Origin of the sequence: Roseobacter sp. AzwK-3b (assembly GCF_000170875.1) — a bacterium.
GTDB lineage: Bacteria > Pseudomonadota > Alphaproteobacteria > Rhodobacterales > Rhodobacteraceae > Roseovarius > Roseovarius litoreus.
On the sequence record NZ_ABCR01000003.1, the window covers coordinates 336,893 to 391,310 of the forward strand.

General features: G+C 62.3%; 57 protein-coding genes, 2 tRNA genes, 1 other RNA gene and 1 pseudogene (2 of these 61 cut by a window edge). 29 read left to right on the forward strand and 32 right to left on the reverse strand.

Annotation, left to right across the window (positions count from 1 at the left end):
• Positions 1-315: the start of a gamma-glutamyltransferase gene (gene ggt / locus RAZWK3B_RS07845; RefSeq protein WP_007813890.1), read on the reverse strand. 1,467 nt of this gene lie to the left of the window's left edge; 315 of the gene's 1,782 nt are visible here — the first part of the coding sequence; the start codon lies at positions 313-315; the stop codon falls past the left edge of the window.
• A gap of 61 nt (positions 316-376) precedes the next feature.
• Entirely contained in the window at positions 377-1,363 is a 987-nt protein-coding gene (locus RAZWK3B_RS07850) for a 2-hydroxyacid dehydrogenase (protein WP_037295367.1), read from the reverse strand.
• A 111-nt stretch (positions 1,364-1,474) separates the two neighbouring features.
• Here RAZWK3B_RS07850 and RAZWK3B_RS07855 point away from each other — a divergent pair, with 111 nt between their 5' ends.
• Positions 1,475-1,975 carry an SH3 domain-containing protein gene (locus tag RAZWK3B_RS07855; protein WP_007813893.1) on the forward strand — a complete coding sequence of 167 codons (501 nt, stop codon included), beginning with the start codon at positions 1,475-1,477 and terminating at the stop codon, positions 1,973-1,975.
• Between the two features lie 127 nt (positions 1,976-2,102).
• Positions 2,103-2,177, forward strand: a tRNA-Gln gene (locus RAZWK3B_RS07860).
• Between the two features lie 157 nt (positions 2,178-2,334).
• Here the strand turns inward: RAZWK3B_RS07860 and RAZWK3B_RS21130 are convergent.
• Together RAZWK3B_RS21130 and RAZWK3B_RS21995 are read right to left on the reverse strand one after the other, a co-directional pair.
• On the reverse strand, positions 2,335-2,487 hold the full coding sequence (locus RAZWK3B_RS21130) for a hypothetical protein (protein WP_157132192.1): 153 nt from the start codon (positions 2,485-2,487) through the stop codon (positions 2,335-2,337).
• A gap of 226 nt (positions 2,488-2,713) precedes the next feature.
• Positions 2,714-3,073, reverse strand: a pseudogene (locus tag RAZWK3B_RS21995) (DNA helicase); the annotation flags it as partial.
• Here RAZWK3B_RS21995 and RAZWK3B_RS07870 point away from each other — a divergent pair.
• Both RAZWK3B_RS07870 and RAZWK3B_RS07875 read left to right on the forward strand, forming a co-directional pair.
• Positions 3,014-3,241 (forward strand): hypothetical protein, encoded by a 228-nt coding sequence (locus tag RAZWK3B_RS07870; RefSeq protein WP_007813897.1) that lies wholly within the window; start codon positions 3,014-3,016, stop codon positions 3,239-3,241. The pseudogene RAZWK3B_RS21995 and the gene RAZWK3B_RS07870 overlap by 60 nt on opposite strands.
• Complete coding sequence (locus RAZWK3B_RS07875; RefSeq protein ID WP_007813899.1) at positions 3,242-3,616, forward strand: hypothetical protein; 375 nt, start codon at positions 3,242-3,244, stop codon at positions 3,614-3,616.
• Positions 3,617-3,702: 86 nt separating this feature from the next.
• Here the strand turns inward: RAZWK3B_RS07875 and RAZWK3B_RS20530 are convergent, their stop codons facing one another.
• The 5 genes from RAZWK3B_RS20530 to RAZWK3B_RS07900 form a co-directional block, all read right to left on the reverse strand.
• Positions 3,703-4,149, reverse strand: a complete 447-nt coding sequence (locus tag RAZWK3B_RS20530; protein WP_037295256.1) for a DNA methyltransferase — start codon at positions 4,147-4,149, stop codon at positions 3,703-3,705.
• Positions 4,150-4,196: 47 nt separating this feature from the next.
• Positions 4,197-4,550 carry an IS66 family insertion sequence element accessory protein TnpB gene (gene tnpB / locus RAZWK3B_RS07885; protein ID WP_007812645.1) on the reverse strand — a complete coding sequence of 118 codons (354 nt, stop codon included), beginning with the start codon at positions 4,548-4,550 and terminating at the stop codon, positions 4,197-4,199.
• Positions 4,547-4,978: an IS66-like element accessory protein TnpA gene (gene tnpA, locus RAZWK3B_RS07890; protein WP_007811945.1), complete on the reverse strand. Its 432-nt coding sequence runs from the start codon at positions 4,976-4,978 to the stop codon at positions 4,547-4,549. The genes tnpB and tnpA overlap by 4 nt, the downstream gene beginning before the upstream one ends.
• A 147-nt stretch (positions 4,979-5,125) precedes the next feature.
• A complete protein-coding gene (locus RAZWK3B_RS21925; RefSeq protein ID WP_037295258.1) occupies positions 5,126-5,419 on the reverse strand; it encodes a DUF6538 domain-containing protein in 294 nt (97 codons plus the stop codon).
• Between the two features lie 235 nt (positions 5,420-5,654).
• On the reverse strand, positions 5,655-6,287 hold the full coding sequence (locus RAZWK3B_RS07900; RefSeq protein ID WP_007813908.1) for an Npun_F0296 family exosortase-dependent surface protein: 633 nt from the start codon (positions 6,285-6,287) through the stop codon (positions 5,655-5,657).
• 851 nt (positions 6,288-7,138) lie between these two features.
• Here RAZWK3B_RS07900 and RAZWK3B_RS07905 point away from each other — a divergent pair.
• Entirely contained in the window at positions 7,139-8,365 is a 1,227-nt protein-coding gene (locus RAZWK3B_RS07905; RefSeq protein WP_007813910.1) for an ATP-grasp domain-containing protein, read from the forward strand.
• Positions 8,366-8,386: 21 nt separating this feature from the next.
• Entirely contained in the window at positions 8,387-10,408 is a 2,022-nt protein-coding gene (locus tag RAZWK3B_RS07910; RefSeq protein WP_007813912.1) for a hypothetical protein, read from the forward strand.
• Positions 10,409-10,572: 164 nt separating this feature from the next.
• Here RAZWK3B_RS07910 and RAZWK3B_RS07915 read toward each other — a convergent pair.
• Both RAZWK3B_RS07915 and RAZWK3B_RS07920 read right to left on the reverse strand, forming a co-directional pair.
• Positions 10,573-10,659, reverse strand: a tRNA-Leu gene (locus tag RAZWK3B_RS07915).
• Between the two features lie 66 nt (positions 10,660-10,725).
• Positions 10,726-11,226: a DUF2306 domain-containing protein gene (locus tag RAZWK3B_RS07920; RefSeq protein ID WP_007813914.1), complete on the reverse strand. Its 501-nt coding sequence runs from the start codon at positions 11,224-11,226 to the stop codon at positions 10,726-10,728.
• Positions 11,227-11,327: 101 nt separating this feature from the next.
• Between RAZWK3B_RS07920 and RAZWK3B_RS20165 the strand changes: the two genes are divergently transcribed.
• The 5 genes from RAZWK3B_RS20165 (at position 11,328) to folP (ending at position 16,871) form a co-directional block, all read left to right on the forward strand.
• A complete protein-coding gene (locus RAZWK3B_RS20165; protein WP_157132194.1) occupies positions 11,328-12,122 on the forward strand; it encodes a LytTR family DNA-binding domain-containing protein in 795 nt (264 codons plus the stop codon).
• Entirely contained in the window at positions 12,115-12,771 is a 657-nt protein-coding gene (gene lipB, locus RAZWK3B_RS07930) for a lipoyl(octanoyl) transferase LipB (protein ID WP_007813917.1), read from the forward strand. Before RAZWK3B_RS20165 ends, lipB begins: the two co-directional genes overlap by 8 nt.
• 274 nt (positions 12,772-13,045) lie before the next feature.
• A complete protein-coding gene (gene ctaD, locus RAZWK3B_RS07935; protein WP_007813919.1) occupies positions 13,046-14,719 on the forward strand; it encodes a cytochrome c oxidase subunit I in 1,674 nt (557 codons plus the stop codon).
• 166 nt (positions 14,720-14,885) lie between these two features.
• Complete coding sequence (locus RAZWK3B_RS07940; protein ID WP_007813921.1) at positions 14,886-15,818, forward strand: dihydroneopterin aldolase; 933 nt, start codon at positions 14,886-14,888, stop codon at positions 15,816-15,818.
• Between the two features lie 42 nt (positions 15,819-15,860).
• The gene (gene folP / locus RAZWK3B_RS07945) at positions 15,861-16,871 is read left to right on the forward strand and encodes a dihydropteroate synthase (RefSeq protein WP_007813923.1); all 1,011 of its coding nucleotides are present in this window, start codon (positions 15,861-15,863) and stop codon (positions 16,869-16,871) included.
• Positions 16,872-16,989: 118 nt separating this feature from the next.
• Here the strand turns inward: folP and RAZWK3B_RS07950 are convergent, their stop codons facing one another.
• Complete coding sequence (locus tag RAZWK3B_RS07950; protein WP_007813925.1) at positions 16,990-17,910, reverse strand: DMT family transporter; 921 nt, start codon at positions 17,908-17,910, stop codon at positions 16,990-16,992.
• Positions 17,911-18,020: 110 nt separating this feature from the next.
• Here RAZWK3B_RS07950 and RAZWK3B_RS21425 point away from each other — a divergent pair, with 110 nt between their 5' ends.
• Positions 18,021-18,182, forward strand: a complete 162-nt coding sequence (locus RAZWK3B_RS21425; RefSeq protein ID WP_007813926.1) for a hypothetical protein — start codon at positions 18,021-18,023, stop codon at positions 18,180-18,182.
• Positions 18,183-18,240: 58 nt separating this feature from the next.
• Here RAZWK3B_RS21425 and ilvC read toward each other — a convergent pair whose 3' ends face one another.
• A complete protein-coding gene (gene ilvC, locus RAZWK3B_RS07955; RefSeq protein ID WP_007813928.1) occupies positions 18,241-19,263 on the reverse strand; it encodes a ketol-acid reductoisomerase in 1,023 nt (340 codons plus the stop codon).
• Positions 19,264-19,395: 132 nt separating this feature from the next.
• Between ilvC and RAZWK3B_RS07960 the strand changes: the two genes are divergently transcribed.
• The 4 genes from RAZWK3B_RS07960 (at position 19,396) to RAZWK3B_RS07975 (ending at position 22,032) form a co-directional block, all read left to right on the forward strand.
• A complete protein-coding gene (locus RAZWK3B_RS07960) occupies positions 19,396-19,851 on the forward strand; it encodes an Lrp/AsnC family transcriptional regulator (RefSeq protein ID WP_007813930.1) in 456 nt (151 codons plus the stop codon).
• A complete protein-coding gene (locus RAZWK3B_RS07965) occupies positions 19,848-20,306 on the forward strand; it encodes an Lrp/AsnC family transcriptional regulator (protein WP_007813931.1) in 459 nt (152 codons plus the stop codon). The genes RAZWK3B_RS07960 and RAZWK3B_RS07965 overlap by 4 nt, the downstream gene beginning before the upstream one ends.
• Positions 20,307-20,408: 102 nt before the next feature.
• Positions 20,409-20,756 (forward strand): YgiW/YdeI family stress tolerance OB fold protein, encoded by a 348-nt coding sequence (locus RAZWK3B_RS07970; RefSeq protein ID WP_198133264.1) that lies wholly within the window; start codon positions 20,409-20,411, stop codon positions 20,754-20,756.
• Between the two features lie 148 nt (positions 20,757-20,904).
• Entirely contained in the window at positions 20,905-22,032 is a 1,128-nt protein-coding gene (locus tag RAZWK3B_RS07975; protein ID WP_007813938.1) for an aminotransferase class V-fold PLP-dependent enzyme, read from the forward strand.
• 36 nt (positions 22,033-22,068) lie between these two features.
• Here the strand turns inward: RAZWK3B_RS07975 and RAZWK3B_RS07980 are convergent, their stop codons facing one another.
• The 3 genes from RAZWK3B_RS07980 to RAZWK3B_RS07990 all read right to left on the reverse strand — a co-directional run bounded on the left by RAZWK3B_RS07980 (position 22,069) and on the right by RAZWK3B_RS07990 (position 24,261).
• Positions 22,069-23,271 carry a UbiH/UbiF family hydroxylase gene (locus RAZWK3B_RS07980; RefSeq protein WP_007813940.1) on the reverse strand — a complete coding sequence of 401 codons (1,203 nt, stop codon included), beginning with the start codon at positions 23,269-23,271 and terminating at the stop codon, positions 22,069-22,071.
• Positions 23,272-23,318: 47 nt separating this feature from the next.
• Positions 23,319-23,531 carry a hypothetical protein gene (locus RAZWK3B_RS07985; RefSeq protein ID WP_007813943.1) on the reverse strand — a complete coding sequence of 71 codons (213 nt, stop codon included), beginning with the start codon at positions 23,529-23,531 and terminating at the stop codon, positions 23,319-23,321.
• A gap of 85 nt (positions 23,532-23,616) precedes the next feature.
• Positions 23,617-24,261 (reverse strand): pyrimidine 5'-nucleotidase, encoded by a 645-nt coding sequence (locus tag RAZWK3B_RS07990; protein WP_007813945.1) that lies wholly within the window; start codon positions 24,259-24,261, stop codon positions 23,617-23,619.
• Positions 24,262-24,374: 113 nt separating this feature from the next.
• On the opposite strand from RAZWK3B_RS07990, the gene RAZWK3B_RS07995 reads away from it, so the two are divergent.
• Complete coding sequence (locus RAZWK3B_RS07995; protein ID WP_007813946.1) at positions 24,375-25,019, forward strand: GntR family transcriptional regulator; 645 nt, start codon at positions 24,375-24,377, stop codon at positions 25,017-25,019.
• Here RAZWK3B_RS07995 and RAZWK3B_RS08000 read toward each other — a convergent pair.
• On the reverse strand, positions 24,993-26,891 hold the full coding sequence (locus RAZWK3B_RS08000; protein WP_007813948.1) for a glycosyltransferase: 1,899 nt from the start codon (positions 26,889-26,891) through the stop codon (positions 24,993-24,995). The genes RAZWK3B_RS07995 and RAZWK3B_RS08000 overlap by 27 nt on opposite strands.
• A gap of 94 nt (positions 26,892-26,985) precedes the next feature.
• The gene (gene carA, locus RAZWK3B_RS08005) at positions 26,986-28,134 is read right to left on the reverse strand and encodes a glutamine-hydrolyzing carbamoyl-phosphate synthase small subunit (protein ID WP_007813950.1); all 1,149 of its coding nucleotides are present in this window, start codon (positions 28,132-28,134) and stop codon (positions 26,986-26,988) included.
• 187 nt (positions 28,135-28,321) lie between these two features.
• Here carA and RAZWK3B_RS08010 point away from each other — a divergent pair, with 187 nt between their 5' ends.
• A complete protein-coding gene (locus RAZWK3B_RS08010; protein WP_007813952.1) occupies positions 28,322-28,780 on the forward strand; it encodes a GatB/YqeY domain-containing protein in 459 nt (152 codons plus the stop codon).
• A gap of 19 nt (positions 28,781-28,799) precedes the next feature.
• On the opposite strand, the gene RAZWK3B_RS08015 is transcribed toward RAZWK3B_RS08010, so the two are convergent.
• From RAZWK3B_RS08015 to RAZWK3B_RS08040, 7 genes are all read right to left on the reverse strand, one after another.
• Entirely contained in the window at positions 28,800-29,309 is a 510-nt protein-coding gene (locus RAZWK3B_RS08015) for a DUF2244 domain-containing protein (RefSeq protein ID WP_007813954.1), read from the reverse strand.
• Positions 29,310-29,427: 118 nt separating this feature from the next.
• Positions 29,428-29,833, reverse strand: an RNA gene (gene rnpB / locus RAZWK3B_RS20170) — RNase P RNA component class A.
• Positions 29,834-29,844: 11 nt separating this feature from the next.
• Positions 29,845-30,522 (reverse strand): N-acetylmuramoyl-L-alanine amidase, encoded by a 678-nt coding sequence (locus tag RAZWK3B_RS08020; protein ID WP_502685144.1) that lies wholly within the window; start codon positions 30,520-30,522, stop codon positions 29,845-29,847.
• A gap of 27 nt (positions 30,523-30,549) precedes the next feature.
• On the reverse strand, positions 30,550-31,269 hold the full coding sequence (locus tag RAZWK3B_RS08025) for a hypothetical protein (RefSeq protein ID WP_007813958.1): 720 nt from the start codon (positions 31,267-31,269) through the stop codon (positions 30,550-30,552).
• A 39-nt stretch (positions 31,270-31,308) separates the two neighbouring features.
• Positions 31,309-32,790 (reverse strand): Asp-tRNA(Asn)/Glu-tRNA(Gln) amidotransferase subunit GatA, encoded by a 1,482-nt coding sequence (gene gatA, locus RAZWK3B_RS08030; RefSeq protein WP_007813960.1) that lies wholly within the window; start codon positions 32,788-32,790, stop codon positions 31,309-31,311.
• The gene (gatC, locus tag RAZWK3B_RS08035; RefSeq protein ID WP_007813962.1) at positions 32,790-33,077 is read right to left on the reverse strand and encodes an Asp-tRNA(Asn)/Glu-tRNA(Gln) amidotransferase subunit GatC; all 288 of its coding nucleotides are present in this window, start codon (positions 33,075-33,077) and stop codon (positions 32,790-32,792) included. The genes gatA and gatC overlap by 1 nt, the downstream gene beginning before the upstream one ends.
• 33 nt (positions 33,078-33,110) lie before the next feature.
• Positions 33,111-33,773, reverse strand: a complete 663-nt coding sequence (locus tag RAZWK3B_RS08040) for a ceramidase domain-containing protein (protein ID WP_007813963.1) — start codon at positions 33,771-33,773, stop codon at positions 33,111-33,113.
• A gap of 58 nt (positions 33,774-33,831) precedes the next feature.
• Between RAZWK3B_RS08040 and RAZWK3B_RS08045 the strand changes: the two genes are divergently transcribed.
• Positions 33,832-34,527, forward strand: a complete 696-nt coding sequence (locus tag RAZWK3B_RS08045; RefSeq protein WP_007813965.1) for a metal-dependent hydrolase — start codon at positions 33,832-33,834, stop codon at positions 34,525-34,527.
• Positions 34,528-34,543: 16 nt separating this feature from the next.
• Here RAZWK3B_RS08045 and RAZWK3B_RS08050 read toward each other — a convergent pair whose 3' ends face one another.
• Positions 34,544-35,017, reverse strand: coding sequence for a nucleoside deaminase (locus tag RAZWK3B_RS08050; RefSeq protein ID WP_007813966.1), 474 nt, complete (start codon positions 35,015-35,017; stop codon positions 34,544-34,546).
• 63 nt (positions 35,018-35,080) lie between these two features.
• Between RAZWK3B_RS08050 and RAZWK3B_RS08055 the strand changes: the two genes are divergently transcribed.
• The gene (locus tag RAZWK3B_RS08055; RefSeq protein ID WP_007813967.1) at positions 35,081-35,872 is read left to right on the forward strand and encodes a pseudouridine synthase; all 792 of its coding nucleotides are present in this window, start codon (positions 35,081-35,083) and stop codon (positions 35,870-35,872) included.
• 181 nt (positions 35,873-36,053) lie between these two features.
• On the opposite strand, the gene RAZWK3B_RS08060 is transcribed toward RAZWK3B_RS08055, so the two are convergent.
• Entirely contained in the window at positions 36,054-37,073 is a 1,020-nt protein-coding gene (locus RAZWK3B_RS08060; protein ID WP_037295259.1) for a GlxA family transcriptional regulator, read from the reverse strand.
• Positions 37,074-37,330: 257 nt separating this feature from the next.
• Between RAZWK3B_RS08060 and RAZWK3B_RS08065 the strand changes: the two genes are divergently transcribed.
• Genes RAZWK3B_RS08065 through RAZWK3B_RS08095 form a run of 7 tightly spaced genes read left to right on the forward strand, consistent with a single transcriptional unit; the run spans position 37,331 to position 43,810 of the window.
• Positions 37,331-38,239 carry a 5-bromo-4-chloroindolyl phosphate hydrolysis family protein gene (locus RAZWK3B_RS08065; RefSeq protein WP_007813970.1) on the forward strand — a complete coding sequence of 303 codons (909 nt, stop codon included), beginning with the start codon at positions 37,331-37,333 and terminating at the stop codon, positions 38,237-38,239.
• Positions 38,240-38,249: 10 nt separating this feature from the next.
• A complete protein-coding gene (locus RAZWK3B_RS08070; RefSeq protein ID WP_007813971.1) occupies positions 38,250-39,449 on the forward strand; it encodes a toxic anion resistance protein in 1,200 nt (399 codons plus the stop codon).
• A gap of 8 nt (positions 39,450-39,457) precedes the next feature.
• Positions 39,458-40,417, forward strand: a complete 960-nt coding sequence (locus tag RAZWK3B_RS08075) for a DUF2927 domain-containing protein (protein WP_007813972.1) — start codon at positions 39,458-39,460, stop codon at positions 40,415-40,417.
• 20 nt (positions 40,418-40,437) lie between these two features.
• Positions 40,438-41,559, forward strand: coding sequence for an SPFH domain-containing protein (locus tag RAZWK3B_RS08080; protein WP_007813973.1), 1,122 nt, complete (start codon positions 40,438-40,440; stop codon positions 41,557-41,559).
• 21 nt (positions 41,560-41,580) lie between these two features.
• Positions 41,581-42,006, forward strand: a complete 426-nt coding sequence (locus RAZWK3B_RS08085) for a hypothetical protein (RefSeq protein WP_007813974.1) — start codon at positions 41,581-41,583, stop codon at positions 42,004-42,006.
• 11 nt (positions 42,007-42,017) lie between these two features.
• Positions 42,018-43,136, forward strand: coding sequence for a TFIIB-type zinc finger domain-containing protein (locus RAZWK3B_RS08090; protein ID WP_007813975.1), 1,119 nt, complete (start codon positions 42,018-42,020; stop codon positions 43,134-43,136).
• The gene (locus RAZWK3B_RS08095; RefSeq protein ID WP_007813976.1) at positions 43,136-43,810 is read left to right on the forward strand and encodes a nitroreductase; all 675 of its coding nucleotides are present in this window, start codon (positions 43,136-43,138) and stop codon (positions 43,808-43,810) included. Before RAZWK3B_RS08090 ends, RAZWK3B_RS08095 begins: the two co-directional genes overlap by 1 nt.
• Before the next feature lie 12 nt (positions 43,811-43,822).
• Here RAZWK3B_RS08095 and RAZWK3B_RS08100 read toward each other — a convergent pair whose 3' ends face one another.
• Positions 43,823-44,239: an Hsp20/alpha crystallin family protein gene (locus tag RAZWK3B_RS08100; protein WP_007813977.1), complete on the reverse strand. Its 417-nt coding sequence runs from the start codon at positions 44,237-44,239 to the stop codon at positions 43,823-43,825.
• 177 nt (positions 44,240-44,416) lie between these two features.
• Between RAZWK3B_RS08100 and dtd the strand changes: the two genes are divergently transcribed.
• On the forward strand, positions 44,417-44,854 hold the full coding sequence (dtd, locus tag RAZWK3B_RS08105) for a D-aminoacyl-tRNA deacylase (RefSeq protein WP_007813979.1): 438 nt from the start codon (positions 44,417-44,419) through the stop codon (positions 44,852-44,854).
• A 10-nt stretch (positions 44,855-44,864) separates the two neighbouring features.
• Here the strand turns inward: dtd and RAZWK3B_RS08110 are convergent, their stop codons facing one another.
• The 4 genes from RAZWK3B_RS08110 to RAZWK3B_RS08125 all read right to left on the reverse strand — a co-directional run bounded on the left by RAZWK3B_RS08110 (position 44,865) and on the right by RAZWK3B_RS08125 (position 52,943).
• Positions 44,865-46,052 carry a beta-barrel domain-containing protein gene (locus RAZWK3B_RS08110; RefSeq protein WP_007813981.1) on the reverse strand — a complete coding sequence of 396 codons (1,188 nt, stop codon included), beginning with the start codon at positions 46,050-46,052 and terminating at the stop codon, positions 44,865-44,867.
• A gap of 3 nt (positions 46,053-46,055) precedes the next feature.
• Positions 46,056-48,278 (reverse strand): ATP-binding cassette domain-containing protein, encoded by a 2,223-nt coding sequence (locus RAZWK3B_RS08115; RefSeq protein WP_007813983.1) that lies wholly within the window; start codon positions 48,276-48,278, stop codon positions 46,056-46,058.
• The gene (locus tag RAZWK3B_RS08120) at positions 48,275-49,546 is read right to left on the reverse strand and encodes a TolC family protein (protein ID WP_232279492.1); all 1,272 of its coding nucleotides are present in this window, start codon (positions 49,544-49,546) and stop codon (positions 48,275-48,277) included. Before RAZWK3B_RS08120 ends, RAZWK3B_RS08115 begins: the two co-directional genes overlap by 4 nt.
• A 148-nt stretch (positions 49,547-49,694) precedes the next feature.
• Positions 49,695-52,943, reverse strand: coding sequence for an Ig-like domain-containing protein (locus RAZWK3B_RS08125; protein ID WP_157132195.1), 3,249 nt, complete (start codon positions 52,941-52,943; stop codon positions 49,695-49,697).
• Between the two features lie 331 nt (positions 52,944-53,274).
• Here RAZWK3B_RS08125 and argE point away from each other — a divergent pair, with 331 nt between their 5' ends.
• On the forward strand, positions 53,275-54,418 hold the 5' portion of the coding sequence (argE, locus tag RAZWK3B_RS08130; protein WP_037295375.1) for an acetylornithine deacetylase. Its footprint extends 20 nt past the window's final position; only the first 1,144 of its 1,164 coding nucleotides appear in the window; its start codon is at positions 53,275-53,277; its stop codon lies beyond the right edge, outside the window.

Below are 54,418 nucleotides of genomic sequence, written 5' to 3' on the forward strand. Positions count from 1 at the left end.
CCCCAGGCCTGAGCTTTGCGGCTCCACCAGCCCAAGCACCGCCTGCACCGCCACCATCGCATCCGCCGCCGTGCCGCCCGCGCGCAACACCCTTGCCCCGGCACCGACCGCCAGCGGATTGGCCGCCGCGATCATCCAGTCCCGCGCCTCCGCAGGGCGCCCGACATCCCGTGTCGCCTGCGCGGCCTCAAGCTCGGGCGTTGCCGCGACGCGCCCCGCGCCTTCCCCTTCGGGCGCCACGGCATCCGCGGCCTGCTGCGCCAGCGCCGCTCCGGAAAAAACGAACAGGATCAATCCTATGGCCAGCAGTCTCATGGCTGTCTCCTTGCCGTCTGTGGCGCGGCGCCACCCGGCATGCGGCGTGGGCGCTCAGCCCTCAAAGCATCGCCGGAACCACCTGATCGGGCGGGCGATGGCCGTCCTGAAACGTCTTGATGTTCAGGATCACCTTCTCGCCCATCTCGACCCGCCCCTCCACCGTGGCCGATCCCATATGCGGCAGCAAAACCACATTCGGCAGCGCGCACAGCCGCGGGTTCACCTCGGGACCGTTCTCATAGACGTCAAGGCCTGCCCCCGCGATCTCCCCCGCCCGCAACATCCGCGTCAGCGCGTTCTCGTCGATCACCTCACCGCGGCTGGTGTTGACGATCACCGCATCCGGCTTCATCAGCTTCAGCCGCCGCGCGTTCATCAGATGAAAGGTCGAAGGCGTATGTGGACAGTTGAGGCTCAGCACATCCATCCGCGCCACCATCTGATCCAGACTTTCCCAATAGGTCGCGCCCAACTCCTGTTCGGTCTCTTCGCGCAGCCGGCGCCGGTTGTGGTAATGGATCTGCATGCCGAACGCCGCCGCGCGCCGCGCCACCGCCTGCCCGATCCGGCCAAGCCCCAGAATTCCAAGGCGTCGCCCCGCCAGACGCCCGCCCAGAAGCGCCGTCGGGGACCAACCATCCCAGCCCCCGGCCTGCATCACCGCCAGCCCTTCGGGAATCCGCCGCGTGACCCCCAGGATCAGCGCCATCGCCATATCCGCCGTATCATCGGCCGAGACACCCGGCGTGTTGGACACGAGGATGCCGTGCTGTCGCGCCGTGTGCACATCGATATGGTCCACCCCCGCACCGTAATTCGCGATCAGCCGAAGCTGGTCGCCAGCCTGCGCGATCAACGCGGCATCGATCCGGTCGGTCAGCGTGGGCACGATCACATCCGCCGTCCGCACCGCCTCGACCAGGTCCGCGCGGCTCATCGGAGTGTCATCCTTCCGCAGGGACACGTCGAAAAGTTCGCTCAACCGTTTTTCGACCGTCTCGGGCAAGCGTCGCGTAACGACAACACTCAAGCGTCCAGATGACATGTCCCCCTCCTTTTTCTTTTCTTGCCTGCGCAATACTGCCAGACTGGCGTAGGAACGGACGGGGCACAAGAACCCCATGCAGATCGTCGGGCAGAAATCGGATCACGTGAAATGAAAACACTGCTTGTGTTGCTGTGCGCGCTGTTGGTGTCGGTCGGATCTGTTGGCCAGACACAGCAACCAGAGCGTGGCCCGGTGACGAATCTTCCCCTGCCGCGCTACGTGTCGATGAAGGCGAGCGAAGGCAATGTGCGCCGTGGTCCCAGCTTGACCCACAGGATCGACTGGGTGTTCAAGCGCCGCGACGTGCCGCTCGAGATCACCGCCGAGCATGGCCACTGGCGCCGCGTGCGCGACCGTGACGGCGCAGGAGGCTGGGTGCATTATTCTCTGCTGTCGGGCAGCCGCACCGCGATCGTCGAACGCGACATGCTCGATCTGCATGTCCGCCCCGATCCCTCGACCCGGGTCACGGCCCGGCTCGAGTTGGGCGTGATCGCCCGGATAAAGTCCTGTGCGCCCGACTGGTGCGAGATATCGGCGGGCGGCTATGACGGCTGGGCGCCGAAATCCGCGATCTGGGGCGTCGGCGCGGATGAAATCCTCGAGTGACGCGGCACGAACCCGCCCCTGTCGAGCCGCTTCATCGCAATGTTGCCCGCCTCGTTCGCCTCAGGCGCATTTTTTTCATTTCCGGCCTTGAACAGCCCAGAGGTCCAGAGTAATTAGCGCGGCACGTTGGGGTGTAGCCAAGCGGTAAGGCAGCGGTTTTTGGTACCGTGTACCGTAGGTTCGAATCCTACCACCCCAGCCACTACCCCTAAATCACTATTTTTCAATAACTTAACTTGGCGCCACTTCGCGCCTCCGGAACACTTTTTCGGACCATGCTTCCGTCCCATTTTGATCTGCCGTTGAGCCGACGAGTCGGTCAAGACAGATAACAGACCGCGGCTGACCGTTCGGACACTTCAACTTAAACGGCGCAAGCGGACCCAGCGGATGCCACCGTCACGCTTGTCCATGACCGCATGCGATTGATCCTCAACAACGCGGAGCGTGAAGATCAGCTGACCCGATAATACGACGTCGACCTTTGTGCCGCCAAAACTATCGGTGGCCATCCGGTGGCGCAGTTCGATATCAAAGCTCAGGCAGGGGCGCTCATTGAGCCAAAATATGGGCTTTCAATTGAAAAACGTCCGCCAAAAATTCAGACACAGGTGCCACTCCAGACATCCAAAGGTGATCCCGGGCGCGAGACGCAGCGACGTATAGAAGATGTCGTTCAGTATTCATGATTTCATCGAGCCGTGCTTCGTCATTCGCCGATAGCAGACGTTCCTCAAGGGCGAAGGGATCCGCGCCCTCGACCTGTGCAGCAGGCTGAGGGCGTCCGCCAGTTGCGGCCTGCAAGAGGGCCTCGCCCGCCTCGGCCGGCAGGTGGCCTGCGATATCGAGCACTGTGTCCTCCGTGGCATCCCGCACCACGTCGAGCCAATCCTCGGGCACACCCCAGGACAGGAGCGCGTCGTCGGCCTCCCCTTCGAACAGGCGCGGCTTGCGCACGGCCTCTTCGACATAGCGTTGGATAACCAACTCCTCGACCGTCTCACGGATTTCCACGATCTGCATCGCTCCGGTGCGCGGATGGCTTTCAAGGCGCCGCCGCTCGGCCCAAGCATAGGCATCGTCATGGTGGCCGAGGTGCCTTACAAGCAGCTCAAGACGACACTCAAGGGCGAGATAGACCAGGAGGCATGGGACAGCTTGAAGCGGACAATCTCAAGGCCGTTCGCCCGTCCGAAATCGGGTAGGATCGCCGTGAAGGTGATCAACCACCTGGGGGACGAAGTGATGAAGGTGATGGGGGTTTGAATGTCCAAGAAACTGAGCCCGCGTTCAAGGACTGTATTAGAAGCGATCGCATCCGGCCTTAGCTATGCGCAAATCATTGAGCGCAACCCGAGTGTTACCTATCCGGATATATTCGCTGCAGCAAAAGAGGCGCTCGATCTGGAGGATTCTGTGCCATCTAAAGCTGCAAACCATATCGACGCTGCAAGAAGCCAGTATCCGAATGCTTACCAGCCTTGGTCGTCGGAGGATGATGTCGAATTGGTCAAGAAGGTCAGGAATGGTGAGTCTGTCGAAACGCTTTCGGTGCATTTTGGTCGTCAGCCGTCTGCCATCAGGTCGCGTATTTCGAAGTTGCTTCCTCCCGAAGACACTTTTGACCTGATCGAACGATGACCTTCCGCATCGCTGACAGCTTCTCGGATGCCCTTGCTCGCTTGACCCCGCAAGAGCAGAAGGCGGTCAAGACCGCGGCCTTTGACCTACAAATGAGCCCCGATAACCCAGGCCTCAGCATGCACCGGGTTGATCGGGCCCGCGACAAGGGGTTCTGGACCGCGCGGGTCAATCGCGACATCCGGCTCGTGCTGCACAAGACTGGAGGAGACACCCTGTTGGCTTGGGTCCTCGGAATCCTTGAGGATATACCAGGGGTATTTCGCGCCCATGATCCGGGCGCGGGCAAGGGCGAGGGCCACGCGGGAGGTGTCAATCGTGATCCAGCGGCGGCCCCATTGTTCGGCGACATAAGCGGTCGCGCCGGAACCGCAGGTGGGATCAAGCACGAGGTCTCCGGGGTCAGTCGCTATCAGCAAGCACCTTGCGATTAATGTGGACGAAGATTGCACCACGTAAATCTTGTCTTCTCGTCGGCTTGAAAACTTTACGTCCGCCCAAACGTTGTTGATTGGTGAGACGGGATAGGCCATAGCTACCCAGATGCCCCAGTAAAATCACGCAAAAACATATGGTTGATTCACTCTGCCGCAGCAGGGGGGCGCGCCTCTAAGGCTTTAACCTTACGCCAGTCCAGCCCGGCAAACAGCGCCTCGAACTGGGCATGGTTCAACGCCATCACCCCGTCCTTGATCGCAGGCCAGGTGAAGGTTGCCTCCTCCAGTCGCTTGTAAGCCATCACCAGACCGGTGCCGTCCCAGTAAAGAAGCTTCAGCCGATCGGCACGGCGCGATCGGAACACAAACACCGTGCCGGTGAACGGATCCTTGCGCAGCACAGATGACACGATTGCCGCCAGACCATCATGACCTTTCCTGAAGTCCACTGGCTGCGTCGAGACCAGAACCCGCACGCGGTTTGACGGGAACATCATGGCCGCGCCCCGATTGCCCGCACGATCTCGGCAATCCGGTCAGAACTGGTGGTGCCATCGACCCGGATTGTCACACGACCTATCGCAATCTCGATGGGTTTACAGGACAACCCGTCAGGCTTTGTGGGCTGCCCGGCGACAGCCGGCACATCCGCACCGCCGCCACCATCCGACACGACGATCGGTGCAAAACAGAAGCTGTCATCTTCAACCACAGGCAAAACCAACCGGCCATCACGTGCCCGACTACGCCATTCCGATAAATGGTTCGCCCGAAGACCATACCGCGCCGCAACTGCATTCACGCTCACACCTGGCTGCAAACTCTCAGCAACGATCCGAGCCTTTATCTCATCCGGCCAGCGTCGCTGTCCGTTGGTCCTTATGTCCACCCCGTAATCCCGGAGAAACTCCAACGTAGTCGCCATCGCGAAACTCCTGCACCGATCTCCATCGGACATGGCATCGCAGGTCAGACAAGCGGGTAAAAGGTGAGGGCCAGCGACCGCTTACCGATTACTGGGCCTTGGGACATATCCATGTGCGCGCCGCCTATCCAGGAGCCACGACCGTGGTCATGCCGGGCATCCCTCATCCTCCTCGGAAAAAGCACGCTGCGCACGAAGTTCATCGAACTCACGCTGCCATCCTTGGATGACCGGCCACAAAGATCGCTTTGCAGTAGCCTCATCGGAGGTCTTCAATGACTTCTTTAGGGTCGTCTTCCCCAAAATCCCCACAAGGTCCCTAGGGACATCCATGCGCGCATAATAGACCGCATTACGACGCCACAAATAAGTCTGCCTAGCCATCTCCGCCCCATGATTCCGGAACACCACTCCGGAACACTTGTAGGGAAAATAGTGCATTAAAGGCAATGAGTTATTGGAATTCAACCACTTGAAAATCACTGGATTTTGTTCCTACCACCCCAGCCAGTTCCCCCCGATCCTTGAACCAATGCGTCGCGCGGAACGCCCCCGGCCCGGAAGTGCCCCGAGAGGTTGCTCCAGCTTTGGTGCGGAGCTTCAGCAACGAGCGTAACGGTCGAAAAGAAAAGGCCCCGGTTTCCCGAGGCCATTTCCATAGCTTACAAAGCCGGCGTTACTTCTTGGTCTTGCGGCGAAGCCCGGCAAGCGCCCCGAGACCGCCAAGCAGGAGGAGCCCACCCGCAGGAAGTGGCACAGCCGCAACGGTCACGTTGGAGAACTCGAAGGCATTTTGCGTCGACGTGAACTGGATACCATCGAAATACTCCCCCGCGTTATCGGCGGTGATGGTCACGAAAGATGCCTCGAGACCAGGCACGTTGAACTGGCCACCCAAGATCGTGGCGACCACAGAGCCACCGTTCAACAAGTCCAGCGTGTTGTAGGAGTCTGGCGAGCCCCACAGAAGACTGACAGATTTCGAGAGGCTGTTGAGCGCCAAAATGGCGGGGTTGCTGCTGGTGCTGTAGGTTGGGCCTACACCAACGCTGAAGTAGCCCGCTGCTGCCTCGATACCCGGGACGGCAGTGCTGGCGGTTTCATAGGGGGAACGATACTGCCCGCTCAGGCTTGCATCAGGGCTAATGGTCAGTGGCGCCGCTGTCCAGGTACCCGGCAAGACCAGCGATTCCGACGGATCGACCTGACCGAGGGCAGTCGCGTAATCATTGATCGCGGTGACTGTGGCTGCGGATGCCAATCCCGGCAAAGCAACCATGATGGCTGCAAGAAATGTCTTCCTAATCATCTTTTAATTCTTTTTTGTCTTCGCTCGGTTCAGATGAACCAAAAAATCTGCTCGAAACCTGGCTCATAAAATCAGTTTTGTTGACGCTTATATTGGCGCTCACGCAATTGACCTTTTTATGACACATTTTCGCCCGATACGAAAGGATCAGCGCCATTCAAAGCGTAAACGCAGTACTGGAATGCTCTTTCAGGGGATTATTTACTCCCGCCCGCACTCTTAGATTGAATTTCGGGGAAACAAACTCCCAAATTTATCAGAACTATACTTGAACGCGCTACAATTTCTTTCTTCAAGGGCCGGTTTGCCAAACAACGAATCATTCATGGCGCCTACGGATTTGCCAAAATAAAGGGCCAGCGAGAGTGACGCCGACGCTCAGGTTTATGGAAACGGCCCGGACGACCCCCTGCCATGTCGCGACATAAGTGAAGTCGCTGACCCACAACACGTTTGGCGCAGGCGCATGTAACTGGCGGTTCACCTTGTCCAATGGGCAGCGCACAGCCAATCTTCGATGACCTCGAAACGATTTATTTTATATTTAGCTTAACTTAATTAATATCAGCCATCTTTTGACCTTTGACAGCTTCAAGAAATTACAAACAGTCACATTAATTAATTAATATTCCTATTTTTAAAAATCCGCAAGACAGAAAACAGGCTCCGCCACAGCCGCAAGCCTTGCAAATTAACTTAGCTATACTAATTATATTCCGAGAGTGGGGCGGCACTTATGCGTCCACCACACCCAACCTCTGGGCAGACTGCGCCCCAGTATCGCTTGGCGGCAGAGACAGAAGCGCACTGGCGCGCCCCTCGCCTTCCCGACACCCGACGAAAGGCCAAACATGACTGAAAAAAATTTGGACAAAGGCTACGTAGCGATCCTCGGCTGGTCGCTGAACGCCATTGACGCCATTGACCGGTTTGACCGCCGTTATGTAATTGTCGCGCCCTCATGGGCCGAAGAGTATGCCAAGGCCAACGACATTCCCTTTATCGCTTGGGATTTTGACCGGCTGAACGAGCGATCCCATGAGATCGCGCAGATCCTCAAAGACGAGGGCTGCGACGTGGCAATCCCTCTCTACGAAGAGACCGTTGAATGGGCAGGCGCGATCAACTCCGTGCTGCTCGACAATCCGCGCCTTCTCGGACAATCCATGCTGTTTCGCGACAAGTCCTTGATGAAACGCCGTGCTCAGCTTGCGGGCATTCGCGTGGGTATTTTCGAGGAAGCCGACAGTCATGCGGATGTGGTGCGCTTTCTCAAGCGGGTGAACCAGACATTACTCAAGCTCGAGGGCGATCCGGACGACCCAATTCATTTCAAGGCCTTCGACAAGGCGGGATGCCTTGGTCACCGCACGATCCGTACGGTCGAAGATGTCGATTCAATTTCGCAGGACGAGTTTCCGGCCCTGCTCGAAAGCCATCTGGACGGCTGGGAGTTTGCGGTCGAGGCCTGGATCAAGGACGGCGAAATCCAGTTTCTCAACATTTCCGAGTATGTGACGCTTGGTTATTCAGTCTTCGTGCCAGCGACCCCTGAGCTCGAATCCTGGCGGCCAAAGATCGAAGAAGAAATCAACAAACTGATCAAGGCGTTTGATATCGACTTCGGTTTCATCCACCCCGAATATTTCGTGACAAGTGACGGGACAATGTATTTCGGCGAGGTCGCCTATCGGCCGCCCGGTTTCAACGCCCTGGAATTGATCGAGCGAGCATATGGGTTCAACGGATATCAAGGAATCGTGCTGGCATTTGATCCCAAAACCACGCGCGAGGAACTTGATGCTTTCTTTCCGACGCCTGTCAAAGATGCCAAGGGCCACTCGGGATGTTTCGGAGCCTATCCGCGTCGGCGAGTCGTCGAGCGGATGGAGATCCCGGCGGAGACGGCACAGAATCCGTATTTCGAATTCCATGAATTGGCTGAACCGATGGAGCAGAAAGTGACAAAACGCAGCGCTTTCGGTACCCATTGGGGACTAGTGTATTTCTTCGGGCCGGATCCGCACCATCTGCGAGATCTGCTCAAGGAACAGGAAGAACTTGATTTCTATGTATGACCAGATTGGCGGATATCACGCATGAGCGAAGAAACTTATGGAGACGAGGCCGCGCGCCTCGTCTCCACGCTCAATGGGCCGCTAGCACGGCTCGAACAGGCCCGGCCTTTTGCCAAGCCCCGGTTTCAGGCTCAAGTTCTCGACGTGGTGTGGCGCCTGATGGCTGTTCCAGGTGGGATCGCTACTGTGCACGAATTGGCCCCTCGCATGGATGCAGCGGGGCTGTTCGCAGGATCAGACTGGGACGCGCCCGCCAATCTTTTACCCGGCTTCGTTGCCGGCACACTTGAGCAAGGAGCGCCGTCCTCGGTGGCCATCGAGGCCGTAAGCCTGCTTCGCTTGCTCGCAGTGGCGAAGGGCGAGTTCGAGCATCCCCACATTCATGCCCCCGCCGCCCAACGGTTTCTGACCCAAGTGCTGGCGCTCAATATGCGGCGTTTCTTCGGTACGACGGATGAGGCGGACCGCGCGGCAGGATCGCAACAGGAGACAACCAACGCGCTTTTCCAATATTTGGCTGAGCATGTGGGCTTTCAGGATGTATTGGGGGAATTGGTCGATGAAATCTGGCGTATCCTGCGTCAACGCCCCATCCAGGTGGCTCATGCCAAAGATATGATCGCGCAGATCGCGATCACATTGTCCGAGCGCGGTAGCGAGATCGGTGACCGGCGCCTTGGTGCAGACAGACTTGTTTCTGCGCTGTTTGGTCCGACGTCCGCTTGTATGGGCGACCCTGGCTTGGGCATCTACCTAGAGCGACTTGCCGTGATGGACGAGACGGACCTGCGTCACGAGGCGCAAGGCCTTGCACGGGCAATGCATGATACTGGTCTTGTCTCGGATTATCATGCCGCTTTTCTGAGCTGGGTGCTGGATACCGAGCATGATGGCATGATCGCGGATACGCTCGGCCTTGGCACCACGGGTCGGGACTGTCTCCAGCAACATCGCGGCCTTGTCATCGAGCTGATCCGCAGGGCCGCTCAGCCTGCCACCGCACAGGCAGTCTACGGCATGTCGCTGATGCTCGATCGTGGCATCCTTCATCATGCGCCGATCGCTCCGGCTTTTCGCCGGCAACTGGAACTGGAACCATGCAAACCTGTCGCCGAGCGCCTGTCCATGGCCGGACTACACGCAGCGCGCCCCGCCGACCTGTTGCTAGCCGGCTGCATCCAGGTGCTGGGCCAGCCTTTGGGCGTGGGGCAAGGGGCTAACCCGACCTGTCAATCCGCCCGCGCCATTGCCATGTGGGCGCAAAACGATCCCGACTACCTGCTGAATCTTGTTGCGCAGGCAGCAAGAATCGACTCCGTGATGATGCATTTCGAGGGGCGCGCGATCAATGCCGGCGATCTGCCTGCAGGGCTTGCCCTGGGCGCACCTCTGGACGCCGATCCCGTTTCGGTGGTGATGGTCCCGCATCTTGATCGAATTTATGCAGAGATGGGGCGGCTCTGCGCCGACCGGAACGACGATCCGCATATCTGGATCAACCCGGAATTTCATGGCTGGTGGGTCGGTCGCGCGTGCGCCGTGGCGGTCGATGTGCCCACCGGTGCGCTTGCGGGAATAGAGGATTTCATTGCCCGCTTTCACAGCGCCTATCATCCAGATTACAATGGCGCCGAACCGATGACCCACCCACAGCCCGCCGGAATTGCGGCCACTGATGCTGCCGGTCGCTTCGTTGGCTGGCATGCCATCACGATCCTGCGCGTTGCCGCCGATCGCGACGGCAGGATGCGGGTCTATTTCTACAATCCCAACAATGACTCGGGTCAGGACTGGGGTGACGGCGCTCTGGTTTCAACCCACGGCTGCGGGGAGCGTTTCGGAGAGGCGTCACTTCCTTTCGAAACATTTGCTTCTCGTCTCTATCTCTTCCACGAAGACGGAATGCGGCCTGCGGCCACCAAACGTCCGCCAAAAGAGGTTCTCGAACGCGTAGCTATGAAAGCACGCGCCACATGGGCTTCAGGCCGTAAAGAAATCAGTGGTGACGCAATTTCCCGTCTGGCCGCCAACGAGATCGGTTGAGTGCCTCTATCGAAGCGGCCTGCAAGGGAATTCAAACGGTAGTCGCAAAGGGGAACCACCCCGGCTAATGTGCTCCGCCGGCCAGCACAGAGGGTGGACGAAGGGAATATACATGGGCCTCCTGAGGATAACCCATTGATAATGAAATGCTTGCCGAGAGAATTTGGTGCGGTCGAGAAGACTCGAACTTCCACGGGTGTTACCCCACAGCGACCTCAACGCTGCGCGTCTACCAATTCCGCCACGACCGCACATGATCCGTGATCTGGTAGGTGCGCGCTCTCTAGCCCAAGGCCCAGCCCATCACAAGTACAAATTTACCCCCGTCCCCTCCGCTTGCCGCGCATCCCCCTCTCGCGCAGCGCACGGCCCAGAACGACCGTCACGCCCACAGCGATCACCACCCACCCAAAGGACGGATCTGCGGCAAAAAACACCCCGTTCAGCGTGCGCCCCGGCAAAAAGGTGAACAGCCCCGCCAGGATCACCCCGTACCAGTAAAGGCTCCGGAATGCCGTCTGATGGGCGGCGATATCCCTGCGGATCGCGGCCCGTGTCCCAACCCACAGCGTCCACAGCGTCAGAGCAGACAACAGATGAATCGGGCTGAACGGGCCGATAAGACCGATCGTCCAGATGAAAAACCCCGACGCAGCCGTGATCACCATCATCCCCACCCAGACATAGCCCACCCGCTTGTGCCACCTGTCGCGCCGTGCGCGATACAGCGCCACCGGCCCCGTGATCAGCGCCACCAGAGCGGCGATCGTATGAAGTTGAATGACAAGCGAGGCTTGCGTGAATGCGGCAAGGGTCATCTGGCGTCTCCGGTCTTGGCAGTTGCAACGGGATGTCCTAACCATTGGGGCGCGCCGCAACGGCGCTCAACGGCGGATGCGTGACACACGAAAGGACATACGTGACTGACGTCGCCTCGCATTCCACGCTTCGCGAATGGTGGCACCACCTGCGCCAGCCCATCGCGCTCGCCCTCATGACAGGTGTCGCCATCGTGCTGACCCTGATGGGGCCATTTGGCACCGGCAACAGCTTGCGCCCCGTCCCGCGCCTCGCTTTCTGGATGTCGATCACCACCAGCACCTATGCCGTGGGATGCTTCGTGGCGATCCGGCTCGGCGCCATGTGGCCTGCGGACAGGCCGGTGGGCATGCGGATCGCTCTGACCGCCGTGCTGACGGGCCTTGGCGTGACCGCAACGGTGATGCTCATCAACTGGGCCGCCCTCGGCCAGCGGCCCGACAGCATCCCTCTGCCCGCCACCGTCTTCGGCATCGCCTTTATCGTCTCAATCATGTTCGATCTTCTGCGCACCCGGCACGATCCACCGGCTGCACCCGCACCGTCCGTCACACCGCAGGCCACCGGCCCCGCAATCCTCGATCGTCTACCCGTCGAACGGCGCGGCGCCCTGCTGGCGCTCTCGGCCGAGGATCATTACGTGCGCGTCCACACGGATCGTGGCGCCGCGCTCTGCCTCTTGCGTCTGTCGGACGCCATCCGCGAAACCGGGGATATCCCCGGATTGCAGGTCCATCGCTCGCACTGGGTCGCAAGACCCGCCATCGCCGCCACCCGTCGCAACGGCGACAAGGCGGTGATCCGCCTGACAGACGGCACCGAGTTGCCCGTCAGCCGCCGCTACGTTCCCATCCTCAAGGAGGCGGGGCTTCTGCCGCGCGCATCACATGGTTGAATGGATCACATCCGCCGGTCTGACCGACTATGACACCGCCATCCGCGAGATGGAGGCGCGCGCCGACGCCATCGCGCGGGGCGAGGCCGGCGAGGCGATCTGGCTGCTCGAACACCCTCCCCTTTACACCGCCGGAACCTCGGCCAATCCCGCCGATCTGCGCGATCCGCGCCGCTTTCCGGTGCATCCTTCCAAACGCGGCGGGCAATACACCTATCACGGGCCGGGCCAGCGGGTGGTCTATGTGATGCTCGATGTGGGCCAGCGCGGGCGCGATGTGCGCGCCTTCGTCAAGCAGCTCGAGACCTGGGTGATCGACACGCTGGACCAGTTCAACATCCGCGGCGAGATCCGTGAGGGCCGGGTCGGCGTCTGGGTCGTGCGCGACGACAAGCCGCTCACCGCCATAGGCCAGAAGCCCGAGGACAAGATCGCCGCCATCGGCATCCGCCTGCGCAAATGGATCAGCTTTCACGGCATCTCGATCAATGTGGAACCCGATCTCGAGCATTTTTCCGGCATCGTGCCGTGCGGCATCATCGAGCATGGCGTGACAAGCCTCGTCGATCTCGGTCTGCCGGTCAGCATGACCGATCTGGACGTCGCCCTCAAACGCACCTTCGAGGACAGCTTCCCGCCACTGACCTGATCAAGCAAGGCGGGCTGACATGCCGCACCCGCCCGGTGCCCACCGCCGCAGGACGGATAGCCACGGCTGATATGTAGGCGTTTCAATACTTTGCGCTTCCTCTACGTCAACGGAACGCCCAAGGCCCGCCACAAGGGGGTGCGACAAAATTATTTGATTTAGGTCAACTTCACGCATTGCCCTGCATGCATCGGCATTCTAAAACCTGAATGGATAGCGGATATGCGGTGACGGGAATCGTGTGTCCATGAAATTACCTAGCAGGAGGCATAAAATGGCAGACGCAGCCATTCACGGCCACGAGCATGAGGATCAGCGCGGGTTCTTCACCCGGTGGTTCATGTCCACGAACCACAAGGATATCGGTATCCTTTACCTGATCACCTCGGCGATCGTCGGCCTGATCTCGGTTCTATTCACCGTCTACATGCGGATGGAACTCATGGAGCCGGGGGTGCAGTACATGTGCCTCGAAGGCGCTCGCTTCACGGCCGCGGCCGCGGGCGAATGCACACCCAACGGTCATCTGTGGAACGTCATGATCACCTATCACGGTGTGCTGATGATGTTCTTCGTGGTGATCCCCGCCCTGTTCGGCGGCTTCGGCAACTACTTCATGCCTCTTCAGATCGGTGCGCCTGACATGGCGTTCCCGCGGATGAACAACCTCAGCTTCTGGCTGTTCGTCGCCGGGACATCGCTCGGGGTGGCCTCGCTGCTTGCGCCTGGCGGCAACGGTCAACTCGGCTCGGGCGTGGGCTGGGTGCTCTACCCGCCGCTCTCGACGCGCGAGACCGGCATCTCCATGGACCTTGCGATCTTTGCCGTGCACGTGTCGGGCGCCAGCTCGATCCTCGGCGCGATCAACATGATCACCACCTTCCTGAACATGCGTGCCCCGGGCATGACGCTCTTCAAGGTGCCGCTGTTCGCCTGGTCGATCTTCGTGACGTCGTGGCTCATCCTTCTGGCCCTGCCGGTTCTGGCTGGCGCCATCACGATGCTGCTGACCGACCGTAACTTCGGAACCACCTTCTTCGATCCTGCCGGTGGCGGCGATCCGGTGCTCTATCAGCACATCCTGTGGTTCTTCGGCCATCCGGAAGTCTATATCATCATCCTGCCGGGCTTCGGCATCATCAGCCACGTGATCGCCACCTTCAGCCGCAAGCCGATCTTCGGCTACCTGCCGATGGTCTGGGCGATTATCGCGATCGGTGTGCTGGGCTTCGTCGTGTGGGCGCACCACATGTACACCGTCGGCATGAGCGTGACGCAGCAATCCTACTTCATGCTGGCCACCATGGTCATCGCGGTGCCCACCGGCGTGAAGGTGTTCAGCTGGATCGCCACCATGTGGGGCGGCTCGGTCGAATTCAAGACACCGATGCTGTGGGCCTTCGGCTTCCTGTTCCTCTTCACCGTTGGCGGCGTGACGGGCATCGTCCTCAGCCAGGCGGGCGTGGACCGTGCCTATCACGACACTTATTACGTCGTGGCGCATTTCCACTACGTGATGAGCCTCGGGGCCGTGTTCGCCATCTTCGCGGGGATCTACTTCTACTTCCCCAAGATGACGGGCCGCATGTATCCCGAATGGGCCGGCAAGCTGCACTTCTGGGCGATGTTCATCGGCGCCAACCTGACATTCTTCCCCCAGCACTTCCTGGGCCGTCAGGGGATGCCCCGCCGCTACATCGACTACCCCGAAGCCTTCGCTCTCTGGAACTACTGGTCGTCGATTGGTGCGTTCCTCTCCTTCGCGTCCTTCGCGTTCTTCTTCGGCGTGATCTTCTACTCGCTGTTCCGTGGCGCCCGCGCCACCGAGGCGAACCCGTGGAACGAATATGCCGACACGCTGGAATGGACCCTGCCCTCGCCGCCGCCCGAGCACACGTTCGAGCAGCTGCCCAAGCAGGAAGACTGGGACAAGCAGCACGCGCACTGATCCCGCATCGGACCAGCTACAAAGCAATCAGGCCCCGGATATCCTCCGGGGCCTGTTTCATTTGCACCGCCCCCTGCCGCAAATGGCCCCTTCTGTGCCGCCCCCCTGCGTGTTAAAGCCCCGCCAACATGCAGACGGGCGCCAGCCTGACACCGGAGCACGCGACATGAGCAACGAGATCCGCCTCGCCTTTGAACATCCCGCCGCGCGCGCCGATGCCACCGCCCCCGATGGGCCGCTTGATCGCATTTCCGTGCGCGATCACATCGTCGAGGTCGAGATAGGCGCCTTTCAGGCCGAACGCGGCGTCACACAGCGCGTCTGTTTCAACGTCGTGGTCGAGGTGCGCCCGATCACCGATCCCCTTGAGGACGACGTGGACCGCATCCTCAGCTACGACAAGGTAACCGAGGCGATCGCCGCCGAACTGGCCGAAGAACGCCTCAACCTGCTCGAGACGCTGGCGGAGCGCATCGCCGAGCGCATCCTCTGGGAGCCTCAGGCCGTCCGCACCTTCGTGCGCATCGAGAAGCTCGATCGCGGCCCCGGCGCGCTTGGCGTCGAAATCGTCCGCTCCGTCAGCGATCTGGCCACCAAGCCCGTCGGCCATCACCCGGTCATCAAACCGCATCCACATGTCGTGTTTCTCACCAACCCCGCCATCCGCTCGCCCAACCTTGCCCGATGGCTCGATCAGCTCGAAGCCCGGGCCGAGCCGGTGATCCTCTGCGTGGGCCATCCCGAAACCTCCGCCCCGCGCACCGGCCACCGCATGACGCAACGTCGCGTCGACCTGCTGGCGCTCGAGCAGAACGCTTGGGTGCTGGCGGGCCGCGATGATCGCTGCGTTGTGGTCAACACCCGCACCGAACTCGACTGGGCGATGAAGAACGGGCAAATCTCGGTCTGGGCACCCTCCAAGATCGTGCTGGATGCGGTCGATGGCCCCTCGAGCGGCCCTGATGATCCCGTTGCACTGGCGGCATGGTTCTCCGGCCATATGGAGGCGTCGGACCTGCTGCTGATCGGCGAAGCCCCCCCGAAGACCGGCGCGCCCGTTCCGGTGCAAGTGCAGGACATCGCCCAAAGCGGTCTATAACGCCCCTGCCAGCCCTCTCCGTTCCGATCCAAGGTCGCCCCCATGCCCTATTATCGTCCGATCCCCCGGTTCGATCACGTCCGCCCCGCTGACGCCCTGCCCCTTGCGGGCGGCTGGCTCTGGTTCGACACGGTCGAGGAACTGCATCGCGACGCGCCTGCGCGCCTGATCCCCGCACGCGATCTGCCGGCCGAAGCTATGACCCGCCTCACCGCCCCACGCGCGCCCATTGCCGGTCTGGACCTGTCCAGACCGCAGCTCATGGGCATCCTCAACGTCACCCCCGACAGCTTTTCCGATGGCGGGTTGCATTTCGATCCCGCCGACGCGCTGGCCCATACCGACCGCATGATCGACGGAGGCGCAGCCATCGTCGACGTGGGCGGCGAGTCAACCCGCCCAGGGTCCACCAAAATTCCGCTGGACGAGGAAATCCGCCGCACCGCCCCGGTGATCGCCGCGATCCGCGCGCGGCACCCGGTGCCCATTTCCATCGACACCCGCAAAGCCCCCGTGGCCCGTGCCGCCCGTGATGCCGGCGCCGATCTCATCAATGATGTGGCAGGCTTCACCTTCGATCCCGAGCTCGCCCCCTTCGCCGCCGAAGCCGGTCTGCCGGTCTGCGTCATGCACGCCCAAGGCACGCCCGAGATCATGCAGAAAGACCCGCGCTACGATCACGTGGCGCTCGACATCTACGACTACCTCTCCGGCCGCATCGAGGCGCTGACCGCCCTCGGCATCCCCCGCGCGCAGATCATCGTCGATCCCGGCATCGGCTTCGGCAAGACGCTCGAGCACAATCTGACCCTGCTGCAGACCCTGTCGCTGTTTCACGGTCTGGGCTGTCCGATCCTGCTCGGCGCGTCGCGCAAGCGGTTTATCGGCACCATCGGCGGCTCGGACGAGGCCCGCCACCGCGCGCCCGGCTCGATTGCCGTGGCGCTGGCCGGAGTGGCGCAGGGCGCGCAGATCTTGCGTGTCCATGACGTTCGCGAAACCAACGAGGCGCTCCGGCTCTGGCAGGCATCCACCTTGGGTCAAATGCCCTGATCCATGCGGGGCCGGGCTGTGGATAATCGCCAAAAATGTGCGATGTGTACACAATTTCCGGTCAAACTTGGGAATTCGGTCCCAAACATGCGTAGGATTTGTACAAGTCGTACGAAACTCAGAAGCGGCCAAACAGCCGCTTCAATGCGCCGATCTGGCTCAATCCGACACCACACAGGATCAGGATAAGTGCCGTCAGCAAGCTCGGCGGCAGCGGCTCAGCCAGAAGCAATGCCCCCAGCACCACCGACCAGACCGGAACCTGGTAATTCACAAGGCTCATGAACACCGGTCCCGCCGTGCGGATCACCAGAACCCGCAAAAGACTGGCGCCCGCCGTGGGCACCATGCCCAGAAAAATAAGCACATACAACGTATTACGGTCCGTCGCGGGTGGTGGCCCTTCGATCGCCCATGCAGCACTGATGACGATGACCGCCCCGATTAACAGGGTCACCGCGTTCAATCCGATCGGATCCACTGTGGGCAGAAGTCGCATCTGCACCGAACTCAGCGCATAGCACGCCGCCGCCGCGACGCAGGCGGCACGGCCAAAGGGTTCCAGATATTCACCAGTGGTTTCAAAGGCTTGACCTCCTATCAGGATGACCACACCCACAAACCCGATCACGAACCCGGCAATCTTGCGCAGGTTCAAACGCTCGCCCGGCACCAGAAAATGCGCCAAGGGCAAAACCAGCAGCGCCACCGCCGCCATGGACACCCCGGCAAATCCGGATGTCACGAATTGCTGCCCCCAACTCAGCAACATGAACGGCACGGCCGATGACAAGGCACCAATCGCTCCAAGCCGGTAGATGTCTTTTTTATCAATGGGTTCCGCGAATAACCCAAACCCCCGAAAGGCCCAGATCGCCAGCATCAGAAGCGTCGCAAACCCGATCCGCGCCGAGGCCAGCCAGAATGGCGTGATCCCCTCAAGGGCCACTTCGATAATGAGAAACGTGGCGCCCCAGACCAAGCCCAAGGTCGCCACCATGAGCCAGCTTTGCGCCGTGATGTCAGGATTTTTTGTCATATTTATCAGTATTTTGCGCGCCGCTCTGCACCCCGTGACAGGACGTCCCACTTCACGTCTTGCGATAAGGCCACAGGTGTTGGGGTGGAAAGCAACGAAAGGAGCGATCCATGAATATCTATCTGATACCCGGTCTCGCCTTGGTCACAATGGCCATCGTCGGTTTTGTTGCCCTGCGCAGCAAGCGCCAAACCGAAGAGCGGCGTCATAGCGACAGCATTCCCAAAAGCGCTCTGGCCAAAGACGGCAACCCGCACCGCAAAGCTCCGTGATCTCGTGCGATCCGGCCCTTCGGGGCCGGATCAACTTTGTCTCTCAAAGCACTGATAATCAGTTCTTTTCCTGATCGACCAGCTTACCGGCGCTGATCCAGGGCATCATGCCGCGCAGCTTGGCGCCGACCTCTTCGATCTGGTGTGCGTCATTCATCCGGCGGGTGCCTTTGAAGAACGGCTGACCAACCGCATTTTCCGTCATGAAGTCACGCACGAAAGCACCGGTCTGGATGTCGTGCAGAATTGCCTTCATCTCTTTCTTGGTGCGCTCATACGGCAGAACCCGCGGACCGCTGACATATTCCCCGTACTCGGCCGTGTTCGAGATCGAGTAGTTCATGTTCGCGATGCCGCCTTCATAGATCAGGTCGACGATCAGTTTCACTTCGTGAAGGCACTCAAAGTAAGCCATTTCAGGGGCATAGCCCGCCTCGACCAGTGTCTCGAAGCCCATGCGGATCAGTTCCACAAGGCCGCCGCACAGCACCGCCTGCTCACCGAACAGGTCGGTTTCGCATTCTTCGCGGAAGCTGGTTTCGATCACGCCCGAGCGCCCGCCACCGATCGCCGAGCAATAGCTCAGACCGATTTCCAGCGCCTTGCCCGATGCATCTGTATCCACAGCCACAAGGCAGGGCACGCCACCGCCCTTGACATATTCACCACGCACCGTGTGACCCGGCCCCTTGGGCGCCATCATGATGACGTCGATACCTTCTTTCGGCTCGATCAGGCCGAAATGCACGTTCAGGCCGTGGGCAAAGGCGATTGCGGCACCCGGCTTGATGTTGTCATGCACATATTTGCGGTAGGTTTCCGCCTGCAATTCGTCGGGCATGGTGAACATCATCACGTCGCACCATGCGGCGGCTTCGGCGATGCCCTTGACTTCGAGACCTTCTGCTTCGGCCTTCTTGGCGCTCTTGGAGCCTTCGCGCAGGGCAACGCACAGGTTCTTGGCGCCCGAGTCGCGCAGGTTCAGCGCATGGGCATGACCCTGGCTGCCATAGCCAAGAATGGCGACTTTCTTGTCTTTGATCAGGTTGATATCGCAATCGCGATCATAATAGACGCGCATGGCGGTCTCCTTTCGGTTCGGTTTCCATGTCGCAAGACTAACCATCCACCTCCAAAAAACGGTGCAAATACCACTGTATTTCTCTGATTTATGCTTTATCTATTCGTTTAGTATCTATTATGTGAAAATTCCATGCTCGACGACACCGACAGACGTCTTTTGCGCCATTACCAGTATGACGCCACGCTAGGACCGGCCGAATTGGCCGAGCTGGCCGGTCTGACGCCGGCAACCTGTGCGCGCAGGCTTGAGAAACTGTACAAATCCGGGATCATACGCGGCAATCATGCGGTGATCGATTGGCGCGCGCTTGGCTATGCGGTGGAGGTGTCGCTGCGCATCACGCTCGACAAGACGCAACCGCGCGCCTTCGACGAATTCATGGAAGCTGCACGACAGGTGCCCGATGTCGTTGAAATCCAGACCTTTCTTGGTCGCGTGGATGTGCGTCTTTCGGTGATTGCGCGGAATATGGCGCAATACCAACAGGTGTATCGCAGCAGCATCCTTACCCTGCCCCATATCGCCGATATCGAAGCGCTGATGCATGTGGCGCGGATCAAATCCGACGAGGTGCTGCCTCTGTGACCGATCTCGACACCACCGACCGTCTGATCCTCCGCGAACTCAGCCGGGACGCCACGCAGGCGACCAGCGTTCTGGGGCGCAAGCTGGGTCTGTCGCAGCCTGCCACCTGGCGGCGCATCAAACGCCTGCGCGAAGCGGGTGTCATCAAGGGACAGCGTCTCGATCTGGACAACGAGAAACTGGGCTTCGGCGTGACGGTGTTCCTGGGGATCAAACTGGCCACCAAGGGGCGCGTCAGCCTTGAGGATTTCGAGCGCGCGGTCTCGGCCATTCCCGAAGTGCAGACGGTCGAGCATATCCTGGGGCTATACGATTATCGCCTGCGGGTCGTGGCCCGCGACATCTCGGATTTTGAACGTGTCTTGCGCCGGCGTCTGATGACACTGCCGGGGGTCGGCAATGTCGAGGCCAACGTGCTGCTCAGCGAAGAGCGCCGCCCCGGCCCTATCGGGTGACGACCGCGACATTTTGGACCGCATTATTGCATGCGCACCGGGCCTTCCCAAATCACGGCCAGACCAAACATCTGAACCGTATGGCCACACAGGGAAAAGCCGATGACCACAAGACGCGACTTCTTCATCATGTCCGCCCTCGCATTCGCCGCAAGCCCCGCGCTTGCACAGTTTACCGGCCCCAGCGAACAGGGCGCGCAGTCGAGCGTACAGGATGCCCTGGACGCGCGCATCGGCGCTTATATGACGCTGGAAGGGTATATCACGCACCATCTGCGCGAGGATTACTATCGGTTCACAGATGGCATGAACGAGATTCGCGTGGAAATTCCTCAAACCGTGTTTGCGGGTCGCCCGATCGGACCCAACGACCGTGTGCGACTGCGGGTCGAAGTCGACCGTGGGCTGATCGGCCGCTATCTCTGGGTCGAGGCGCTCGAAATTCTGTAGCACTTGCGACTGGTCTCCAAAGGCCCTGTTTGCGGATGCGGTGGAGTGCTGCGCAAATGGGGCCTGTTACGTCGGTATTCCCAAGTAGACTTTGCCTTTGCTTTCACATCAAGCTAGCACTTGGGCCAATTCTGATAGGAGACCCCGCATGACCGCCCTTCTGGATACCGTAGACCCTGATGGATTGCTCGAATACTCGGTGGTGTTTACCGACCGGTCACTCAATCACATGAGCCAGAGCTTTCAGCAGGTGATGCGCGACATCTCGGAGATGCTGAAAGACGTGTACAAGGCCGATGCCGTGGCGCTGGTGCCCGGTGGCGGCACCTATGCGATGGAAGCCGTCGCACGCCAATTCGGCACGGACGCCCATGCCCTCGTCGTGCGCAACGGCTGGTTTTCCTTCCGCTGGAGCCAGATTTTCGATGCCGGGAAATTCACTTCGGAAACAACGGTCTGCATGGCGCGCCAAACGGGCAACGGCCCGACCGCGCCGTTTGCCCCTGCCCCGATCGACGAGGTGACCGCCAAGATCCGCGAGGCGCGGCCCGACGTGGTCTTCGCACCGCATGTCGAGACATCCGCGGGGCTTATCCTGCCCGAGGATTACATCACGGCATTGGCCGATGCCGCACATGAGGTGGGCGCGCTGATGGTGCTGGATTGCATCGCCTCGGGCTGTGCCTGGGTCGACATGCAGGCGACTGGGGTGGATGTGCTGATCTCGGCGCCACAAAAGGGTTGGTCGGCCTCGCCTTCGGCAGGGTTGGTGATGATGTCGCAACGCGCGGTTGATCGACTGGACAAGACCGTTTCGAACAGCTTCGCCATCGACCTGAAAAAATGGCGGGACATCATGAAAACCTATGAAACCGGCGGTCATGCCTATCATGCGACGATGCCGACCGATGCGCTACGCGCGTTCCGCGACACGATGATCGAAACGCGCGACTATGGCTTTGACAAGCTGTGCGAGGCGCAATGGGCTCTGGGGAACGGCGTGCGCGCCATTCTGGCCGAGAAGGGCGTCACATCGGTTGCGGCGCCGGGCTATGGCGCGCCGGGCGTGGTGGTCAGCTATACCGATGACCCCGCCATTCAGAACGGCAGCAAGTTTGCCGCTGAAGGGATGCAGATCGCCGCGGGCGTGCCGCTGCAATGCAACGAGCCCGAGGGGTTCCGGACCTTTCGGCTGGGGCTGTTCGGTCTGGACAAGCTCTATGATGTGCCGGGGTCTCTGGCGCGGCTCAAGACGGTCATCGACAAGGTGCTGTAGGGCGGCTTGTCAGGCGTCACCGCCTGCCGCGTGGCCTCAACCACGTGCGCCGAGGCCTAGTTGCATCAGGGTCTTGCGCACCGGCGCCAGTGAATAGATCGCATTGAGCGTCATGGCGCGCGCATCACGCAGAGGCTGCGCGTGCATCATTGAGGCCCGGTTTAGCAGATCGATCCCGGTCACCCGTGCCGTGACCTCGAGATGGCGGCGACGGTGATAGGTGTCGAGCATCGCCGCATCGCCAAGCCGCTCCGGCGCGGCTTCGGCCAGCTCCAGCAGCACACGCATGTCACCGAGGCTCATGTTCAGACCCTGCGCGCCGATGGGCGGCACGACATGGGCGGCCTCGGCCACAAGAGCCACGCGTTCGGCGGACATGCGCTCCGCAAGCTGACTGATGATCGGCCAGACTGTGCGCCGCGAAACCAGCGTCAGAGGACCGAAAAGAAGGCAAGAGCGCTCATTCATCGCCGCTTCGAACTCAGGAACGGGCAAATCCGCAAGGCGCAGAGCCTCGGGGCCATCTTCCATCCAGACGATCGCCGACGAGGGCCGCCCCTCGTGATCCGGCAGCGGCACAAGGGTGAACGGCCCGCCCGAGCGGTGGATCTCGGTCGAAACGTTTTCGTGAGGGATCGCATGGGTGACCGCAAAGGCCAGCGCCTTTTGCCCATATCGCGTCGTCTTGACCGGCACGCCCGCCGCCTCGCGCACCGGAGAGTTGCGCCCATCGGCCGCGATCACCAGACGGCAGCGCAATTTCGTCGAATCGCTCAGCCCGACATGGGCCTGCGTTTCGCGGGTCACAAGCGAGGCCACGCCAACACCTGGGCGAAACTCGACGCTGTCGAGACTGTCGAGATGCGCCACCATTTCGCGACGCAAAAGCCAGTTGGGCAGGTTCCAGCCGAATGGCTGATCCGAGATATCGGCGGCATCGAATTCCTTGGTGATGCGTGGCTTGGCCTGTTTGCCGCCCGCATCCACGATGCGCATTATCTGCAGGCTCGCGGCATGGGGCGCCAACCTGTCCCAAAGACCGGCCCGATCCAGCAATTGCCGAGCCGGTTGAAGAAAGGCCGTGGTGCGCAAGTCCGACCCCGCCGCGTCACGCGCGGTTATGGGCGGTGCGGGATCGACGCAAAGCACCGAAAATCCCGCGGTGCCGAACACCGCCGCCGCCGTGAGACCAGCCACGCCCCCGCCAGATACAAGGATGTCATACTCTGCAGTGCTCATCTCATGGTCCTTTCCTGGCAAAGCCTGACGCGCGCCCGGACCCCGGATCAGCCGCGCGAGATCACGAGCAGCGCCACCCAGATCACCGGAACCATCGCCAAGGCGGGGATATAAAGCCCCGGAATGCCCCAAAGCGCAATGCTGACGCCCCATGCCGCCAGAAGGCCAAGAACGGTCAGGAGAATCGGAACGGCCGCCGCCTCGTCAGGATCGCGGTCGGTGACATGGGCAATGTCGCTGTCGGTCTGGGCAAGTGCCATGGATGAAGATTCCTTTATCTGTTTGCCCTTGTAAGATATGACCCCGGCCCGGAGTGCAAAGGCACATATCGCCGCAGAACCGCTGTCAGACGAGGCCTGAGAGGAAGCCACTCAGATCAGCGGTATGGTGGTGGATATGATCGGCGGGATGCTGGCGCGGCGCGACGTGGACGGTGCGCATGCCCATGGCGTGAGGCTGGGCAAGATTGCGCGGCTCATCTTCGAACATCGCGGCGCGCACAGGCGTCAGGCCATCGCGCGCAAAAACCGCATCAAAGGCTTCGCGGTCGGGCTTGGGCCGATAGCCCGCATGCTCCACGCCATAGACCGCATCGAACACCCCCGTCAGGCCCCGCCGCTCGATCACGCGTTCGGCATAGGGTGCGCTGCCATTGGTATAGACGATGCGCCGTCCCGGAAGCGCCGCTATGCGGGCACGCAACTCGGCGTCGGGTTCCAGCGCATCAAAGGAAATATCATGCACATCAATCAGATAGGGATCGGGGTCGATGTCATGCTCACGCATCAGACCGGCCAGCGTGGTGCCATGTTCATGCCAGTATTTCCGGCGAAGGCGGTCGGCTTCGGCCCGATCGACCCCAAGCTCGGTCATCACGAACTGCGTCATGCGCTGCTCGATCTGGTCGAAAAGACGAACCTCGGGCGCGTAGAGCGTATTGTCCAGATCGAACACCCAAGCCTCGATATGCGTGAAATTCTGCCTTGTCATGACCAGGGTTCTAGGGCGCCGCGACAAACGGTGCAATCGCAGGAGGCTTGATTGTGCGCACAACCGGCGATTACTGTCAGAATAACAAGATACAACAGGGACAGGTTACGTTCATGAAAGCGCCCCCAAAAGACGCCTATACGCTTATTCTGGAAGCCATCGACATGGGGATCTACAAACCCGGAGACCGGCTTGTCGAAAGCGACCTTGCCGAACGCTTCGGGGTGTCGCGCACGCCGATCCGCGAGGCGCTCCAACGGCTCGAGACGCAATCTCTGCTGACCCGCGACGGTCGCAGCCTGATCGTGGCATCGCTGGATCACAACCAACTGGCCGAACTTTATGTCGTGCGCGCCGAACTCGAAGGGCTCGCAGCCAACCTCGCCGCGCGTCACGCGACCGATGAAGAGGTGCGGGTGCTGCGTGATATGGTCGAGGAAGACCGGAAGCTGTTGAACGATCCGCAAGCAATGGCGCGCGCGAACCGTCGTTTCCACAAGCAAATTCACCTGTCGTCGCATAACCGCTTTCTCGTGCAGCAACTCGACCTCGTGCACAGGTCGATGGCGCTGATGGCGACCACCTCGCTGGCGGCACTTGGCAGGCCCGCGGATGCACTGAAGGAACATGACGCCATCGTCACCGCAATCGAGGCACGGGACACAACAGGCGCGGGAGACGCCCTGAAAGCTCATATTTCCAAGGCTTTCGTCACGCGTCTGAAGCTTGACTCAGGGGAAGTCGGCGCGATCGTCTGACAACCCCTCAAGCGATTCCTGCGCGGACGTGACCGGCAGCGACACGCCATGCGTTGTCTTCTCCCAGAAAAACGGGTTGACCACCAACTCGTAGAGCGCCTTGTAGGCCGCTACCGCCCCGAGGGTCGCATAGACATGCATCGTGGGCACCCATGGCAGAAGGTGCCTGTACCCATGCCTGTTGACCGCCGCTGCATGGATCACGATCGAGAGTATCTCGGCAGTGAGGAACAGACTGCCAACCACATTCAGAACGGATCTGCTCACCATGGGATCGAGCGGGTGCGGCAAACCGAGCAGAAACAGCCAGAAAGACCAAAGGATCGGAGCCAGAAGCAACTGGGACAAGGCCACCATGAAATGCGCATGAAAGCCCAGGAATTTCCATGTCCCCAACTGCCTGTAAAGTAGCGCAGGCCGGCGCATGTGCACCAGATAGGTGGTCATATATCCCTTGAGCCAGCGTGACCTCTGCTTGATCCAGGGCCAGACACGGCAATTGGCCTCTTCTGCGGTCACGGTGGCCACCATTTCCGTCCGCATGCCATGACGCGCAAGACGAAAACCCAGATCCGCATCTTCGGTCACGTTATGGGAATCCCACCCGCCCAGACGTTCCAATGCATCGCGGCGGAAATAGAGCGTGGTGCCGCCAAGCGGAATTGCAAAACCGAGTTTGGCCATACCCGGCAGCATCACCCGGAACCATGTCGCGTATTCGATGGTAAAGCACCGCGCCAGCCAGTTTTGCCGGGGATTGTAGTAGTCCAGCACCCCTTGCAGGCAGACAACATCCTCCGAGACATGCTGGAATCGGCGCGCAATGATGGTGATCTGATCCGGATCGGGCGCATCTTCGGCGTCGAAAATACCGATGATGTCACCGGCACAGAAATCCAGCGCATAATTCATCGCGCGGGGTTTGGTGCGCGGCTGCCCATTTGGTACGATCACCGCCCGCATCCATGGCGGCAGGTCGATCTGCGCCAGTGTCCTACGGGTCAACGCATCCTCCTCTTCGAGCACGAGGATTACATCGAGCAGGCATTTGGGATAGGTCAGCCGCTGCAACCGCGCAATCAGGTGATGGGCAATCTCTGTTTCGCGAAACAACGGCACAATGATCGAGACTTTGGGCAAAGGAGGCCCCACATCGCGGAGCCTGTCGGGGTGGATTGACGGAATTTCCGAGGACAGACTGGCCAGAAAGGCGGCCAGCTTCAACAAAATGGACACCGCCAGTGTTGCCGAAGCCCAAAGGGCGACGATTGCAAACATGACGGAAGGAAATGTGACTGTCAGCGTCGTCAGCATGGCGATCAGCGCGATGGTCACAGCAATTCTGCGGTGAAAGGCATTCCCCCATGTGCGGCAGCTTTCTTCGGCAGAAACGCGCGTCTGTGCGGCATCGGTCAGGGCCGTCCGGTGACGCGCAGCGATCTCATCCTGGATCAGGGTGCGCGGAGCGATCAGGATCCGGGCGCCATCCGCTTGCTGCGCGGGTCCGGGGGCATGGGTGACAATGGCCGGCATCCCGTCACGGTCGCTCACAGGAAGCAGCGCCTGGCGCAGCATCAGACCCGGTGGGAGCTCGCCCGGACGCGAGGCCAGGGCGGCAACAGCCTCACGATCGACAGTGCGAGTCTTGAGCCTTGCGGCATGCGCCGCCAGCAAAACATCCTCGTCAATCAGCCCCTCTGCCTTGAGGATATCATCGATCGAGGCATCGCAATGCGCCCGCACCATCCCGGCAAGCACGATATCCGTGCGCGAGATTGCACCCTGTCGCACCAGCTGAGCGCCAATGGAGTCCGGCGCATCCGCTTGCTTCGCACTCGGGGTCGCAAGCTGACGCAGTTCCGTTATGCCCATGCCGGCCTCCTGCCGTTACCTTTTCAGGCAGCATGAACTTAAAGGGTTAAGGCTTTGTAAATCAGAGGTTAATGAAGGGTAAACAAGAACCGGATCAGCCCGCCATCGACTCCGCGAAGCGTTCAAACAGATAGAAGCTGTCTTGCGGTCCCGGGCTGGCTTCGGGGTGATGCTGTACCGAAAACACCGGGCGGTCGATCATGCGGATGCCGCAATTGGACCCATCGAAAAGCGACACATGCGTTTCCATGATGCCTTTCGGCAGCGTCTGGCTGTCCACCGCGAATCCATGATTCATCGAGGTAATCTCGACCTTGCCGGTTTCCATATCCTTAACGGGGTGGTTCGCTCCGTGATGTCCGTGATTCATCTTGATGGTCTTGGCGCCCAGGGCCAGCGCCAGCATCTGATGGCCCAGACAAATCCCGAACACCGGCAACCCCGCATCGAGAACACCTTGAATCATCGGCACCGCATATGCGCCTGTCGCCGCAGGATCGCCCGGGCCGTTCGACAGAAACACCCCATCCGGTTTATGGGCCAGCACCTCTTCGGCGGTGGCGGTCGCGGGCAGAACGGTCACTTCGCAGCCCACGCTGGCCAGACAGCGCAGGATGTTGCGCTTGGCACCGTAATCGACGGCGACCACCTTGTGCCGGGCCTCGGTCTGGCGCGTGTAACCATCGGGCCAAGCCCACCGCATTTCGTCCCAACGGTAGGATTGCGCACAGGTCACGCGGCGCGCGAGGTCCATGCCTTCGAGGCCGGCAAAGCCGCGCGCCTTGGCAACAAGTGCCGCGGTGTCGAAATTTCCCTCGGGGTCATGAGCCAGCGCCACATGCGGCGCGCCCTGCTGGCGGATCGCGCGGGTCAGACGACGCGTATCCACCCCACCGATCGCGATGCGCCCGCGTTTCGTCAGCCACTCACCCAGTGTTTCGGTCGCACGCCAACTGCTGGGCTCGGTCGGATCCCATTTGACGACCATGCCTTCGGCCACGGGATCGGCGGTTTCGTCATCCTCGGGATTGACGCCGACATTGCCGATATGGGGAAAGGTGAAGGTCACCACCTGCCCGGCATAGGAGGGGTCTGTCATGATCTCCTGATATCCGGTCATCGCGGTGTTGAAGCACAGCTCGGCCGTTGTTTCGCCGGTGGCGCCAAAGCCCTTGCCGTAGAACAGGGTGCCATCGGCCAGAGCAAGACAGGCGGTGGGACGGTCTTGGGTCGCATGTGCCATGGCGTGAGTCTCCGGGTCTGGGCAAATTGGCGTATACCTATGAGGGTGACCGCCAAGGGTCAAGGGACAAGATGCCCTTCTCGCACCCCTTCAAAACAAGGTATTTTGCGGCATGACGCTGCCTTGTCTCTGGATACGGAGTTCTATATTGTGGGCGACTTGTGACCACAGCGCGGGATGGACCGGCATGGATTTGCGAGACAGGGTCAACACGGCCCTCAAGACGGCGATGAAAGACAAGGACACGGCGCGGCTGACCACGTTGCGGCTCATCAATGCCGCGATCAAGGATCAGGATATCGCGCGGCGGGGCACGGATGATGCATCCGGTGTGACCGATACCGATATTCTCGCGATCCTCGCAAAAATGACCAAGCAGCGTCAGGAAAGTGTGCGGGCCTACGAAGAGGGCGGGCGTCTCGATCTTGCCGAGCGTGAGGCGGGCGAAATCGCGATCATCGAGGAATTCCTGCCGCGTCAGCTGTCCGAGGAAGAAATCGAGACGGCTGTGGATGACGTGATCGCAGAAACCGGCGCGACGTCGATCCGGGACATGGGCAAGATCATGGGTCGGCTTAAAGACAAGTATGCCGGCCAGATGGATTTCGGCGCAGTCGGGCCCAAGGTGAAATCCAGACTGGGATGAGACACGGCGCTGTGCCGGGCTACTGCGCGGGATCTGGCCGCGCGGCCATGCTCAGGGCGTCCACCAGTTCAGCGTAAAGCGCCTTACGTTCCTCCTCGGACAGAAACGCCCCGATTTCGACCTCGCGCCCCTTGCCCTTGAGCGTGATATAATGTGCGACAGGCCCGCCCGTGGGGTGCATCTGCGCCTTGGCCCAGTAGCTTTGACAATCCCACTCCTGCACGCGGCCACCGGGATTGACGCGCACCAGATGCACCTGCTCGGGATCGATCTGCAATTCCTCGGTGATCTCGGCGTCGCGGTATGAGCGCTCGAGCGCCCACCATATGCCGCCGACCGCCATCAGCAGAAAAGGCAAAAGACCCCATAGGACAACCGTTCCCAGCAAGGGATAGAGCGGGATGGTGATCATCACGAAGGTCGCAAGGATAAACGCCGCGAACCCCTTGCGGGGCAGCGAGCGATGCGGCCAGAGCTTGAGGCTGGAGGCGCGCGCGGTGTCGGTATCGAAGGTCCATTCATACGGCATGGCGCTATATTAGCGCGGCCTTCGGCATTGAAAAGAGACGCCAAGAGGCTGAGACGACAAACGCACCGACAGGCAGAACATGCATCGGCTCGAGCGGCGAAAAATATCGGAGAATATCATGCGCGGAAGGCCTGTAAGCCGGATTCTGTCCAGGGGTCGCCCCCTTGGATGACCATTCGTCTGGGCGCCGTGTTGCCACGACACCTCAAGCTGCCAACCCGGATCGCTGGGGCAAGACGTCCCTGCGGGCGGTATCGGTTGCCCGACCAGACCCCCGCGCGCGATCCCTATTCGGCATTGCTCCCGGTGGGGCTTGCCATGCCGGGGCTGTTGCCAGCCCCGCGGTGGGCTCTTACTCCACCGTTTCACCCTTACCCGTGCAGACGCTTTCGCAGCTGCGGGGCGGTCTGTTCTCTGTGGCGCTTTCCCTCGGGTTTCCCCGGCCGGGCGTTACCCGGCACCGTTGTCTTGTGGAGTCCGGACTTTCCTCGGGGGCGGACCCCCGCGGCCATCCAGCCTTCCGCGCATCCTGCATCTAGGCATCGTGCGGCGCGCGGTCAACCGGGAAGCGCGCGGCCAGATCGGCGATCAAGGCGCAATCGGTGTCATCAAGCGCCCCCGACGCCCATGGCCTGAACCGTTGACGGAACGCGCCAAGAAGTGTGGCCTCGTCCCCGTCAGGCGGCAGCGCATAACCGAATTGCCGCGCCGCTCCAAGGAAATCGTCAGCAGGTGCCCCCGGTTGTGGCCAGACGCTGAGACCCTGGCGCGCCAGCCTGCGCCAGTCGAAACGTGGGCCGGGATCGGATTTGCGGGTAGGTGCCATGTCGGAATGAGCGATCACCCGTTCAGGCGCGATCGACCAACGCTGCATGATCCCCTGCATCAGCCCTTCGAGCGCGCGCATCTGCGAGTCGGGGAAAGGATGCGTTCCGGGATTGGCCAGTTCGATGCCGATCGAGCGGGAATTGACATCGGTCACATCCCCCCACTGCCCTGCCCCGGCGTGCCATGCGCGCGCGGCCTCGTCGACCAGACGCCAGACACGGCCACGCTCGCAGATCAGGTAATGGGCCGACACCTCGGCCAGGGCATCGCACAGACGCTCCAGTGCCGCCTCGGCCGTCTGCATGGCCGTGTAATGCAGCACGATCATATCCGGCTGTGCATCTCCCCGGCGCGCCCCGAAACAGGGCGAAGGGTGCTCCATCATCGACGGCCCGGAGGCAGCCAAGGGCCGTTACCCGCCAAGCGCCTTGCGGAACGGGCTCGGATCCCAGCCGCAGGCATAGCCATCGCCGTCCGGGTCAAGGCCCATCCGGTCACGCTGCGGGCCGCCCTTGGACATGAAGTCGATCTGGGCCTTGTCGGGCGAGGTATAGCCCGCACAATTGCGCTGGAACCGGGCCTGACTGTTGACGCCGACGCGGCTGTAGACGCGGGTGCCCACGGGATGCGTGCTGGACAGGGCGTATTGCACGATGTTCGGCTCGCTGCCGGTGCGGGCAGGCAGCGCCTCGGGTTCGACCACCGTGTAGCGGGCACGGTTCTGCGCGATCAGCGCTGCGTCGCTTTCGATAGAGCGTTCGGCGCTGACCGCGTCGAAATTGGTCTCGACCGACATGCCGGTGGCGGTTGTCACGGTCTGCGGCGGTGGGTTCGAGGGATCGGCATGAAGCACAGGTTGCCCGGAGTTCAACGCCTGTTCGCGCAAGGCGGCCTGCGTTTCGGCCACCAGGTCGGATGCATCACCAGTTTGCGGTGCCCCGCCATCAAGCGGCTCTGAAGACACAGCCATAGGCGATGGCAGCGGCGCGCCCGCAAGCCGGGCCTCTCGCGCCTGTTGCTCGGCCTGATAGGCGTCGTAATCGCCAAAGCCCACGCCAGCCGCGCTGTCAGGGACTGCCGGGGAACAGGCGCTCAGCGCCAGAAGACCCGCTGCACACAGAAAGAAACGCATTTGTATTACCCTGCAATCAAGGACGTTTTGCCGTTGGGTTTACCACCATTTTTCGGGCTTTGCCACAAAGCCTGCCGCCTGTTCGAGCGCATAGGCCGTATTCAGCAGATCGCCCTCTTCCCACGGGCGCCCGATGAGCTGCAGCCCAAGGGGCAGCCCCTTGCCATCGATGCCCGCCGGCACGGCGATACCGGGCAAGCCGGCAAGGTTCACGGTCACGGTAAACACATCGTTGAGATACATCTGCACCGGATCGGCATTGGCCATTTCGCCCAGTCCGAACGCCGCCGAGGGCGTGGCAGGTGTCAGGATGGCATCGACGCCCGCATCGAAAACCTGTTCGAAATCGCGCTTGATGAGGGTGCGGACCTTGCGGGCGCGGTTGTAGTAGGCATCGTAGAAACCAGCCGAGAGCACATAGGTGCCGACCATGACACGGCGCTTGACCTCGTCGCCGAAGCCCTCGGCACGGGTTTTCTCGTACATCTCGGTAATGCCGTCGCACTGCTCCAGCCGCGCGCGGTGTCCATAGCGCACACCATCATAGCGCGCGAGGTTCGAAGACGCTTCGGCAGGGGCAATCACGTAATAGGCGGGCAACGCATATTTCGTATGCGGCAGAGAGATATCGCGGATCTCGGCCCCGGCATCTTTCAGCATCGCGCTGCCATCGGCCCAAAGCTTTTCGATCTCGGCAGGCATACCGTCCATGCGGTATTCGCGAGGAATGCCGATCACCTTGCCCTTGATGTCGCCGGTCAGCATGGCTTCGAAATCCGGCACCGGGATATCGGCGCTGGTGGAATCCTTGGGGTCATGGCCGCACATCGTCTGCAGCATGATGGCGGAATCGCGCACCGTCTTGGTCATCGGTCCTGCCTGATCGAGCGACGAGGCGAAAGCCACGATGCCCCACCGCGAACACCGCCCATAGGTGGGCTTGATCCCGGTGATGCCGGTGAAGGCTGCAGGCTGGCGGATCGAGCCGCCGGTATCGGTGCCGGTGGCAGCGAGACACAGATCGGCGGCCACCGCAGCGGCCGACCCTCCGGACGAGCCGCCCGGGGTCAGCTGCCGGTCATCCACTTTCCAGGGGTTGACCGCATTACCGTAGACCGATGTTTCATTGGACGAGCCCATGGCGAACTCGTCCATGTTCAGCTTGCCCAGCATCACGGCACCCGCATCGAACAGGTTTTGCGTGACGGTGGATTCATATTCCGGGCGGAACCCTTCGAGGATCCCACTTGCCGCCTGGCTGGGAACGCCGCGGGTGCAGAAAAGGTCCTTGATGCCCAAGGGAATGCCGCACAGGGACGGCGCATCGCCGGCCTTGATCCGCGCGTCGGCAGCACCGGCCTGTTCGCGCGCCAGCTCCGAGGTGTCGTGCACAAAGGCGTTGAGCGCGCTCGCGCCTTCGATTTCGGTCAGACATGCCTCGGTCAATTCGAGGCTGGTCACATCGCCCTTGCGCAGCGCGTCGCGGGCTTCGGCAATCGTCAGTTTGTTCAGTTCAGTCATCACTCGACCACCTTCGGCACGGCAAAGAACCCCTCGCGGGCATCGGGCGCGTTGGACAGAACCCTGCCTGCCATGCCGCCTTCGGTCACCACGTCCTCGCGACGTTTGAGCCGCATCGGCGTGACACTGGTCATCGGTTCGATCCCGTCCACATCCACCTCGTTCAACTGCTCGATGAAGCCCAGGATGTCATTGAACTCCTGCGCCAATGCCGGCAGGGCGTCGTCTTCCACGCGGATGCGGGCCAGCTTGGCCACCTTGGCGGCGGTATCCTTGTCGATCGACATGCATCAATCTCCGTTTTTCAGTCGCCCAAGCCTTTAGCGCCGGGGCAGAGGCGGTGCAAGCATATGGCGGCGGTAAACCTCGATCATCCAGCCCAGCATCACCGCGTTGAGCAAATGCCAGCCGAAATGCGTGCCGAAGGGCAGGATATCGCAGACCTCCTGACCGAGACTGCGGAACATCAACGAGACCACCAACAGCCCCGCGCCGATCAACAGACCCCGCGCCGTGTCCGGCGCCCGCGACCGCAAGGCCAGACCATAGCCCGCAATCAGCAAGGGCAGCGGCAGATAGCTGGCCGACACGCCGATGAGCGGGATGACGGCCAGCACCGGGATCAGCGCCACCGACAGCGCGATGGCGACCCCTACCCCGAAGACCGACGCCAGCCGCCCCTTGCGCCAGAATGCGCGGTTCGCGGCATAAATATAGACCAGCACGAACGCCATGATCGGCAGCACATCGGCCAGCGCCGACCAGACCTGCGCATGGGTGTGAAACAGGAACGACCCAAGCCCGATTGCCGCCAGGATCGCCACCAGCACGCGCGCCAGCAGCAGCGACGCATCGCCCAACCTGCGCCACATGATGAGCGCAACCAGCAAAAACGCGGCATTGGTCACGGCATTGATCGGCTCGGCCCAGTAGCCGGGGTCCAGACGTTCGCAATAGCCGTCAATGTGGCGCGTCCACTCCATGGGGCTTTTCTCCGGCAGCGGGATTGGTAGTGTGAGGGCAACAGATAGGGAGAGATACATGAAAATCACATGGCTTGGACATGCGTCATTCCGGCTCGAGATCGGAGGTCTGGTTCTTCTGATCGATCCATGGCTGACGGGCAATCCGATGCTGGAGCCGGAACAGCACAAACCCGCCATCGGAGGGGCCACCCATATCCTGCTGACCCATGCGCATTTCGATCATGCGGGCGATCTGCCACGTCTGGCCAAAGAGCTTGGCGTGCCGGTCGTGGGGCAATACGATTTGATGTCCTATTGGGAAGAAACCGAAGGGATCGAGACCGTGGGCTTCAACAAGGGCGGCACGGTGGATCTGGGTGGTGCGATGGTGACGATGGTGCACGCGGTGCATTCAAGCTCGATGGGCGGCGGCACCGGCGGACCCAATGTGCCCGGCACCGAATGCGGATACATGATCGCCGGTGAAGGGCATACGATCTATGTCTCGGGCGATACGGATGTGATGGCCGACATGAAGGTTTTCAACGACCTGCACGCGCCCGATATCGGCATTCTCTGTACCGGGGGGCATTTCACGATGGACATGCGCCGTGCGGCCTATGCGGCGAAAACCTTCTTTGACTTCAAGACGGTAATTCCCTGTCACTACAAGACCTTCCCGATCCTCGAACAATCCGCCGAGACGCTCATCAAGGCGCTGCCGGATGTCGATGTGATCGAGCCGCAGGTGATGACCCCGATCGAGATCTGACCCACCTGCCCCGGCCTCAGAGGTCGGCGCGCGCGCCGCCGTCGCGCCGGTCGCGGAAAAAGGCCTTGAGCAGGGCTTCGGCCTCGGCTGCGGCGATGCCATCGTAGATCTCGGGGACATGGTGGCATTGCGGGTGCGAGAACACCCGCGCACCATGCGCCACGCCCCCCGACTTGGGATCGGACGCGCCATAGTAAAGCCGCGCGATACGGGCTGCGGATATGGCAGTGGCGCACATCGCACAAGGCTCGAGCGTGACGTAAAGCGCGTAACCGGGCAGTCGTTCGCTGCCCACCGCGGCGCACGCTTCGCGGATGACGAGAATTTCGGCATGGGCGGTGGGATCGCTGAGTTCGCGGGTGCGATTGCCCGCGCGCGCCACGATCCGACCCTTTGGATCAACCAGAACGGCGCCCACAGGCACCTCGCCGCGGGCGGCGGCGGCGCGGGCGGCGGCAAGGGCCGCGTCCATATGGCTTGCAAAACTCATGCAGGTGTCTTGCCCCGCACTCGGCGCTTTCGCAAGGCCCGGCTTTGCGCTAAGCCCTGCGCCATGACAGAGAACACGCATAAGGGCGACCGGATCGCCAAGGTGATCGCGCGGGCCGGGCTGGCCAGTCGCCGCGAGGCGGAGCGCATGATCGAGGCGGGGCGGGTTACGGTCAATGGGAAGAAGATCGACCGGGCGGCGCTGAATGTGACGGACAAGGACCGGATCGCGGTGGATGGGCGCGATCTGCGGGCGCCGGAGCCGCAGAGGCTGTGGCTCTATCACAAGCCGACGGGGCTGGTGACGACCAACAAGGACGAACAGGGCCGACCGACGATCTTTGACGAGCTGCCCGAGGACCTGCCGCGCGTGATGAGTGTGGGCCGGCTGGACATCAATTCCGAAGGGCTGTTGCTGCTGACCAATGATGGCGGGCTCAAGCGCAAGCTGGAGCTGCCCTCGACCGGATGGCTGCGGCGCTACCGGGTGCGCGTCAATGGCAGACCGACCGACGATACCTTTGCACCGCTACGCCAAGGCCTTGTTATAGATGGAGAAAAATTCCAGCCGATGATCGTGACGCTGGACCGCCAACAAGGCGCCAACGCCTGGGTCACGGTGGGGATCCGCGAAGGGCGCAACCGCGAGGTGCGCCGCGCGATGGAGGCTGTGGGGCTGAGTGTCAACCGGCTGATCCGGGTGTCCTATGGGCCGTTCCAGCTTGGCACGCTGAAGCCCGGCGCGGTCGAGGAGATCCGGCCACGGATCCTGCGCGATCAGCTGGGCGAAACGTCCGAAGAGGCGCCGAAGAAACCCGGCAAGCCGGCACCGAAACGGACGCGGCGGCGGAGCTGAGCCGCGAATCAGCCCCAAACCCCTTTGTTAACAGGCAAAACCCGGTGCGGCATCACGTCGGTATCACGTCGGTATCGCGTCGGTGCGGCCTCGGTAAATCGGCCAGATTAACGGGGCGCGCGGTGCGGTCGGTACGAAACAAGACGCGTTTCGTACCAAACCTGACCGGAAATCCGCGGCGTCAGACAGCCGTCGGCGCGCTCCAGCTTTTGCGGTAGGCGCGGGGCGACATGCCGAACCGTTTGCGGAACCGCGTGGCCATTTGCGAGGCGCTGTTGAAGCCGGTGGCGGCGGCGATCTCGGCGACGCTGAGATCGGTTTCATTCAAAAGTGCATGGGCGCGCGAAATCCGCAGGTCGATATAGAACTGCGCGGGCGTCGTGCCGACATGCGCCGCAAAGAGCCGTTCAAGCTGTCGCCGTGAAATGCCGAGTTGCCCGGCGAGCATTGTCATTTCCAGCGGTGTCTCGAGGGTTTCGCTCATCAGGCGCATGGCTGCGATGAGATGCGGATTGCGGCTTCCCAAGGCGAAGGAATACGCGGATTTCTGCTTGGTCTGCTGCAGGTTCGAGCGGAAATGCAGGCACATGTCGGCCACGATCGTCGCCAGATCGGGGCCGTGATGGGTTTCGATCAGATCGAGCATCAGGTCGGTCGCCGCACTCCCGCCGCCGCAGGTGATCAGGCCACGGTCGTTTTCATAAAGCGCGCCGGTGGGCTCAAGCCCGAAAAACCGTTCGACGAAGGCGGGCTGGTTTTCCCAATGCAGGGTGAAGCGGCGATTGTCGAGAAGCCCTGCCTCGGCCAGAGCGAAGGCGCCGGTGCAGATGCCGCCCAGCCTTGCGCCGAAGGTGTGCTGACGGCGAATCCAGCGGATGATGCGCGGGCTTGTGGTTTCGGTCGGCTCGATCCCTGCGCAGACGAAGGCCATGGCACCGCGCGGCACATCGGTCAGGCCGCTGTCAGGGCTGATGTTGACCCCGCAAGAGCATGTCACCGGCCCGCCATCGCCGGTCATGACATACCAGCGGTACAGTTCGCGCCCCGCCACCTGATTGGCCACGCGCAGCGGTTCGAGCGCCGAGGTGAAAGCCAGCAGCGTCAGTTTCGGGAGCAACAGGAAATACACGTCCCGAGGCGGTCCGTCATAGGCCACGCGAAAACTGGCAGCGCCCTTGGGAACGAAGGAACGTGACGTCATGGTGTGTTTTAGCATCACAGTTGACCGGCTGTAAGATGCAAGCAGAACGGGCCGGATCGGTTTTGCGACAGGGTGGCAAGGACCGGCACAGGTGTCAGATACTGCAGTCTTACCCCTAGCAAGCTGCGAATGCATCGCCTAAGTTGTTTCTGTCTTTAGGGGGTGAGCGGTCTGATGTCCGATACCGGTTTGCAGAAACTGGCCTTTTTCGTGCTTGTGCTTCTGATCCTCTACACGGCTGTGGCAGGGGGCGGCTGATGGCACGTCGCTATGGCGGAAAATTCAGCCCCGATGGCCAGACCGGCACGACACAGGATCGAGCTGGGGCCACGGATCGTGGCAGCTACCAAGGCGCGCGGCGCACCAAGGCGGGCGGGCGCGTCAACCTGCTGTTTCTCGCGCCCTTGCCGCTGATCTGGCAGGCCTTTACCGCATCACCGGTGGTCATGGCGCAGTATCTGGCGTCGCTGGGGCTTTTGCTGCTGGCGGCGTGGCTCACCCGCGAGGGCATTCTGGCGCAGGAAGCCTATGAGGCGCGCAAGGTCGCGCGCCGGCCTGCGGTGCCGCGCAAGATGCTGGCCTCGGCGATCACGGGCGCGGGTCTGGTGATGGCCGGGATCGCCGGGCGCGGCTTGATCGAGGCGATCATTCTGGGCGGGCTTGGCGTGGTGCTGCATGCGTTTTCCTTTGGGCTCGATCCGCTGAAGGACAAGGGCATGGACGGGGTGGACCTGTTTCAGACCGACCGTGTGGCGCGCGCCGTGGACGAGGCTGAAAAGCATCTGGCCGCCATGTCCGAGGCGATCAAGCGCGCCGGAGACCGGGCGCTGGAGGCGCGCGTCGAGCGGTTTCAGGCGACCGCGCGGCGCCTGTTTCGCACGGTCGAGGAAGACCCGAGGGACCTGACGGCGGCGCGGCGATTCCTGTCGGTCTATTTGCTGGGCGCACGCGATGCGACCGCCAAGTTCGCCGATCTTTACGCCCGCAACCGCGATCAGGGGGCCAAGGCGGATTTCACCGCGCTGCTGGATGATCTTGAGGGAAATTTCGCCGCGCGCACCGAAAAGCTGATGCTGGATGACCGGAGCGATCTGGATATCGAGATCGAGGTGCTGCGCGACCGTTTGAACCGTGAGGGCATCCGCCCGCAACCTGACACCGAGTAAGGGGAACGCCATGTCAGATACCACCCGTCAGAAAGCCGAGGCCGCATTGGCCGAGGTCGAGGAAGTGAGCCGCACCATTTTGCCGGAGCCGGCACAGGCCAACGCCATTGTGCCGTTGGAACAGGCGGATACCGCGGTTGCGGGCGAAATTCGCAAGCGCATGGACGAGATCGACATGGGCGACACCAACTCGATCGTGTCGTTCGGGTCGGCGGCGCAGGCGGAGTTGCAGGAAATCAGCCAATCCATGCTGACCGGTGTGCGCAACAAGGATGTCGGCCCGGCGGGCGACAGCCTGCGCGGGATCGTCACCACGATCCGGGGCTTTTCGGTCAGTGAGCTGGATGTGCGCCGCGAGCGCAGCTGGTGGGAGAAACTGATGGGCCGGGCCGCGCCCTTTGCCAAGTTCACCGCCAAGTTCGAGATGGTCCAGTCACAGATCGACAAGATCACCGACGAGTTGCTGCGTCATGAGCATACGCTTTTGAAGGACATCAAGTCGCTCGATCTGCTGTATGAAAAAACGCTGCAATTCTATGACGAGCTGGCGCTGTACATCGCGGCGGGCGAAGAGAAGCTGAAGGAGCTGGACGATCATGTGATCCCGGCCAAGGAGGCCGAGGTTGCGGCCGCGCCCGAGAACGATCAGGTGATCCGCGCCCAGGAGCTGCGCGATCTGCGCGCGGCGAGGGATGATCTGGAACGGCGGGTGCATGATCTCAAGCTGACGCGGCAGGTCACGATGCAGTCGCTGCCGTCGATCCGGCTGGTGCAGGAGAACGACAAGAGCCTGGTGACCAAGATCAACTCGACCCTCGTGAACACCGTGCCGCTGTGGGAGACGCAGCTGGCGCAGGCGGTGACGATCCAGCGTTCGGCCGAGGCGGCGGCGGCGGTGCGCATTGCCAATGACCTGACCAATGAGCTTTTGACCGCGAATGCCGCCAACCTGCGCGAGAGCAACCGGATGATCCGGCAGGAAATGGAGCGCGGCGTGTTCGATATCGAAGCGGTGAAGAAGGCGAATGCCGATCTGATCGGCACGATCGAGGAAAGCCTGCAGATCGCCGACGAGGGCAAGGCCAAGCGGGCGGCGGCAGAGGAAGAGCTCAAGAAGATGGAGGCCGAGCTGCGCGACACGCTGGCCGCCGCGCGGTCGCGGCGCGACGGGGTGGGCGATGCGTCCGGCACCGCGGTTCCCAGAGGCTGAGGGCACAGGTGGGCGGCAAGGGCTTCAGGCGGGCGATGACGGCGGGGCTGGCGGTGCTGGCCCTGTCGGGTTGTGTGACGCAACCCAAGGCGCCGGACACGCCACCGCAGGCGCGCCCTGCGGAGCTGATGCCTGCCGCCCCCGAGCCACAACAAGGCCCGAGCGAGGCAAGCCGCAACCTCAGCCGCTATTACGCGGCGGTGCAGGCCGATCTGTTGGCGCAGGGGCTTTTGCGCACGGATGGAGGGGGCATCGACACGCCCTATACCGACACCGACGTGATGCGCAATTTCGAGCGCATCGCGTTTTACGACGAATACGAGCGCAACGCCGGGTTCCGCCGGGCGAGCGATACCGCCGTGGGGCTGCGCAAATGGGACCGGCCCGTGCGCATGTCCGTCGAGTTCGGCGCGGGCGTGCCCCAGGCGCAGCGCAGCGTCGACGAACGCATGGTGCGCGACTATGCAGACCGGCTGGCCGATATCACCGGGCATCCGATTTCCATGGCGCCGCGCAACCCCAATTTCCACGTTCTGGTCATGTCCGAGGGCGACCGCGATGAGGCCATCGCGCGCATCCGGCAGATCGTGCCGGATATCAATGCCGCAACGCTGACGCTGTTCCGGACGCTGCCGCGCTCGATCCATTGCCTGGTGATCGCGTTTTCGGGCAGCGAGAGTGATCACACCTACCGGCGGGCAATCGCCTTCATCCGCTCCGAGCATCCCGATCTGATGCGCCGGTCCTGCGTGCATGAAGAGTTGGCGCAGGGGCTGGGGCTGGCCAATGACAGCCCGCGGGCGCGGCCCTCGATCTTCAATGACGATGACGAATTCGCGCTGCTGACCCGCCATGATGAAAAATTGCTGAAGCTGCTCTACGACCCTGCCCTGACACCGGGAATGACCCCGGATCAGGCCCGCCCGATCGTCGCCCGCCTTCTGGGCCAGCAAGCCGGGCCGATGTGAGCCAAAAGGAGAGTTTGAAGATGGGTATTCTGGATTTCCTGTCCGGCCAGTTCATCGACGTGATCCACTGGACCGACAACACCCGCGATACGATGGTCTGGCGGTTCGAGCGCGAGGGCCACGAGATCAAATACGGCGCCAAGCTGACGGTGCGCGAGGGTCAGGCGGCGGTGTTCGTCCATGAGGGCCAGCTGGCGGATGTGTTCACGCCGGGGCTGTATATGCTCGAAACCAACAACATGCCGATCCTGACGACGCTCAATCACTGGGATCACGGGTTCCGGTCGCCGTTCAAGTCCGAGATCTATTTCGTCAACACCACCCGGTTCGGCGATCTGAAATGGGGCACCAAGAACCCGATCATGATGCGCGATCCCGAGTTCGGCCCCACCCGCCTGCGGGCGTTCGGCACCTATGCCGTGAAGGTCAGCGATCCGGCCCACTTCCTGTCCGAGATCGTCGGCACCGATGGCGAATTCACCATGGACGAGATCAGCTTCCAGATCCGCAACATCATCGTGCAATCCTTTTCGCGGATCATCGCCGGGTCGGGCATCCCGGTTCTCGACATGGCCGCCAATACCCGCGATCTGGGCAAGCTGGTGGCGACCGAAATCTCGAAGATCGTCGCCGAATACGGGCTGAGCATTCCGGAATTCTATATTGAGAACATCTCGTTGCCGCCCGCCGTGGAGGAGGCGCTGGACAAGCGCACCTCGGCGGGTTTGGCGGGGGATCTGGGCCGGTTCACGCAGTATTCGGCCGCCGAGGCGATGACGGCGGCGGCCAAGAACCCGTCGGGCGGCGGCGGGATCGGCGCGGGGCTTGGCATGGGCATGGGCATGGCCATGGCGCAGAACCTTGCCAGTCAGGGCCCGTGGGGCGCGGCACCGGGTTCAGCACAGCACGCCGCAGCGCCGCCCCCGCCTCCGCCGGTCGAGCATATCTGGCATATCGCCGAGCAGGGTCAGACGCATGGTCCCTATTCCAAGGCCGATCTGGGGCGCATGGCGGGCGAGCAGAAACTGAGCCGCGAAACCCATGTCTGGACCGCAGGGCAGGACGGCTGGAAACGTGCCGAGGATGTGCCGGAACTGGCGCAACTCTTCACCATCCTGCCGCCGCCCCCGCCGGAGGCCTGACGGGCGAAAGGAGACCCAGCCATGAGACGCCGCGCGACCATCGTGCTGCATTGGAGCACCGCCGCGCTGCTCTTGTTCGTGCTGGCCGCCGGTCCGGGTGCTGTGGCGCTGCTGGACTGGGGGTATGCCCTGTCGGCGGCGGCGATGGCGGGGCTGGCGGCGGTGTTTGGCGTGATGAACGGGCCGGGGCCGAAGCTTGAAGGCGCGTTTCGCGTGGCCCATCCTTGGATGAGCCGGGGGCTGTACCTGTTGCTGGCGTGGTCAGCGGTGAGCCTTGCGGCACTGCAGATGGGACGCCCCCTGCCCGGTCCCGAAGCGCGGACGGTGTTGCTGGTGCTGCTGGCGGCGGCGATGATCCATGCCGTCTTCAACCTTTGGCGTCACACGGCGCTTGGCGATGGCGCGCTGCGGCGGATCAGCCCATCGCTGTTTCACAAGATCCTCTGAGGCCGCAGGGAATGACCGTGCAAGACCAGACCGCCCCCCTGCAGGAACACCGCTTTCCCTGCGAGCAATGCGGGGCCGATTATCGGTATGACCCCAAGGCCGGGCAGCTGATCTGCGATCATTGCGGCCATGCGGACGACATCGCGCAGCCCGGCCCATGGGCCAGCCCCATCGAGGAGCTGGATTTCGACCGCGCGCTGAGGGCCGATCTGCCGGAACAGGAGATCGAGGTAACCCGCGTCGTCAGCTGCCCCAATTGCGCGGCACAGGTCGAGTTCGACGAAACGCTGCACGCCGCCGAATGCCCGTTCTGCGCCACGCCCGTGGTCACCGATACCGGCACGCATCGCCATATCAAGCCCAAGGCGCTGTTGCCCTTCGCACTGGACGAGGCGGCGGCGCACAAGGCGATGACCGATTGGCTGGGCAGCCTGTGGTTCGCGCCGAACGGCCTGCAGGCCTATGCGCGCAAGGGGCGGAGGATGCAGGGGATCTACGTGCCCTATTGGACCTTCGACGCCGACACCAAATCCACCTATACCGGCGAGCGCGGCACGGTCTATTACGAGACACGCATGGTTGTGCGCAACGGCGAGAACCAGCAGGTGCGCGTGGCCAAGGTGCGCTGGAGACCGGCCTCGGGGCGGGTGGCGCGGTTTTTCGACGATGTGCTGGTGCTGGCGTCGCGCAGTCTGCCCAAGAAGTTCACCGATGCGCTGGAGCCGTGGGATCTGTCGGGGTTGGAGCCGTATAACCCCGAATATCTGGCGGGGTTCCGGGCCGAAGGCTATGCGGTGACATTGGAAGAGGGGTTTGCCGAGGCGCGCAGCGTCATGGACGCCACGATCGCCCGCGATGTGCGGTTCGATATCGGCGGCGACCGGCAGCGCATCCACGAGATCCGCACCGACGTGTCGGATGTGACCTTCAAGCATGTGCTGCTGCCGGTCTGGCTTGCGGCCTACAAGTATCGGGGCGAGACCTATCGCTTTGTTGTCAACGGACGCACGGGCCGGGTGCAGGGGGAACGGCCCTGGTCGGCGTGGAAGATCGCGCTGCTGGTGGCGGCGATGCTGCTGGTGGCGGGGGGGCTTTTCTATCTCGATGTGCTGGATACGGGGGCTTTTTGATGGCTGATGCGTTCGAGACGCTTCTGGAACTGATGACATCACGGTATTCGTGCCGCGCCTTCCGGCCCGATCCGGTGCCTGGCGAAGTGATCGCCCGGATCGTGCAGGCGGCGGGGCACGCGCCGTCGTGGTGCAATGCGCAGCCATGGCAGGTCACGGTGACGCAAGGCGCGCAGACCGACGCGTTCCGGCAGGCGCTGTTGGAGGTGGCTGCGTCACAGGCCCCTGCCCCGGACCTGCCCTGGCCCGAAAGCTATCCCGGCGCCCATGGCGAACGGCGGCGGACCTGTGGCTATCAGCTTTACGAGGCGGTGGGAATCGCCCGGGACGACCGCGACGCCCGGACCGCGCAATCGATGCGCAATTTCGCGCTGTTCGATGCGCCGCATGTGGCGATCGTGCATTCAGAGGCCGCACTTGGGGCTTACGGCGCGATGGATACCGGAGGGTTCGTCACGGCCTTCATGCTGGCGGCGCGGGCGCTTAGGGTGGACACGATCGCGCAGGCTTCGGTCGCGGCGCATGCGCCGATGATCCGGGCGCATTTTGGCCTGCCCGAGACGCGGCTGATCCTGTGTGCGATCTCGTTCGGGTATGGCGATGCGGATCATCCCGCCAACGGCTTTCGCACCGAGCGTGCGGGGCTGGAAGATATCCTCGATCTGCGCGGCTGAGCGCCGGGGGCGTCAGCTCCGGTTGATCGCGATCTTGCGGGCAGCGCCGCCGGAGGCGGTGCGCTTGGGCACCGAGAGCGTCAGCACGCCGTCCTTGAGATCCGCCGCGATCTTGTCGCCATCGGCATCTGCGGGCAGGCGAAAGGTGCGGCTGAAGGCGCCGTATTGACGTTCGGAGAAAAACCACGTGTCGCCCTTTTCCTCGCGCTCATGGGTCTTTTCGCCTTTGACGGTCACCACGCCGTCATGCACGGAGATGTCGATATCCTCGTCCGACACACCGGGCAGCTCCATCGTGATCCGGTAGGCCGCGTCATCGGCGGAGGCATCGGAGGCGGGCGACAGCCAATCGGCCACGCGCTGTCCAAGATGGCGCAGCGGCTCGTAAAGCGAGGGCCAAGCGCCGGATGTCTGTGATGTCTCAACCATGTGAAAGGCTCCTTCTGGCAATCTGCAGCGATGTGCAGCGATGTGATGACGCAGTCAGACCTAGCGCCCATGTCGCGGCCGCGCGTTGATCGGCATCAAGATCCGGGGGCTTGCGGGCGCGGCGTGTTTGGCCCAAGGATGGCCCCGCCGATCCAAGCCCCATGAAGGAGACCGCCCATGCGCGCCCTGTTGCAACGTGTCAGCCATGCCTCGGTCACCGTAGAGGGCGAGGTGGTAGGCCAGACGGGTCCGGGCCTGTTGATCCTGATCTGCGCGATGCAGGGCGACGAAGAGGCGCAGGCCGACCACTTGGCCGCCAAGATCGCCAAGCTGAGGATCTTCACCGACGAGGCGGGCAAGATGAACCTCTCGGTGCGCGATATGGGCGGCAGCGCGCTGGTGGTGAGCCAGTTCACGCTGGCCGCCGACACGAGCCGGGGCAACAGGCCGGGGTTTTCCACCGCCGCCCCGCCCGAGGAGGGCCGCAGGCTTTACGAGTATTTCGCCAAGGCACTGGAGGCCCAGGGCGTGCCGGTGGACACCGGGCGGTTCGGCGCGGACATGAAAGTCGCGCTGCTGAATGACGGGCCGGTGACGATCTGGATGGAAAGCTGAGAGAGGCCGATCACGGCTCGCGAAGGGCTTCGCGGGACTTGTAGAGCGGTTTGAGCAGGTATTGCAGCACGGTCTTTTCGCCGGTGTGCAACTCGACCTGCGCCTGCATGCCGGGGCGAATTTCGATGCCGGACTGGCGCGGCGTCAGGTTCTGGGTGTCGACGCGCAAGGTCACCTTGTAATGCGGGTCGCCATCCGGCGCGCGGGCGTTTTCATCCTTGAACGTATCCGCCGAGATGAAATCCACCGTGCCTTTCAACGTGCCGTAGATGGTGAAATCATAAGCCGTGAGCTTGATCGTCGCCTCTTGGCCACGGCGCAGATTGGCGATGTTTTCAGGCGCGACACGGGCTTCCACAAAGAGTTCCTCGTCCAGCGGAATGATCTCGAGGATCTGCTCGCCGGGGCGCACGACGCCGCCGATGGTGGTCACGCCCACGGTATTGACCACACCGCGCATCGGGCTTGTCAGCACGGTGCGGTTCAATTGATCGAGGCTGGATTTGAGGTTCTGCCGCAGGGTCGCCAATTCCTTGAGCGTGTCGGAATAGGCCTCGGCGCGGTCAAGTTCGGTTTGGGTCACGATCTCGTCGTAGCGCTTTTCGGCGTCGGCATGGTCCTTGCGGGTGCGGGTCACCTCGATCAGGGCGACGACGTTCTTTTTCAGAAGGTTTTCCATCAGCGCGCGTTCCTCGGCGGCCTGCGCGAGGATCTTGCGCGCGCCATCGCTGCGCTTGGTGAAATCGGTCTGACGGGCATTGAGCAGCACCCGTTCGGAGGCCACGATTTGCGGGCTGCGAGTGGCCAGCTCTTCGGGCACGGTGAAATCGAACTGACCGGCCAGTTCGGCCTCGAGCCGGAGGCGACGGATTTCAAGCGCGGTGATCTGATCGCGCAGCTCTTCGACCGAGGATTTGAACTGCGTGCCATGCAGACGCGCCAGAACGTCGCCGCGTTCCACGATATCGCCCGCGTTGACCAGCAGCTCCGACAGGATGCCGCCTTCGAGGTTCTGGATGATCTGGGGGCGCGACGACGAGATGAATTCGCCATCGGCGCGCACGATCTCATCGACCGAGGCCAGAGCGGACCAAATCAGCACCAGAAGGAAGCTCGCAGCACAAAGCCATATCGTCAGGCTTGAGCCGCGCAGCCGGGCGCCGAATTGCGAGGAGAGATCGGTGGTTTGCGTTGCCATGCCCTAGCCCCCTGCCCCGGCGCGCTGCGCGAGATGTGCCAACACCTGATCGCGCGGGCCATCGACAGCCATGCGCCCGTTTTGCAACAGCATGGTGCGGTTGGTCAGTTGCAGGATCGGCACGCGATGTGTGGCGATCACGGCGGTCCGATGCGCGAGCCAGCCCTCCAGCCGGCTGACCAGCGTGCGTTCCAGCGTCTGATCGAGGGCCGCTGTGGGTTCGTCCAGAAGGCAGATCGCCGGGTCCTGCAACCACAGACGCGCCCAGCCGATCGACTGGCGTTGTCCCTGGCTCAGCCCCTGACCGCCATCGCGGATTTCCAGATCGAGCCCCTTGGGATGGGATTTCACATACGGACCGAGCCCGGCGAAATCGAGTGCCGCCAGAAGCCTGTCATCGTCGCTTTCCAGAAGCGTCAGGTTCAGGTTTTCGCGCAAGGACCCGGTGAAGAGCCGCACATCCTGCCCCAGATAGCCGACAAGGCGGCGCAGATCCCGAGGCTCGAGCTGGGACATTTCGGCGCCGTCGATCAGCAGGCGGCCGCTTGTGGGGGCGTAAAGGCCCGACAAAAGTTTGAGCAATGTCGATTTGCCAGACCCGTTGGCCCCCAGAAGGGCCAGTTTCTGCCCCGGCTGGATGACAAGCGCCGGAATATCGACCACCGGCGCCATGTCGGCATCATAGGTGAATTTCACCTCGCGCAGCTCGAACCCGCCAGTCAGCCGTTCACGACGCAGATAGGTCCGGTCGGGCGCGCTGTCCTGTGGGGCGCTGACGATCGCATCGAGCCCTTCGAGTGCGGATTTCACATTGCCCCACCGCGCCATGGTGCCGGCAAGCTGTGTGAGGGGCGCCAAGGTACGGCTGGTCAGGATGCTGATCGCGATGATCGAACCGACGGTGAATTCCCCCGCAAACACCAGATAGGTGCCGAAGATCACGGCGGCGATATAGGTGACCTGCTGGATGCCCTGGCTCCAGAATGTGAGCACCGAGGCCAGTTGGCGCTGTTCGCTGGATTTGAGCGCCTGAAGCGCGGTCAGCTCGGTCCAGACGCGGCGGAAGCGGTCCTCGGCGCGCTGTGTCTTGAGGGTGTCGAGCTCGAAGATCGCCTCGTGCAGGAGGCGCGAGGATTTTGCCGACGCGCCTTGGGTTTCCTGCGTCAGGCGGATCATCTTGCGCTGCAGGAAGATCCCCGGCAGCACCATCAGGATCCCGCCGAGGATCAGCACCCAAACGACATTGCCGCCGATCGAGGCGACGAGCAGGAGAAAGACGAAGATGAAAGGCACATCGGCCAAAGTGCCGATGGTGGAGGCGGTGAAAAACTCGCGCACCGAGCCGAATTCGCGCATGGCGCTGAACAACTGGCTGGGCGCCTGCCCCGCCTGTTCCGAGCGCATCCCGAGAATGCGGTTCATCAGAAGGGTCTGAACGTTCATCTCGATCTGGCGGCCTGCGCCGTCCATCAGCCGGGCGCGCGCGATCTTGAGCAGCGACTCCATGGTCAGCGCCAGCAGCGCACCGCCCGCCAGCACCCAGAGCGTCGCCTCGGATTGATGCGGGATCACCCGGTCATAGACCTGCAGCGCGAAGAGCGCCACGGCGACCGCCAGGAGATTGGCCACGAAAGAGCCAAGGATCACCTCGCCCATGGCGCGGCGGCAGTCTGCGAATTGACCCCAGAACCAATGCGCGCGGGGGCGGTCCGTGAGATGGGTGCCGGCCAGCCGGTCGAGCGGCACCTCGGCGCGGATGGTCAGCCCGGTGAAGACCGGCGCGAATTCGTCAAGCGAGACGGTGGCGCGGTTGTCGGGGCAGGTCTTGTCGTAGATCACCAGATCGCTGCCCGCGCGCTCGAGCACGAGAATGAACTGCCCGTCGGTCATCCGCGCCAGCGCAGGCCATGCCCCTGCATCCGAGAGATCGCTTGGGGCCACGCGGACCTCGAAGCCCGCCGCCCTGAGACCGGCCGCCAGCATCGTCTGCGGCGCGGCACGCTCGGCGGGGGGAAGGGTGGTGAGCGTATCGGCGATGTCGCGGCGGGTGCAGGGCTGGCCGATGCAGGCGGAATAGACAGCGATCAGTTCGGCGAGGCGGCGGGTGGCCTGAGCCGGTTGCGGCGCTTGGGCCACGGCGCGCGGGGGCGCGTCGCAATTCGACACGTCAGCGGCGTCTGCCGGGGGCACGGCGCGGATGGTCCAGTTTACCGGGCGCACGGTCACAGGCGGTTTCCTTCGGCAAGAACACCCAGATGCTCGGCAATCTGAAGCTGGGTTTCGAGGCGTTCGTATTTCAGATCGAGCGTGGCGGCCTGCCGGGCGGCGAAGGTCTCGTAGACGCCGACCACATCCATGACCTGCCGCTGACCGGCCTTGTACTGGCTCTGGAAGAGATCGAGATTGGCCTTGGCGCGGCTGGCCAGGGCGGTCGCTTCATCCACTTGTCGCGTCAGGGCGGAAAGGCGGTTCTGCAACCGGGCGGTGCGGCGCTGCGCGTCCTCTTCGGCCTGACCCACGCGGGCGGCGGCGGCCTCTTGCGTGGCCTTTATCGCGTTCAGGCTGTCGCCGGTGCCGAGCCCGAGAAGCTGATCGGACGACACGTTGAGCCCGATGCCCGAGCCATTGTCGCCAAGCGTTCCACCGGCGGTGAGCCCCGGCAGGAGACCGCCGCGTTCGACCTGTGCGCTGGCGATATCGCGGCTTTTCTCGGCCTCGGCCCGCAGCACTTCGATGGGGCGTATATCGCCTTTTGCCCGCGACAGGTCCGCAAGCCCCGTGACATCATCGAGCGGGCGGGTGGACATGGCGTTGAGTTCTGCCAGTGCCGTGGCCTCGGCTTCGGATTGCGCGGCAAGGGTCGCGCGGATCTCGGCCAGTTTCTGACGCAGGACATGGAGATCCGAGCCGTCCGAGATGCCGCCCGAGACGCGCTCGGACATCACCCATTCGAAATGCTCCATGTCCTTGAGGGTCCGCTCTTCCAGCACCCGGCGCTCGCGCGCCTTCATGGCGGTGAGATAAAGGCTCAGGGCGGTGCGGATCCGGGCGTTGGTATCCTCGGACAGCGTGACGGCGGCGACCTCGACATCGGCCTTGGCGAAGGCGCGTTCGGCCTTCTTGCGGCCATTGTCGAAGAGCACCTGTTCCACGACCAGTTGCGCGATCACGTCGCTGAGGCTGGTGAGGCTGATATTGGGTCCGATCTTGGGCAGCCAGTTCTTGGAGGCGGCCCGCGCCCTGAGCCGTGCGCTGCGCAATTCGGCCTCGGCGGGGCGGCTGTTGGCGGCCAGAACCGGATCGACGATCTTGGCATAGGGACTGCCCGGGGGGATGACGCTGCGCCGCGCCTGCAAAGCGCTGATGACGGGCGAGGCAGCGGCTTCGGCGCGGGCGGCTTCATCGGCATCGCCCGGAGCGCCGAGACCCGACAGGCCGCCCATGAAGCGAGATGTCTCGCCGGTCGTTCCGTCGCCGCCTGCGTCGGGTGACATGCACCCGCTCAGCGTCAGCGCGGCAATCATGCACGCGCCCCACCGCTGGATTCCGTCCCTCTGCCCCATCATTGCCCCTTGATCGGTAGCTTTTTATGGTTGGTGGCGCGCACGGGGACAAAGCCCACGCGCGCCAAGGTCTTGTTCGTCAGGTCACGATGTCGATCTTTTCGTCGACGATGATCGTGGCATCCTGACCAAGTGTATAGATATCGTATCCCTGTGGCTCGAGCGCGCCGCCATTGACCCTTTGCGCCCCGGTGATGATGACCGTGTCGTCCGTCCCACCTTCGATTTGCAGCGTGTCGGAATTGTCCGACAGCGCCCGAAGCTGCTCTTCGGTGATGGTCAACTGGCTGCGATCGGCAAAGCGCAGATCGACCGTCTCGATCTGGAAATCGGCCAGGTTGGGATTGGCGAGGTTCACGGTCGAGGTATTGACCTCGTCCAGCACAAGATAGGTGCTGGAGGTGTTCTGTGCGGCATCGGTCGTCGTGACCACCAGGTGCGAGCCGTCGGGGATGGATTGCGCCTGCCCCGACTGGTTGAGGAAGAAGTGATCCGTCTCACCGAGGAAGGCGTTTTCATCCGCATAGAGCGCCATTTCGTTGACGCTGCCATCGGCACCGACCTGATGCACCGAGACCGGGTCATCCCCTGTTTCGGTGGTGATATAGCGATATCCGCCGCCCTGCCGGAAATATCCCACGATTTCGGCTTCGTCGGGGGCGACCATGTCGATCGTGATCGATCCGGGGATCGTGTCCACGTTGCCCGCGGGATCGGTCACGGTGATCGTCGCCTGCGCCGTGGTTTCCGTGCGCGGCACATCGCCTTGCGGGATAGTCAGCGTCCAGTCACCATTGGCGTCGCTGGAGGTGCGGTAGGTCCGGCCGAAGATCTGGATGCGCAGTTGGGAATTGGCCTCGGCGGTGCCGGTCATCTCCAACCCGCCTTGCGCTGCGGCGATATTGGCCACGCCGTTGATGGCGCCGGTCGTCGGGCCTTGGGCCATGTCCAGAACCACGGTGTCGATGAAGATCGTTTCGGTCAGCTCCGAGACGTTGCCCACGGGATCCTCGACCGACACGGTCAGGGTGCCCGGGCGCTGCCCCGGCGGGATCGCGTTGGGGCCGAAGCGCACGGTCCAGTTGCCGTCACCGTCCACGACCGCCTGTCGGCTGACGCCGTCGATATCCACCCAGACAATCGAGCCCGGCTCGATCGTGCCGGAGATGTCGAACCCGCTGCGCACGATCTCGGCGTTGAGAACATTGCGCCCATCCGTGGTGGTGGCGAATTGCGGCGGGGTCAATTGCAGATCATCGACACGGGTATCGACCAGCAGCGTGCGGCTGACCGTGTCGCTGTTGCCGTAAGGATCGGTGATTGTCGCCGAGACGACGGGATTGTGCCGACCCGGTGTGAGATCCTGCATGTCGTACCGCTGTTGCCAGATACCGGCGCTATTGGCCCGAACGGTGAATTCCACCCCATCAAGATCCACCACCACATTGGCGAAGGGATCTGCCGTGCCCGACACGATCACACCGTTCTGATAGGCGGTGGCGTTGATCACGCCTTGCGTGCCGATTGCGTCGCCATTCAGCGTCAGGGTGCCCGCCTCGGTATCGACCGAGATGCTGCGCGTGATCGAGCGCACGTTGTTTGCGCCATCCGTCGCGGTGATGGTCACGTCTTCCTGATAGGTGCCGGGCGGAATCTGCGCCCCCGAAAACTCGGCGCTCCAATTGCCCGACGCATCGAGATCGGCAGTCACGACGGCGCCCATGAAACGCAGAACGACCGAGTTCGAGTTGGGCTCTACCGTGCCGTTGAGAGCAAAGCCGCCCGAGATCTCGGACCCGCTGATCATGCCGTCCTGACCGCCGGGCGTGCCCTCTTGCGTGAGGTCGCGCACTTCGAGATCGACGCGGATCGTCTCGGAGGCGCGGCTGACATTGCCTGCGGCATCCTGCGTGACAGCGGTGATGGTGGCATCGAACTGCGTGTCGGGCAGCGCGAAGGGATCGAACTCGGCGCGCCAGGTGCCGCTGGCACCGGCGGGAACATGCTGTGTCTGACCATGCATCGATACGGTGACCGTGGTTCCCGGCTCGGAGGTGCCGGTGACGATCAGCCCTTCGTTGCGGGCGATATCGCCGTTGAGCACGCCGCGATTGCCCACGGCACTGGCGTTGATGGTCAGGCCAGGATGGATCGTGTCGATCGAGATCGTCTCGGTCAGGGTGGTCGTGTTGCCCGCGCTGTCGGACGCAACGATGGTCACAACCTCGTCGTAGTCGCCATCGGGAAGCTGGCCGGGCTGGAACGACACGGTCCAGTCGCCGTTCTGGTCCACAACGGTCGAGCCGGTGACGGTGCCGATGGTCACGGTGATGGTGGCCCCCACCTCGCCCGTGCCGGAAATATCGACATTATCATCGTAATCCGCAGCATTGACCACGTGACCCGAGGACATGACCCCGTCGGTCACGGCGGCTTCGGGAGGCGTCGTGTCGATGATGATCACCGGCACCTGCAGCACGGTTTCGGTGCCGTTGGGCTCGGTCACGGTCACGGTCACGCCGTGATCGCCATCGGGCGGGAAATTCGGACCCGCGAACTCTGCCTGCCATGTGCCGTCCGGGTTGGCGGTTGTCTCAACGGTCTTGCCGCCGATCTCGACCACCACGGTCGAGCCGGGTTCGGCGCGGCCGGTAATGGTGATCGTGCCGTTTTCCGCACCGTCCCCACCGATCGAGATCGGCCCTTGCTCGTTGACCAGCGGTTCGATCCGCGGCGGCGTGTCGGCAGGTGCGCCGCCACCGCCAGGAACGCCGCCGGGAATGCCGCCGCCGCCCGAACCGCCACCGCCAACGCCCGTCGCAAGACCAGCGGCCACGGCCGTGGCCGCAAGGCCCGCAGCCCCTGCTCCGGCACCGCCCAGAAGACCGGCGCCGCCCAGAAGGCCCGCGCCGAGCATCGACACGGTTTCCTCGCCGGCTTCTCCAGCGGGTGCCACGACTTCTGCGCTGTCGAGGAAGATCAGATCGTCCGACGGGCTCCATTTGCCCCAGATCTCGGTCGGACCGTATTGGGCATAAAGCGCGCCCTGCTGGCCCTCGATCAAGGTGACTTCGTTGAGGTAGCCATCGGCGCTGATGAAGAGCCGCGACTGGGGCGTGCCTGCCGCGTTGAAATACCCGTCGAGAACGATGACCCGGCCATCCGCCAGGGTGATCTCGAGCGCGGGGCCATCACGGCGATAGGTTTCAATTTCGAATTGTCTAAGGTTCAGGGAGATTTCCTGCCCGTTGCCGACAGGAATGATCGTGACATCCGCGTCATTTCCGACATCGCCACGAACCAAGGGTCCCGTATTCGAACGGGTCACGTAACCAATACTCATAACCGCACCACTCTACCTCAAGTGAAGCCCCGTCTTGATGCGAGGTCATATTCATATCTTAAGAGTCTACTATTTTCCGTGCTCAACTTCTAGTCATTTTTTTCCAACACCCCCCAAATAGCACGTCTGAGAGCAGATATCGTGGGTTCTGGCAGGGATTTTCGCGACGCCCTGATCCTTGGCACAGGCCACATGGCACGCCCGCCAAAGGGGCAACAGGGCATTTGCACGCTGAGACATCACCAGATTTGGGTTGACGCATAGCAAGCATACCAACAAAGTCGCGCAGGTTTTCCGACATTTCAACGAGGCCGAAGTGAGCACACAATTCTCTGATACCGTTGCGCTTTTGGGCGATCTGATCGCCTTTCCCACCGTCTCGGAATTCAGCAACCTGGACATGATCGCCTACCTGGCGCATCGGCTGGAAGGCGAAGGCGCCAAGGTGGACATTTTCCACGACGAAATCGGCCATAAAGCCAATCTTTTCGCCACGATAGGACCCGAAGTTGATGGGGGCATCGTGTTATCGGGCCATTCGGATGTGGTGCCCGTGGATGAGCAGGACTGGGCCAGCTACCCGTTCGAGATGACCGAACATGAAGGGCTTCTTTATGGGCGTGGGACCTGCGACATGAAGGGGTTCATCGCGGCGGCGGTGGCGATGGCGCCCTATTTCGCCGAGCGGGTGCGGGACCGGCCGATCCATTTCGCCTTCACCTATGACGAGGAGGTGGGATGCCTTGGCGGACAGGCTCTGGTCGAAAGTCTCAAGCAGCGCGGCATTCGGCCGGGCGTGGCGATCATCGGCGAACCGACCTCGATGCGGATCATCGAAGGGCATAAGGGCTGCTATGAATATACCACGCATTTTCATGGGCTTGCGGGCCACGGCTCATCCCCGGATCGGGGCGTGAACGCGGTGGAATACGCGGTGCGTTATGTCAGCCGCCTGCTGGAACTGAAGGACGACTTGCGCAGCCGGGCGCCCGCGACAAGCCGGTTTGACCCGCCCTGGACGACGATCAACACCGGCAGCCTGTCGGGGGGTGTGGCGCATAACGTGATTGCGTCGATCGCCAAGCTGGAATGGGAGATGCGCCCGGTGCAGGCCGAGGACGCGCAATATGTGAAAGATAGCCTGCGGGACTATTGCAACGATGTGCTGCTTCCGGCGATGCGCGCGGTCTGTCCTGATGCCTCGATCATCACCGAGGTGATCGGCGAGGTGGAGGGGCTGGAGCCCGCAGATGTCAATGAAGCCAAGGACATACTGATGGAACTTACCGGAGCGAACACCGCCGATCTGGTGCCCTTCGGGACCGAGGCGGGGTTGTTTCAGAGCTATGGGATGTCGGCGGTGGTCTGTGGGCCGGGGTCGATCGAGCAGGCGCACAAGCCGGATGAATATGTGTCATTGGACCAATTGCAGCAATGCGTTGATATGCTGGGCCGGTTGG

Coding starts and splice junctions, on each gene's coding strand:
- RAZWK3B_RS07850 (WP_037295367.1), bottom strand. CDS start 1,363: ATGTCATCTGGACGCTTGAGTGTTGTCGTTACGCGACGCTTGCCCGAG.
- RAZWK3B_RS07855 (WP_007813893.1), top strand. CDS start 1,475: ATGAAAACACTGCTTGTGTTGCTGTGCGCGCTGTTGGTGTCGGTCGGA.
- RAZWK3B_RS21130 (WP_157132192.1), bottom strand. CDS start 2,487: ATGGCCACCGATAGTTTTGGCGGCACAAAGGTCGACGTCGTATTATCG.
- RAZWK3B_RS07870 (WP_007813897.1), top strand. CDS start 3,014: ATGGCTTTCAAGGCGCCGCCGCTCGGCCCAAGCATAGGCATCGTCATG.
- RAZWK3B_RS07875 (WP_007813899.1), top strand. CDS start 3,242: ATGTCCAAGAAACTGAGCCCGCGTTCAAGGACTGTATTAGAAGCGATC.
- RAZWK3B_RS20530 (WP_037295256.1), bottom strand. CDS start 4,149: ATGGCCTATCCCGTCTCACCAATCAACAACGTTTGGGCGGACGTAAAG.
- tnpB (WP_007812645.1), bottom strand. CDS start 4,550: ATGATGTTCCCGTCAAACCGCGTGCGGGTTCTGGTCTCGACGCAGCCA.
- tnpA (WP_007811945.1), bottom strand. CDS start 4,978: ATGGCGACTACGTTGGAGTTTCTCCGGGATTACGGGGTGGACATAAGG.
- RAZWK3B_RS21925 (WP_037295258.1), bottom strand. CDS start 5,419: ATGCACTATTTTCCCTACAAGTGTTCCGGAGTGGTGTTCCGGAATCAT.
- RAZWK3B_RS07900 (WP_007813908.1), bottom strand. CDS start 6,287: ATGATTAGGAAGACATTTCTTGCAGCCATCATGGTTGCTTTGCCGGGA.
- RAZWK3B_RS07905 (WP_007813910.1), top strand. CDS start 7,139: ATGACTGAAAAAAATTTGGACAAAGGCTACGTAGCGATCCTCGGCTGG.
- RAZWK3B_RS07910 (WP_007813912.1), top strand. CDS start 8,387: ATGAGCGAAGAAACTTATGGAGACGAGGCCGCGCGCCTCGTCTCCACG.
- RAZWK3B_RS07920 (WP_007813914.1), bottom strand. CDS start 11,226: ATGACCCTTGCCGCATTCACGCAAGCCTCGCTTGTCATTCAACTTCAT.
- lipB (WP_007813917.1), top strand. CDS start 12,115: ATGGTTGAATGGATCACATCCGCCGGTCTGACCGACTATGACACCGCC.
- ctaD (WP_007813919.1), top strand. CDS start 13,046: ATGGCAGACGCAGCCATTCACGGCCACGAGCATGAGGATCAGCGCGGG.
- RAZWK3B_RS07940 (WP_007813921.1), top strand. CDS start 14,886: ATGAGCAACGAGATCCGCCTCGCCTTTGAACATCCCGCCGCGCGCGCC.
- folP (WP_007813923.1), top strand. CDS start 15,861: ATGCCCTATTATCGTCCGATCCCCCGGTTCGATCACGTCCGCCCCGCT.
- RAZWK3B_RS07950 (WP_007813925.1), bottom strand. CDS start 17,910: ATGACAAAAAATCCTGACATCACGGCGCAAAGCTGGCTCATGGTGGCG.
- RAZWK3B_RS21425 (WP_007813926.1), top strand. CDS start 18,021: ATGAATATCTATCTGATACCCGGTCTCGCCTTGGTCACAATGGCCATC.
- ilvC (WP_007813928.1), bottom strand. CDS start 19,263: ATGCGCGTCTATTATGATCGCGATTGCGATATCAACCTGATCAAAGAC.
- RAZWK3B_RS07960 (WP_007813930.1), top strand. CDS start 19,396: ATGCTCGACGACACCGACAGACGTCTTTTGCGCCATTACCAGTATGAC.
- RAZWK3B_RS07970 (WP_198133264.1), top strand. CDS start 20,409: ATGACCACAAGACGCGACTTCTTCATCATGTCCGCCCTCGCATTCGCC.
- RAZWK3B_RS07975 (WP_007813938.1), top strand. CDS start 20,905: ATGACCGCCCTTCTGGATACCGTAGACCCTGATGGATTGCTCGAATAC.
- RAZWK3B_RS07980 (WP_007813940.1), bottom strand. CDS start 23,271: ATGAGCACTGCAGAGTATGACATCCTTGTATCTGGCGGGGGCGTGGCT.
- RAZWK3B_RS07985 (WP_007813943.1), bottom strand. CDS start 23,531: ATGGCACTTGCCCAGACCGACAGCGACATTGCCCATGTCACCGACCGC.
- RAZWK3B_RS07990 (WP_007813945.1), bottom strand. CDS start 24,261: ATGACAAGGCAGAATTTCACGCATATCGAGGCTTGGGTGTTCGATCTG.
- RAZWK3B_RS07995 (WP_007813946.1), top strand. CDS start 24,375: ATGAAAGCGCCCCCAAAAGACGCCTATACGCTTATTCTGGAAGCCATC.
- RAZWK3B_RS08000 (WP_007813948.1), bottom strand. CDS start 26,891: ATGGGCATAACGGAACTGCGTCAGCTTGCGACCCCGAGTGCGAAGCAA.
- carA (WP_007813950.1), bottom strand. CDS start 28,134: ATGGCACATGCGACCCAAGACCGTCCCACCGCCTGTCTTGCTCTGGCC.
- RAZWK3B_RS08010 (WP_007813952.1), top strand. CDS start 28,322: ATGGATTTGCGAGACAGGGTCAACACGGCCCTCAAGACGGCGATGAAA.
- RAZWK3B_RS08015 (WP_007813954.1), bottom strand. CDS start 29,309: ATGCCGTATGAATGGACCTTCGATACCGACACCGCGCGCGCCTCCAGC.
- RAZWK3B_RS08020 (WP_502685144.1), bottom strand. CDS start 30,522: ATGATGGAGCACCCTTCGCCCTGTTTCGGGGCGCGCCGGGGAGATGCA.
- RAZWK3B_RS08025 (WP_007813958.1), bottom strand. CDS start 31,269: ATGCGTTTCTTTCTGTGTGCAGCGGGTCTTCTGGCGCTGAGCGCCTGT.
- gatA (WP_007813960.1), bottom strand. CDS start 32,790: ATGACTGAACTGAACAAACTGACGATTGCCGAAGCCCGCGACGCGCTG.
- gatC (WP_007813962.1), bottom strand. CDS start 33,077: ATGTCGATCGACAAGGATACCGCCGCCAAGGTGGCCAAGCTGGCCCGC.
- RAZWK3B_RS08040 (WP_007813963.1), bottom strand. CDS start 33,773: ATGGAGTGGACGCGCCACATTGACGGCTATTGCGAACGTCTGGACCCC.
- RAZWK3B_RS08045 (WP_007813965.1), top strand. CDS start 33,832: ATGAAAATCACATGGCTTGGACATGCGTCATTCCGGCTCGAGATCGGA.
- RAZWK3B_RS08050 (WP_007813966.1), bottom strand. CDS start 35,017: ATGAGTTTTGCAAGCCATATGGACGCGGCCCTTGCCGCCGCCCGCGCC.
- RAZWK3B_RS08055 (WP_007813967.1), top strand. CDS start 35,081: ATGACAGAGAACACGCATAAGGGCGACCGGATCGCCAAGGTGATCGCG.
- RAZWK3B_RS08060 (WP_037295259.1), bottom strand. CDS start 37,073: ATGACGTCACGTTCCTTCGTTCCCAAGGGCGCTGCCAGTTTTCGCGTG.
- RAZWK3B_RS08065 (WP_007813970.1), top strand. CDS start 37,331: ATGGCACGTCGCTATGGCGGAAAATTCAGCCCCGATGGCCAGACCGGC.
- RAZWK3B_RS08070 (WP_007813971.1), top strand. CDS start 38,250: ATGTCAGATACCACCCGTCAGAAAGCCGAGGCCGCATTGGCCGAGGTC.
- RAZWK3B_RS08080 (WP_007813973.1), top strand. CDS start 40,438: ATGGGTATTCTGGATTTCCTGTCCGGCCAGTTCATCGACGTGATCCAC.
- RAZWK3B_RS08085 (WP_007813974.1), top strand. CDS start 41,581: ATGAGACGCCGCGCGACCATCGTGCTGCATTGGAGCACCGCCGCGCTG.
- RAZWK3B_RS08090 (WP_007813975.1), top strand. CDS start 42,018: ATGACCGTGCAAGACCAGACCGCCCCCCTGCAGGAACACCGCTTTCCC.
- RAZWK3B_RS08095 (WP_007813976.1), top strand. CDS start 43,136: ATGGCTGATGCGTTCGAGACGCTTCTGGAACTGATGACATCACGGTAT.
- RAZWK3B_RS08100 (WP_007813977.1), bottom strand. CDS start 44,239: ATGGTTGAGACATCACAGACATCCGGCGCTTGGCCCTCGCTTTACGAG.
- dtd (WP_007813979.1), top strand. CDS start 44,417: ATGCGCGCCCTGTTGCAACGTGTCAGCCATGCCTCGGTCACCGTAGAG.
- RAZWK3B_RS08110 (WP_007813981.1), bottom strand. CDS start 46,052: ATGGCAACGCAAACCACCGATCTCTCCTCGCAATTCGGCGCCCGGCTG.
- RAZWK3B_RS08120 (WP_232279492.1), bottom strand. CDS start 49,546: ATGTCACCCGACGCAGGCGGCGACGGAACGACCGGCGAGACATCTCGC.